A 57671-nucleotide genomic window follows, 5' to 3' on the forward strand; every position below is an offset into this window, starting at 1 on the left:
GGGAGCAGGAAACCGGACATTTCTAATGAGCCAGAACCGGACATTACTAAAAAGCCCTGACACCAGTCCCGTTGATAATTTATCTTATGTCAAATTACACGGAGCTTTTGTGTGGATATAACTCAAGCGTCGTCGGTTTGCATAAATCTGTTCCCGTTTTTTCAGAAAGTTGTTTCCCGACGCGCCGGTGGCGAAGGCGTCCGCTGACGCCTTCGCGGTTCGCCGCAGGAACGGTCGGCGCGCGACGCGACCTTCAGAACCCTGCGGCCAGCCCATCGCGACGGCTGTCGCTTGCAGCGACATAGCCGCGCTCAGGCTCGTTGCGATCGAGCTTCCAGATGAACTGGCCCGAACCGAAATCCATATACGGATCATCGATCGACTTGATCGTGTGGCCCAGGCCTTCGAGCGCGCGTGAGGTCTGCGGATCGAGCGTCGATTCGATATCTATGGAGAAATCGCGGTTGACCTTCCAGCGCGGCGCATCGCATGCCGCCTGCGGCTGCTGGCTGTAATCGAGCATACGCACCACGGTTTGCAGGTGCCCTTGCGGCTGCATGTCGCCGCCCATCACGCCGAAGCTCATGACCGCTTCCTGCTTGCCGTCCACCTGCTGCGTGAGGAACGCCGGGATGATCGTGTGGAACGGCCGCTTGCCGCCCTCGACCACATTCGGCGACTTCGGGTCCATCGAGAAACCGCAGCCACGGTTTTGCAGCGAAATGCCCATCTCAGGCACGACGCAGCCCGAGCCGAAGCCCATATAGTTCGACTGGATGAAGCTGACCATCATGCCGCGCTCGTCGGCCGCCGACAGGTAAATCGTACCGCCCGCCTTCGGCATGCCGAAGCCGAAGTGCGTCGCGCGCTTCGGATCGATCAGCTTCGCACGCGATTTCAGATAGGCGTCGTCGAGCATTTGCGCAGGCGTCACTTCCATCGAGCGCGGATCGGCGACGTAGCGGTACACATCCGCGAACGCGAGCTTCATCGCTTCGATCTGCAGATGCTGCGATTCGATGCCGTCGAGCTTCAGCGCGGCCACGTCGAACTGTTCGAGAATGCCGAGCGCGATCAGCGCGGCGATGCCCTGCCCGTTCGGCGGAATCTCGTGCACCGTGTAGCCGCGATAGTTCTTGCCGATCGGCTCGACCCAATCGGGCTGATAGTTGCGCAGATCGTCGAGCGTCATTGCCGCGCCGCAATCGCGGGAAAACGCCGCGATGCGTTCGGCAATTTCGCCTTCGTAGAAGGCGCGCGGACCGTGTTCGGCCAGCATGCGCAAGGTCTTGGCGTGGCCCGGCATCTTCACCAGTTCGCTGACTTCGGGCGCGCGGCCGCGCGGCATGAACGTATCTGCGTAGCCCGGCTGGTTCTTCAGTTCGGGCACGGCGGCCGCCCACTTGCGCGCGACGACGTTTGCCACGGCATGGCCGCGCTCGGCGATCTCGATGGCGGGCTCCATCAGATCGGCGAACGGCAGCGAGCCAAACTTCCGATGCAGCACTTCCCAGCCCGCGATCGCCCCCGGCACCGTCACCGTGTCCCAGCCCCGCACGGGCTGCACGGCGACGCCGTTGTTTTCGCCGTATTTGCGCCTGAAATAATCGACGTTCCACGCAGCGGGCGCGACGCCCGACGCGTTCAACCCGTGCAGCTTGCTGCCGTCCCACACGAGCGCGAACGCGTCGCTGCCGAGTCCATTCGACACCGGCTCGACGACGGTGATCGCCGCCGCTGCCGCGATGGCCGCATCGACGGCATTGCCGCCTTTCCACAGCATGCGCAACCCGGCCTGGGCGGCGAGAGGCTGCGACGTCGACACTATGTTGCGCGCGAACACTGGCATGCGCAGTGTCGGATAAGGGTTCTGCCAGTTGAAGCTTGTCATGTTGTCACTCTGGTGGTTTTGCTGGTTCGACCGCGCGCCATCGAAAGCCGTAGCGCGCGAAAAACATCACGATTCGCGCGGATCGAGCGCGTCGCGCAGGCCGTCGCCGAGCAGGTTGAAGCCGAGCACGGCCAGGAAAATCGCGACGCCGGGAAAGATCGACATCCACGGCGCCTGGCTCACGAAGTCTTTTGCCGTGTTAAGCATCGAGCCCCACGACGGCGCGGGAGGCAATTGTCCGAGCCCGAGAAACGACAGGCTCGCTTCGGCGATGATCGCGCTCGCCACCGTCAGGCTCGCCTGCACGATGATGGGCGGCAGCACGTTCGGCAGAATGTAGCGCAGCATGATCCGCGCGTGATCGAGGCCGATCGCGCGCGCGCCTTCCACATATTCTTCGGCCTTCACGCTGATGGCCTGGCCGCGCGTGAGGCGAATGAAGCGCGGCATCGCAGAAATGCCGATCGCGGCCATCGCGTTCGTCAGGCTCGGGCCGAGAAACGCGCTCAACGCGATCGCGAGAATCAGGAACGGGATCGACAGCAGCGCATCGGCGATGCGTGAGATCACGCCGTCGACGAACCTGCCGAAGTAACCGGCGATCAACCCCAGCGGCACGCCGAGCACGACGGCAATGCCGACCGACACGACGCCCGCCAGCAACGACGCACGCGCGCCGTACAGCAGGCGGCTCAGCACGTCGCGGCCGAGTTCGTCGGTGCCGAACCAGTGCGCTGCCGACGGCGCCTGGCGCACGGTCATGAAGCTCGCCTGCACGGGGTCGTAGTGCGTGAGCCACGGCGCGAACAACGCCATGATCACGATGAGCGCCACCAGAAACGCACCGAACACGGCCGCGCGATTGCGCATGAAGCGCGTGAGCCCCCGGCGTTTGCGACGCGGCAACGCGGCGGCCGCCGACGCGGATCGGGCATCGATTGAAGTAGCCATCAACTGCGCCTCAGTCGGGGATTGAGCAGGATATAGAGCACATCCGCGCACAGGTTCACGACGATGAACGCGACCGCCGTGACGAGCACGACGCCTTGCACGACGGGGTAATCGCGATTGAACACCGCATCGACGACGAGCTTGCCGAAGCCGGGAATCGTGAACACCTGCTCCGTCAGCACGGCGCCCGCGAGCAGTTCGCCGAACAGCAGCGCGAGCACGGTGACGATGGGAATCAGCGCATTGCGGAACGCGTGCTTGACGACCACGGCGCCGCGCAGCAACCCCTTCGCGCGCGCCGTGCGGATGTAGTCGGTGCGCAAGACGCCGAGCATTGCGCTGCGCGTATGGCGCATCAGTTGCGCGCCTAGCGCGGCGCCCAGCACGAACGCGGGCATCAGCATCGTCTTGATGCTGAGCCAGAAGTCCTCGCCCGGTGACACATAACCCGACGACGGCAAAAGATGCCAGCGCACCGACACGATGAAAATCAGCATGATGCCGAGCCAGAAATTCGGTATCGACATGCCCGACAGCGCGAAGATGTTTGCCGCGTAGTCGAGCGGCCCTCCCCTGCTCGCCGCCGAAATCACGCCCGCCGGAATGCCGATGCCAATGGCGAGAATCATCGCCATCACCGCGAGCTGGATCGTGACGGGCAGCTTTTGCGCGATCAACGCGCGCACGGGCACGTCAGTGCGCAAAGACGAACCGAGATCGCCGTGCGCGACATCGCGCATCCATAGCGCGTACTGCGTCGGCACGGACTGATCGAGGTGATACTTGACCCGCAGCGTCGCGATCAGCTGCGGGTCCTGATCCTCGCCCGCCATCGCGCGGACCGGGTCACCCGGCAGCAGCTTCTGCAAGCCGAAAATCAGCATCGACACCAGGATCAGGGTCGGCACGGCCACGAGCAGGCGATTCGCGATGATTGGCAGCATGACGCTCAGCCCTTGATCGACACGCCGCGCAGGCGCACCAGACCGTCGGCGTAAGGCGTGAAGCCCTGCACTTTCTTCGACAGCACGAACGGCCAGGGCTGCGCGTAGATGTAGACGATGGGATCGTCGTCGGCGAGGATCTTACCCGCGGCGTCGTAGTCGGACTTGCGCTCGGCCTGGGTCTGCCTGGTGCGCGCCGAGTCGAGCAGCGAATCGACCTGCTGGTTGCAGTAGTGCGCGTAGTTCAGGTTGCCCGCGCAGGTGTTGAACTGATGCAGGTTGCCGTCGGGATCGAGGCGCCCCGACCAGCCCGTGTACATCGCTTCGAAGTCGCCGGTGTGGCCTGCGTTCAGTTCTGTCGCGTAGTCGCTCGGACGCAGCTTCAGCGTGATGCCCGTTTCGCTGAGCATGGCCTGCAGCATCTGCGTGATCTGGCTCGCGACCGTGTTGTTCGGATACGCGAATTCAATGGTCGGATGCTCCTGGCCCGCCGCCTTCAGCAGCGCCTTCGCCTTCGCGACGTCGCGCTTTGAGGTCGGCAGCGACGCGTTGTAGTACGGGCTCGATTTCGGAATGCCCTGGTTCGCGGGCGTGAAGATGCCCGCACCGATCACCTGGTCGATCGCATCGCGGTCGATCGACAGCTCGAACGCCTGCCGCACGCGCTTGTCCTTCAGCGGACCGTTGCCGCGTGGGCCGTTGTTGATGTTGAACGTGACGTAGTAAAAGCCGAGACCCGTCACCGGCTTGAACTGCAGGTTCGCATCGCTCTTGACGGCGGCGACGTCGGACGGCGCGAGACGCTCCAGCATATCCAGCGAGCCCGAGCGCAGATTCGCGAGACGCACGGTGCTGTCGGGAATCGGCTGGAACACCACGCGCTGGACGGGATACTTGTCCGCGTCCCAGTAACCGGCGAACTTCTCGAGCACCACGCGATCGTTCTGCACGCGCTGCACGAACTTGTACGGCCCCGAGCACACGGGATGCGACGCGACGCCTGCCGCGTCGCTCAGCGTTTTCGGCGCGAGCATCATGCCCGCGCGGTCCGACAGCGTGGCGAGCAGCGCGGCGTCCGGCTGCTTCAGCACGATTTTCACGGTGCTGTCGTCGATCACATCCACATGATCGACCGACGACAATTCGCTCTTGCGGTTGCTGGTCGGCAGCGTGCGGTAGCGGTCGAGGTTCGCCTTCACGGCGGCGGCGTTGAACGGCTCGTCGTCCTGGAACTTGACGCCCTGGCGCAGCTTGAACGTCAGCGATTTGCCGTCGTCGCCCGTGGTCCACGACGTGGCGAGCATCGGCACGATTTTCAGATCGGGCGCGACATCGACGAGCGAATTGCACAGCGAAGCGAACACGATCCGGTCGACAAATTGCACGCTGCGGGCCGGGTCGAGCGAGCCGATATCGTCCTGCAGGCCGATGCGGATGGTGGTCTGCGCCATCGCGGCGGAAGCGCTCAATGCGAGCGCGGCGGCAATCAACATTCTTCGCATGCGTCGTGTCCTTGTTGCGGTTCGGGTTGCCATAGGTGATCGTTAGCGGTTCGCTTCGGCGCTCGGTGCGGCCTGCGTCTGATTCTGCTTCTCGCGATAGATCGCCAGGCGCTCGTTGAGCTTCGCGCTGACGCTCGCGACGAGCGGCGTGCCGCCGCCCGCGTTCTGCACGTCGCGCCAGAAATGACACGCGACCTGCCGTCCGCCCGGCAGCGTTTCGGACAGCGGGCGCTCCTGCACGCAGCGCGGTTTCGCGTGCGGGCAACGCGTATGAAAGCGGCAGCCGGGCGGCGGCGCCGTCGGGCTGGGCAGATCGCCTTGCAGCGCGGGCTTCGTGCGGCGCTCGTGCGGACTGCTGGCGGGAATCGCGCGCAGCAGCGCCTGCGTGTACGGATGCAGCGGCGCGTCGAACAGTTCGTCGACCTGCGCCAGTTCGACGATTTCACCCAGATACATCACCGCGACGCGGTCGCTCATGTGACGGATCACGGCGAGATCGTGCGCGACCATGATCAGCGTGAGCCCGAGTTCGGCCTTCAGCGATTCGAGAAGGTTGATCACCTGCGCCTGCACGGAGACATCGAGCGCCGACACGGGCTCGTCGCCGACGATCAATTTCGGCTCGCCCGCCAGCGCCCGCGCGATACCGATGCGCTGCCGCTGGCCGCCGGAGAACTCATGCGGATAGCGCTGCGCATACGCCGGCTGCAGGCCGACTTTGGTCAGCAGTTGCGCGACGCGTTCGCGGCGCTCGCTGCCGCTGCTCGCGAGACCATGAAACGCAACCGGCTCGCCGATGATCTGCCCGACCGTCATGCCCGGGTTCAGCGACGCGAACGGGTCCTGAAAGATGATCTGCATGTCGCGGCGCAAGCGGCGCAGCTTCGCGCCCTGCCAATGCGTGATGTCCTCGCCCTGATACAGCACGCGCCCTTGCGTCGCGTCGATCAAACGCAGCAGCATGCGCCCAAGGGTCGACTTGCCGCAGCCCGATTCGCCGACGATCGCGAACGTCTCGCCCGTGTGCACGGCGAACGAGACTTCGTTGACGGCATGAACCGTGGGCGTGCGCGTGAACATCTGCCGCTCGCCGCCGAAGCGTTTGGTGAGCGCGCTGGCTTCGATGATGGGCGTCGCGATGGGCGTCGCGATGTGTGACGCGGGGTGCGACGCGGGGTGTGACGCATTCGCGGGCCTCATGTTAGCTCCGTTTGCTGCGCGGGCTTCACGAGCTGCTCGACAGGCGCGAGCCAGCAGGCGACGCGATGCTCGCCTTCGAGCGTTCGCTCGGGCGGCGCGGCGTCGATGCAACGCTGTTCGGCAAACGGACAGCGCGGCGCAAAGCGGCAGCCGCGCGGCATCTGCTCGGGCGTCGGCACGGAGCCGCGTATCGTGGCGAGCGACCCTTCTCGCTTGCCGACGGACGGAATCGCGCCCATCAGCCCGATCGTGTACGGATGCTGCGGATCGTCGAACAGATCGGACACCGTGCCGTACTCGACGATCTTGCCCGCATACATCACCGCCACGTGATCCGCCACTTCGGCGACCACGCCTAGATCGTGCGTAATCAGCAGCATCGCCGTGCCCGTCTCTTTCTGCAGATTGCGCACGAGCGCCAGAACCTGCGCCTGAATGGTCACGTCGAGCGCGGTAGTGGGTTCGTCGGCGATCAACAGGCGCGGGCTGTTCGCGAGCGCCATCGCAATCATCACGCGCTGGCGCATGCCGCCCGACAGCTGATGCGCAAACGCATCGAGCCGCGTTTCGGGCGCGGGAATATGAACGAGCCGCAGCATCTTGAGCGCCTCTTCGCGCGCCGCTGCGCGGCTGACGCCGCGATGCCGCCGGATGCTCTCGCCGATCTGCTCGCCGACCGTGTAGGCGGGATTCAGTGAGGTCATGGGCTCCTGGAAGATCATCGACATGCGGTTGCCGCGAATGTCGGCGAGTTCGCGCTCGGACAGCCCGAACAGATCCACGCCCTCGAAATGCGCCGTGCCCGCGACGCGACGTGCGGGCGGGCTGGCGAGCAGCCCCATCAGCGCGAGCGACGTCACGCTCTTGCCGCAGCCGGACTCGCCGACCACGCACAGCGTCTCGCCCGCGTGGACGAGAAAGGACACCCGGTCGACGACGTTCGGCGCGTCGGGCAAATTCGAAAAATTCAGCGAGAAGCCTTGTACATCGAGAACCGGCCGGCGTTCTGCTGCGGTCATGCCTGTTTACTCCGCATTGCGTGGCTCGTCCTTCCAGATCGTTGTGAAATCGATTATCTGGCTGCCAACGTACAAAAAATATTAAACTTTCTTTTCCACACTTAAGTTTTTCTCATGGATCGAACGAATGCCGACGCTACGCATGCTGAAGACTTTCAGGGCCGTTGCCCGCACCGGCTCGTTCTCGACGGCTGCCGAAAAGGTCGCGCTGACGCAGGCGGCCGTTAGCCTGCAGATGCGCGGGCTGGAGGAAGCGCTGGGCCGCCAGTTGTTCGACCGCCGCGGGCGACAGATCACGCTGACACAGCACGGGATGACTATCTGGCCGAAGGTCGAGCAGATCCTCGACCTGCTCGCCGACCTCGAAGCGAAGCCCACCGACGCGATGGAAGGCCCCGTCACGATCGGCGCGGTGGTGTCGGTGATCGGCGCGCTGTCGCTCGCCGTCGCGCGGCTGAAGGCGACGCACCCGCGGCTCGACGTGCGGTTACTGTCGGCGCGCTCGGACGAACTGGCGGGCATGGTCGAAGCGGGCGACGTGGACGTCGCGGCGGTGGTCGCGCGCGCGGACGAGACGCTGCCCGACACGCTCAAATGGACCACGCTCTACACCGAACCGATGGTGCTGGTAGTGAACCGCGACATCGCCGATAACGACCCGCAGCGCATCTTGCGCGCGCACGGCTTTCTGCGCTTCGACCGGCGCGTGCGCACGGGGCAGGTGGTCGAGCAGGCGCTGGAGAAAGCGGGCTTGATGGTCAACGAGTATCTCGAACTGAATTCGATCGAGACGATTGCCGCGCTGGTGCGCGAGAAAGTAGGCGTCGCGGTGCTACCGCTGCTGATACGCGGCAACTGGCTGAACGACCCGCTGCTGCGCGTGATTCCGATTTCGAGCCCGCCCGCGCTGCGCACGGTCGGCATGGTGCAGCGAGCTTCGGATGACAGAAAAGCGCTGATGCGCGAAATCGTCGATACGTTGCAGGCGATGCCGCGCGATCGTTCGTGATGCGGTTGTTGCCGGCCGTTGTTTCGATGCCATCAGCTGACGCGGGGGCGTTGTTACGTTCGCGGGCTGGTCAGATCCCGTAGGCTGAGCTTGTAGCGCAGGCACCAGCGAACAGCTCGAGACTCTTCAGCCTGGTCATCGCGGGTCATCAGTCCGTTTTGCTCAACAACTTTAACCGATTCGCCGACCCAATCTGCACCGGAGCCTCGCTCAGCTGGGTCTGTCACCCTTGATCGCGTCCCCTCTGCCGGCTCAATAACCGCGGGTACGATCGACGATATTCGCGAGCGGTTCCCCGCGCACGAATCGCGCGAAATTGCCAAACCAGAGTTCGAGCACCCGCAGGTTGTAATCGGGCGCGTCGCACGAAATGTGCGGCGTGACGACGAGTCCCGGCACGTCCCACGCCACATGGTCAGCCGGTAACGGTTCGGGATTAAATACGTCGAGCAGCGCGCCGCCGCACTCTCCGGAACGCAATCGCTCGAACAACGCCGCATGGTCGATCAGCGCCGCGCGCGAAAGGTTGACGACGCCCGCACCGGGCCGCATGCGCGCGAGACGCGCGGCGGAAAGCAACTCGCGTGTCTCCGGCGTGAGCGGCGCCGTCATAACGACGAAGTCGGCCTGAGGCAGCCAGTCGTCGAGTGCGGAGATCGTTGCGAGTACATCGACTGCTTCCTCCGCCTGCGCCGGTGCCGCGCCACTCCGGTTCAGTGCAATGACTCGCAAACCGAGCGCGCGCGCCGCGCGGCTCGCTGCCATGCCCAGATCGCCGAAGCCGATTATCAGCGCCGTCTTGCCTCGAATGGATGTGGTCAGCCGGGCGTCCCAGCGATGCTCCCGCTGCGCCTGCAACACGGCCGGCATTTGCGCATTCAGCATCAGCAACGCCATTTGCGTGTATTCGGCCGCCTTGTCGCTATGAATGCCGCTACTGTTCGTCAGGACCAGGTCGCGGCGCAGACGATCGAGCGGCATCAACTGATCGACGCCGGCACCTGTCGTGTGAATCCAGCGCAGACGTGGCGCGTCGTTCACCACCTCATGCGGGAATCTCGACGCCAGCAGGAAGTCGACTCCGTCGAGCGGACGCGCGAACCGCTCGCCGTCCCAGCCGAACGTCACGTCGATTTGCTGTGCGAGATCGGGATGCCGCGCGCAGGCGACCTGCCACACGGCTTCGTGAAGATGAAAGGCTGACGACTGACGCCGCTGGCTTTCGAGGTGCAGCCGGTAACGGCGGGCAGGTTCGGTCATCCGGGCAGCATCCTTACAGAGGGAGCGCAACGAGCGTGTCGTAGCGGCACGAATCCGTGACGACCGTGCGCTCACGCAGCAACGCGCGGCCGCCCTCGACAACGATCTGATCGATATAACGTCCGACGCTGAACACAACCATGCCGCCTTCATAGCCGGTTCGCACGACCATGTAGCTGGTTTCGCAACCGATCAGCCCGTCTTCGACGCTGACGACTTCGGTCGGTCCAAGTACATGACGGTAGACATGTGGCTCGAACACATTAACCGACTGGATCGAACTGACGCGATCCAGCAGCATGCCGCGCGTGTTGCAGAACCAGATGCCGAAATCGCGGCCCGCTTCGAAATCGGTGCGCGTGAGAATGCGGTAAGTACAATCTTCGGTGAAGAACTCCGGCCAGCGGTCGAGATCGCCATTGTCGATCGAACTGCAATAGTGGGCCATCAGGCGCGCGATACTCGCGCCCGTCTGGGTGCCGACCTCCAGGTCAGGGTAGCGCGTCGTGCTAGACATCCATCAGTTCTCTATAGAATTTCCAGAAACCGCGTACCGAGGTTTCGGTCGCCCGGGTCGCCATCGGGCCTGTGCCCTTGCCGCCCATCTCGATCACGGCAGCGTCGTCAAGATCGCCGCGAATACCCTTTTCGACGAACGCGCCAATCGTGCCGTCTTCCATCGACACAAAACCCGCGGGCCCGACGAGATTGCTCTGCTTGCGCCGGATGAGCGTCTGCTCCGGCGTGTCTTCCTCGAAGCCGAGCACGGTCCAGATCAGTTCGCATCGATCGACGCCGAGCGGCACCACCTGCCGCACGCCGATGGAATTCATGATCTGATGCAGCACGAAGCCCGGAAAAATGCTCTGGATCGCATTGGTAATCTGATCGGGATACTCCATCCACTGATCGATCAACGAAGGATCCTTCAGACCGAAATCGTCGCGCATTGCACGAATCACGCCGGAGTCGTATGCCTGATCGCCAATGTCGGTATAGCGCTTCGTAAAGGTGATGTGATGCCGGCTATCTTCATCCTGCAACGTACCGCCTTCCGCGGACAGCCGGTTGATCTTGAAGGTCGAGAAAAACGCATGCAGCAGGCTCGGGTGATAGTTGTCGCGGCTATTCTCGACGTAGAGCTTCCAGTTGTTGTGCATCACCTGACTATAGCGGCCAAGTATCTTTACCCGCCCATATAGCGTGCGCTCCATGTGCCGCACCATTGTCGGTCCGAGATAGTCCTTCAATGCAGGGGCTTCTTCGGAAAACGAACCGAACACGAGACCGCGGATGGTCTCCACGCGCAGCTTCTTCAGACGGAACTTCGATTTGTCGAAATCCTCGGGCATACCGCCTTTGCCTTGCACGCCCTTCTCGAATGCGACGCTCGTCAGTTCGCCGTCGAAGTTGTAAACCCAGTTGTGATAAGGGCAAACGAAGTTCGGACGCTTGCGGTGCCCTTGCGCTTCGTAGCAAAGCACCGAGCCCTTGTGCACGCACTTGTTCACAAGCGCACCAATGATGCCGTCCTGCTGGCGCACGACAATTACCGACGTATGGCCGACCTTGGTCGTGATGTAATCACCCGCGTTCGGAATCTCGATGTCGAGGCAGAGGAAACTCCATGTGGGCCCGCGAAACACGGCCTCCTGTTCGCGCTCGTAGGTTGCCGCGTCGGAGAACACACGTAGCGGCACACGTGTAACGCCCTCTTCCGGCCAGCGGATCCGGCTAGTGGGAAATTCAATGGTCGCGACCGCACCGTCGCACTTTTCCGTCATATTGCTGCTCCGTTGATGAAGGCCCGTACACCATGGCGGCGGCTGTGGCCACTGGCCGACTCCCGATATCCGCTCATTTGACTGCTTCCGAGTCGAGATAGGGCTTCTGATAGAAGAGATCCGCGGGAAGCTCGCCTTTCAGCGTGCCGGCGGCCCTGAAAACTTCGAATGTGCGTTTCAGTGTGTCGATGTCGCCCGATTTGAACGAGACCGTATTCATCGTCGTCCAGTGGTCGCCGTAAAAACGCGCGCCCTCGTCGCTCATGTTGCCGGCCTTCTTGAGTATCGCCACGACAGCGTCGGGATTGGTCGCGCCGAAGGCCAGCGCCTGGCGCATCGCCGCGAGCACCTTCGCAGCATCAGCCGGGTTGTCCTTGAGCCACTCGCTGCGCATCACGGCGACACCGATATAGGGCGGTGTGCTCGCTTTCGTCATCTGTTTCCATTGATCGGACAAAGTCGTGATGACGCGGACTTTCTGCGCACTGTCCGGCACCTGCGCCACCGTGGTGGGACGCATGACGGCGGCGTCGACGTTCTTCTGAACGAGGAATTGCGCAAGACGCGGCTCGTCGCCCGCAACCAGGCGATAGTCGGCAAGCTTGAGCCCGTAATTGCCGTCGAGCACGGCGGTGCCGACGCCAGTCGTCGCACTGCCGATGGGCGACATGCCGACTTTCTTGCCGCGCAGTTCACCCGCGGAGTGGATCGGCGAATCCGCGAGCACGACGATTTCCGCATCGACAATCTGCGTAGCGGCCACCATCCTGACCGGCACACCCTGCTGGCTCAAGCTGAATGCTCCCGCGAGGCTGGTGCCGAACGCCAGGTCTATCGCGTTCGAAGCCAGCGCGGTAGTCGGTCCGTTCACGTCCGGAAAATGGAGGAACTGCACCTGCAGTCCCTGTTTCTCGAAGAACTTCTGCGCTTCGAGCACGGCACCGAAACCAAGACTGGTGCCGCTGGTCCAGTAGCCCACGCGCAACGGCGCCGCATACGCACTGGTAAGGCACGCGCCGGCTATTACGAGTGCGCATGCTGCCTTTAGAACGGAACGAAATGATTTCATGGTGCTTTGCCTGAAGTAGCAACGCAGCCGGTATCCCCAGCGTCGTCTTTGAAGGATTACTAAATGTCCTTGTCAAAACATAAAGCACGGTGCAACCATTCATCGAGAGATTCCGCCTGAAGCAAAGGCGGAATCCTCGGTATTACTTGCCGATCGCTACCAGCGGCGCATGCTCGAAGTCCTGCTTCATGCTGCGTAGCACACGCTCCATCGTCATGTCGCGAAACTTTTCGATGTGCCGGCGCGTAATGCGCGCGCCCGACTTGCCGTCGCCTGCCGACAGCACCTCGACCAGTTGGCGGTGATCGTCGGCGATTTCCGGGCTGTCGTCTTCGTCGCTGAAACCGAGCGCCACCAGCCGCGCCATTTCGTCGAACAGCACCGAGATGCTGCGCACCAGACGGTCGTTGCCCGATGCCATTGCGATCACCAGATGGAACTCCCGGTTCGCATCGAGGAAAAACCCGATCCGATTACCGTGATTCTTCGACGCCGTATTGCCGCGCGCGGCGCGATCGATCCGCATCAACGCCTTTGCGTCCACCTTGCCGGCCGCGAGCCGCGCCGCCTCGGGTTCGAGAATGAGCCGCAGCGCGAACACCTCCTCGACATCCTTCAGCGTGACCGGCACGACGACGTAGCCGTGTCGCGGCACCGAACGCACCAGCCCTTCGTGCGTGAGACGCGCAAGCGCCAGCCGGCACGTCGACTTGCCGACGCCATATTGCTCCATCAGCGCAGCCTCGGTCAGCATGCTGCCAGGTTTCAGCGAGCAGGACAGTATCGCCTGCCGCATGGCCAGATAAGTCGACTCTCCCAGCAACTTGCCCTCGGCCGCGGCGTTGCCCCCAGAAACTAATTTCCCTACCATGTTGCCCCCGTGCGCTCTATCCAGGAATGGCTGCGTATTATGCTTACGTCATTCTGTAGGCACCTCACCAACCTCAAATCATTCTAGGAGATGCATATAGGGAAGTAAACTGGACACAAAAAAGCACACCCTGTCGCACCATCTATCAGCCAGCAGTGCCGCTCCACCGGCGTACGGTTCGTGATTCGATATCGAACAGGTCAAGCACGCGCCCGAGCGTATGATCGACCATCTGCTCGAGCGTTTCCGGCCGCGCGTAGAACGCCGGCACTGGCGGATAGACAATCGCGCCGGCATCCGTGACGGCAGCGAGACTCCGGATATGACCCGCATGCAACGGCGTTTCTCGCACCATCAGCACAAGACGGCGACGTTCCTTGAGCATCACGTCCGCCGCTCGCGAAAGCAGCGAACCGGTGCATCCAGTGGCAACTTCCGAGAGCGTCTTGATCGAACAGGGCGCGACGATCATGCCGTCGACGCGAAACGAGCCGCTCGAAATCGCCGCACCGATGTCAGTGTTCGGGTAGTTGACGTCCGCGAGCGCCTGAAGATCGGCAAGCCGCATCTGCGTCTCCTGCGCCAGCGTCACCTGCGCCGAACGGCTGACCACCAGGTGCGACTCCACCTCCAGGTCGCGTAACAGGCGAAGCAACCGCACACCGTAAATGACGCCCGACGCGCCGCTGATACCGACCACGAGGCGTCGCCGCGCTGCGGATGTGGATTTCATGCGATCCCTCCTTTATCGGGCGCAAACGAGCATGGCCGGCGTGCATGCGTCATCATGGCTTCTGACCCGCGATGATCTTCTTTGCCGCCTCGAACGGTCCGGTAACGAATACGTCGCTGGGAAGCGTTCCTTTAATCGCACCGCTCGCCGCGAAAATCTGCTGCTCGCGCTTGAGCGTGTCGATATCAATCGGTTCGAAGGAAATGCTATTCAGTTCGGCCCAATGCGCCGCATAAATTCGCGCATCGTCTGCGGGCAGATTCGCGACTTTCTGCAGGGTCGCCGCGACCTGGTCCGGATGCGCGTTGCCCCAGGCGATTGCATTGTGAATCGCCACAATCAGCTTCGCGACGGATTGCGGGTCGCGCTGGATCAACTCCGTGCGTGCCGCGGCCACGCCCAGATACGGCATCGCATTGGATTTCGTCAGTTTGTGCCATTCGTCCACCAGCGTGCCGAGACGCCGGGTCTTCACTTCCGTCAACTGCGCGACCGTAACAGAGCGCAGCGCTGCGGCGTCGACCTGGTGCTGCATGAGAAACTGCGCAAGGCGTGCCTCGTTGCCGGGCACCAGCGAATATTCGCTGGCATTGAAGCCATAATTTGCTTTCAACACCGCGGCCGTCATCAATGCAACCGAACTACCCGACGGCGACATGCCGATTTTCTTCCCACGCAATTGCGCGATCGACTCGATCCGCGAGTCGGCGGGCGTGACGAATGTGACATCGGCCGGCGCTGTCGCACCGAAAATCCTGATCGGCACGCCGCTCGCCGCGATGCTGAACGCGCTAGCGCCGGGCACGCTGAAGCTTATGTCGATCACATTGGCGGCGAGCCCGCTCGCAGGTGCGTTGACCTCGGCGAAGTGCACGAAATGCGCGTCGTCGATACCGGCCTTCTTCAGGAAATCGCCCGTTTCCAGTACGGCGCCGAGGCCGAGGCTCACGCCGCTCGTCCAGTAACCGATGCGCAGCGGCGCGGCCTGCGCAGAAAGTGCGAGCAGGAACATCACGGCGGCAAACAGCACACGCTTTGCAAGCAGGTAGGGTTGCATCAGATCAGCTCATTAATGGAGTGAAGGGAACGCTTGCGGCCCGTGCAGCGCACCGAACGACATCGCGGCAATCAGCGCCGCGTCGGCGGCACGGCGTCGAAGCGCGAACCGCGCACGCACAGCTTGCCTTCCGCCGTTTTCCACAGCTGCTTGCGTTCATGCAGTTCGCCAAGCGCGCGGGCCAGCGTGCGGAAGTCGTATTTCGACAGCCGTTCGGCAAGCTCGGTGTAGTAAAGCGGCGCGGCGCCGAGGAGTGCTAGCGCTTCGGTTGCGGCGTCTTCCAGTTGTTCCGGCTCCGACACATGCACGGAGTCGGCCTTCCCGTCCACGTAGTCCGCGATCTTCGCCGTATCCGCATAGGCATATGAAATACGTTCGTAGCGTTCGTGCGGAATGCCTTCCGAGATCGTTGCGTCCACGCCGACCTTGGCACCTGTCGGCACCATGCCCGGCGGCATGACCGGCAAGCTCGGGTCCAGCGGCTTCGCGCGCGCGCCAGGGATGACGATCAGATCGCGGTCGCCCTGCACGCGCGTCGCGATGGCCCATTCGACCTCCTCGCCGTTGAACACGTCGATGTCGTCGTCAACGACCACCACGTGCTTCAAATCCATCACCGAAAGCGCCGCCAGCAGCGCGTTCTTGCCCTCACCCGCCTGCTTTCGAATCGAAATGACCGCGTGCCAGAACGCGCGGCCGCCCAACGTCACGTTGATGTCCTTTACCTGCACGCCGGCCGTGCGCAGCGCGCTACGAATGGCCTGATAGCGCGTCGGCGCCGCGAGCCACGTGTTCTCCCAAGGCATATGCAACGAGTAATACATTGCATCGCGCCGATGCATGATCGCCTTGATGCGTACGTCCGGGTTCCAGTGCAGGCCGCCCATCAATGCGGTGAATTCGCCGAAGCGGCCTTCCGGCTGGGTCCATCCTGTCGGCAGAATTTCCGCTTCGATGACGATCTCCGAATCGGCGATGTACGGCAAGTCGACCGTTTCACACGGGGCCAATTCGACCGCTGCGCCGCGGATGCCGCCGGCGATCGCCATTTCGTCGACGCCGATCGGTGCGCGATAGCCGGCGCCCATGATTTCCATCGGGTGGTTGCCGATCGAAATGGAGATCGGGCACGGACGTCCCTGTTCGTAGGCACGCTGCGCGAACATGCGCATATTGTTCGGCGTCACGATGTCGATACCGCTCAGCGCCTTTTCCTTGACCATGAAGCGGTAAATGCCGCTGTTCAGGCCGTACTCCGGATCGCGCGAGATCACGATACCCGCGGTAATCATCGGCCCGCCGTCGAAGATCGACGACATGGGCACAGGCAGGCGGAACAGATCGACATCGTCGCCCTTGTAGATCACTTCTTTCGTGGCCGAGGTGGCGACATATTTGGGCGCAATCGGGTTCTGGATGCCATGCGCCAGCATCTTCTCGATGTCGGAGTAGTTGTCGCAACCCATCGCCATCATCGCGCGTTCCTGCGTGCGGATAATGCCCGACAGCAGCGGCATATCGTAGCCGATCACGTTATGAAACAGCAGCGCCTTGTCGCTCTGGTCTACCAGCGTTCCGACGTGGCGGATATCAACAGGCTGCCGGATATCTACCAGTTGCTGTGCCGCGCGCAGCCGTTCCAGGAACTCGCGAAAATTCTCGTTCATACTGAACTCCATGATGTTGAATGTCGTGTCGCTTTCACTTACGCGGTTTCGCTATCCTGTAGCGACGCAAGCGCTGTGGCTTTCAATACTGCGCGATCGATCTTGTTCGTGGACGCAAGCGGCAACGTGTCCACGAACCACACACGCCGAGGGTGCTGATAAGCGGGGGCGTGCGTCAACGCGAACTGTTTGGCTTCCTCTTCGGTAAGCGACGCGCCTGCGCGCCGCACCACGAATGCCACCGGCTTGGTTCCCTTGATGTCGTCGGCGACCGGCACCACGCATGCCTGGACGATATCCGGGTGCGTCTCGAGCATCTGCTCGACTTCACCGGGAAAAATGTTCTCGCCGCCGGACACGAACATGTCGTCCGCACGGCCGACGAACGCATAAAAGCCTTGGTCGTCGCGGTGAAATACGTCGCCCGTTATATAAAAGCCATCTGCTGTCACCGGTAGCGGCAGGTCCGGCCGGTTGTGGTAACCGAGCATGACGGCAGGACTTTTTACGGCCAGCACGCCGGTTGCCACACCTGTCGGCGGTGCGTCGAGCAACTTGACGCTGACTTCCGAATGCGGATATCCGACCGACAGCAACGGCGGTTCGATCCCTTGCGGATGTGGTCCGAACACGATCGGCCCGCCCTCGGTCGTGCCGTAGACATTAGTGAGCTTCGCGTTCGGCAATACCTCGCCGATCTGCGCAAGCAGACTCTCGCTGACGGGCGCCGAGCCCATCCGGATGAAGCGCACCGATGAGAGATCCGTGCGCGCGAGCAACTCCTTTTCGCGCAGCATCATCGCGATCATTGGCGGCACTGAGGTGAGCCACGTGACCCGATAGCGCTCGATCGCCGTGATGTACATGCGCGCGGTGAATTGCGGAAGCAGTATGACCGTACCGTGCCCGTACAACGACATCAGCACGAGCGTCAGCGCGTTCATGTGATACATCGGCGCCGCCACCAGAAAGCGATGCGCCGCCGGCGGCTGCGCACGCGCTCGCGTACGCGCCACCCACAGATGGCTGCCGTGCGACAGCATCACGCCCTTCGGCTTGCCGGTCGAGCCGGACGTATAGAGAAACATCGCCGGCATGTCGGGCGTGGGCACGAAAGTCTCGAACGGGCCAGGTTCGACGAACGAAGCGAAACTTTCCTCGCCCGTCGATTCGAATACGACTGTTGGCAGATCGTCCGGGCAGTCGGCAAGTCGCGCGGCGTCGCAAAACACCAGACGTGCACCGCTATCGCGAATCACAAAAGTGGAGAGCGCGGGTGGAAACCTGAAGTTGACGGGCACAGCGACCATTCCCGCGCGCATGATGCCGAGCAGCGCCGCGACATATTCGGCGCGATTTGCCGCAAGAATGGCAACGCGCTCGCCGACTTTCAGACCGCGCCGTACCAGTGCATGCGCGACACCGTCAGCAAGCGCGTCCAGTTCCCCGTAGGTCATGCGCGTGTCGTGCCACGCGCAACCTGTTTCGTCGGGTTCCCCAAGCGCGATCACTGCAAGCTTGCACGGATCGCCGTCGGCGTCGATCAGATCGCCGAGATTCTCAGGCGTGGGCATGTTCAACTGCTCCGATAAATTCAATGACAGTATTGAGCTCGCCTAACAGCACCACAACGGACGACGCGCCGCTCTGCGCATGGACTGGCGCCATCAGCCGCAGGACGCTCTCGTCGACGTGGGACGTGAGCGCGTCCAGACGTGCGCGCATCGCCGCAAGGTCGCTTACCTCGACGACAATGGCGCCAAAATAGCTGTCGCGCCCTGCTGCGTGACATACGAGGTCGCCATAGCGCGCGCGATATGCCGCGCCATCGATAAAGTCCAGATCGAAATCACGCAACGCAATGCGCGACTGGTGGAAGGACGGCGATGTGAGAACCGACTCGCCGGCAATCAGCGCATAGCGGCGCGCTTCGAGTTGCGGGTCGTCACTCACGATCACACATTCCTTCAGGCGTTGCGCGCCGTTCGGATGCTTCGTCCATTCGGCACGGAAGACCCATTCCGGCGTGAGGTGCTCGCAGAAATAGACGCGCCCGGCGGACAGTTCTTCAGCTGCGAGCCGGGTTGTCCGGAAACGGGCGATCTGCTCGACGCCTTCTATGTCCACGGGCCGCGTGAACGACTGCGGTTCACTGGCACGCACTCCGGCGTCGATCAATCGCGCATAGGTTTCCTGCGCGTCGTCCGTCTTGAATACGAGACCGTCTATACCCAGACGGCTTTCGAGAATCTCGCGCCGCAACGTGGTGGCGCCGGGCGGCAGGCCGACCAGTTCGAGATAATGTCCATCGAACATCATCAGGTGATTGACCGAGCCAAGCGAGTGATAGCCGCGCGGGGTCAACGCGAAGCCGAGCAATTCGAAACACGACGCCGCGGCGTCGGTTTCGAACATCGCGTTTACGACGACATGGTCGAGCGTCGATGTCGCCGTGTTCATCATGCCTTCGGCGCGGGTGCGGGCGCGGTCGAATAGACGCCCCGGCCGCTTGCGAGCAGCGCGCCGGACTGGTCGTAAATGTGCGCCTCCGCAACCGAGATCGCGCTACCGAACTTCACCACCTTACCGCGCGCGATGAGATCACCGGGCATCGCCGCGCGGTGATAGTCGACACGCAGATCGATCGTCGGTACGCCGCGGCCCGTTTTCGACACCAGCGCCCAGTCGGCCGTGAGGTCGACCAGCGCGGCAAGAATGCCGCCGTGCGTGTACCGGCGTTCGGGGTTCACGACCCACTCTTCGCGCCACGTCGCGGCGATTTCGATCGAGCCGTCGCCGACTTCGAGCGCACGCAGACCGAGCCACTGGTGGTAAGGACCACGCGTAAGCATTGTCTGAACCTGCTCCGCGGTAAGTTGCTGGTTATCAGCCATTCGAGTCTCCGTGCTTTATGGGGTAACGACGATCTTGCCGAGCACTTCCCGATCGCGAATCATGCGCAGGCCTTCGGCTGCCTGTTCGAGCGGCAACACCTTGTCGATCTGCACGGCAATCTTCTTCGTACGGATCAATTCCATCAGCGCCGCGAGGTTGTCGTCATAAAAACTGTTCGAACCGATCACGCGAATCTCGAAGCTCCAGATGTAGCGAAGGTCTTCCTTGGGATCGTGACCCGCAGTCGCACCGCAGACGAGCAGGCTGCCGCCGCGTTTGATGCATTTGAGCGACGGCACCCACGTATCGCCGCCGGTGAAATTGATCACGACGTCCGCACCGCCTTCATAGCTGCGGCGTTGCGGCTTGCCGTACTTCTCGATGACCCACTTCGAGAAATCGGTGTCGCGATAGTTGATGACGTGATCGGCGCCCATCGCCTTGAGCCGTTCAGCCTTGTCCGCACTGCCGGCGGCCGCAATCACTTCGGCGCCGAGCATTTTGGCAAGCGTCACGCAGCCGGTTCCGACGCCGCCGCTCGCCCCCAGAATGACTACACGATCACCCGGCTTGATGGTGTTGTGCGTAACGAGCATCCGGTGCGCCGTACCATAGGCGACCGGCAGCGACGCCGCTTCTTCGAACGTCACGCCTTCGGGCATTGCAATCAGCTGGTCAGCGCTGACGAGGCAGTATTGCGCCATGCCGCCGTCGAGCATTTCGCCCATCAGGCCTTTCTTCTTGTTGAGCGGATTGACGAGCACGCGAGCGCCGACTGACCAGTTTTCGACGTTGTCACCGACCTCCGTGATCTCCCCCGCCATATCCAGACCGATGACCACGGGCAGCGGCACCTTGATGCCCGGCATGCCCTTCACCGTGAAGACATCGTGATAGTTGAAAGACGACGCGCGCACGCGGATGACCACGTGACCCGGCACCGCCTTCGGTATCGGCATCTCGCCGACATGGAGTTTGTCGACGTCACCATGTTCAGAGAGAATCAAAGCCTTCATCGTACTGCTCATATGTACTCCTATTTATAGAATGCAAACGCGCTGCTTCTTCGTAAATGTTCGACTATTTCAGCCACTTCGGCTCGCGGCGCGGCAGCAGTGCACCGCGAGCCCGTTCCCTATGCCCGTTTCTTCCAGCGGAACAGGTGGTTTTCAAGCGGCTTGAGAACGCCGTACTCGAGCACCACCATCAGCACGACCATAGTGAGTGTCCATGCGAACACCTGATCGGTCTGAACAAGATCCGCCGCCTGACGCAGCCGGTAGCCGACGCCGTTCGAAGAACCGATCGTCTCCGCCACCAGCGACACCCGCCAGCCGAAACCGAACGCGAGGCGCGCACCGGAGAAGAAATACGGCAGCACGGTGGGCAGATAGATCTTGGTCATCACCTTGCTGCGCGACATCTGAAAGCTGCGGGCAAGCTCGACATATTCGGCGTTGACGCTTTGCGCGCCCTGCCACACGTTCGTGAGAATCAGCGGCATCGCTTCCATGAACACGACGAAGATGGTCGTACCATTCGAGATGCCGAACCAGATCAACGCGAAGATGGCCCAGATCGCGGCGGATACCGTGTTGACGACCGACAGCACCGGCTCGCAGAAACTGCCGAGGCGCCGGTTCGCGCCGAGCAGGATGCCGAGCGGCGTGCCGACCAGCGCGGCCAGCAGGAAACCTGCGACGACGCGGTACAGCGTAATGCCAAGATCTTCGGCAAAGGTACCGGTGGCGATCAGGTCAAGCAGCGCATTCCACGTTTTCCCCGGACCGGGCAGAATGAAGGCTGGCACGCGTTGCGCCGCCACCCACCACAGGATCAGGAAAATGGCGAGCAGCGAAAGACGCTGACCGGCGACTCTTGCGAAACGCGTCAGTCGGCCGAACCGTGCGGGAAAAACAGAACTGGCGGTCGAAACAGAAGACATCGCAACGTCCTTAAATGAGGGCGCGCACGCGGCGCACCGTTTCCGCGACTTCGGCGGCGAGCGGGTCACGCGGTCGCGGCAGGTCGATCATCAGCGCATCGCGCACGCGTCCCGGCCGTGGACGCAGGACAACCACCTTATCCGCGAGCACGATGGCTTCTTCCACGTCGTGTGTGACGAATACGACGGTCATCTTCAGCTGCTCGCGGATTCGCAGCAGTTCCGCGTGCATCTGCGAGCGCATCTGCGGGTCGAGCTTGGAAAACGGTTCGTCCATCAACAGGATGTACGGCTTCACGACCAGGCTGCGCGCAAGCGCCACCCGGCTGCGCATGCCGCCCGAGAGTTCGTGCGGGTAGGCGTGCTCGAATCCTTCAAGGCCGGTCATCTTCAGTGCGGCCAGCGCGCGTTCGCGCCGCCGTTCCGCGTTGAGCGAACCCGCTTCGAGACCGAATTCCGTGTTCGCCACGATCGTGCGCCAGGGCAGCAGGCGGTCCTCCTGGAACATGTAGCTGACCACGCGGGTATCGTGAGTCGGCTCGCCGGCCACTCCGTCGATCCGCACGTCGCCCTGATCCGCCTGTGCCAATCCTGCGATGATGTTGAGCAACGTGCTCTTGCCGCATCCGGACGCGCCGACGATCGCCAGCACCGAACCCGAAGGCGCGGTCAGACTGATGTCTTCGAGCACCGCCAGCTTGCCGTAGTGCTTCGAAACGTGCTCCACTTCCACCGCGTTGCGTACCGTGGTTGCCTTCTCGAACATGGCTTGAGTAGTCACAGCGTTCATCGTGCGCCTCGCAGTGGGACGATCGGTGCGCCCGCATGCGTGTCGCGCAGGCTCGCCATTACCTTTTCCATCGTCATGTCGCGGAACGTCGCCACATGCCGGTGCGCGATCTGCTCGGCGCGCTTGCAGTCGCCGCTCGCGAGGGCGCTGATCATCGCGGTGTGGTCATGGCGGATCTCCGGCTTGGTGTTCTGCACGCCGAAGCCGAGCGACACGAGCCGCGCCATATCGTTGAGCAGGCCGCCCAGCATGCGAACCAGCCGGCTGTTGCCCGAACATTCGGCGATCGCCATGTGGAAAGCGGCGTTCGCGTCCATGAAGATGCCAATCCGGCTGCCGATGCCAAGCGACGTATCGTCGTTGCGGCACGCGCGCTCCAGCCGGTTCAACAGGTCGATATCCGCCTTGCCCGCAGCGAGGCGCGCCGATAGCGGCTCAAGGTCAAGGCGAAGCGCAAACACTTCTTCCACATCCTTCAACGTAATCGGCGTTACCACGTAGCCCTGACGCGGCACGATGCGCACAAAGCCTTCCTGCGCGAGACGCTGCAGCGCCACCCTGCAGGTTGCCTTGCCGATGCCGTAGCGTGCGGTAAGTGCGCTTTCCGTCAGCGTGGCGGCCGGTTCGATTACGCAGGACAGAATGTCCTGACGGATCGCCGAACACGCCCGCTCACTGAGCAGTTTTGCTTCGTTCGAACAGTCGATCAATTCCACCGTCGGAGCTGCAGGATCTTCCACGACACCTCTCCTTCGTCTCGTAGGCTGCTCACAAGGACCCGCGTGGGCAGGTGATGAGTTAACTTAGAACAGCCATTAAAAAAATGCACGTAAAAAAAACGTCACTTCTGAGCTGTTCAGCGATATGTCACGGCGCTCTCGGTCCTCTCCCGCACGACATATCTGCATGGCGTTCACTGCGCCTTCGTGCCGTCAGAACGAATGCAGTATGCCGAGCTGCGCGCCAGTCACGCCTTCTCCTCGCGTCGGCGTATTCGGCGTGATGGGCCCGTTGGCGATCAGCGCATAGGTCGCGCCGTGGCGGTTCACGAGCCGTTCAAACGTTCCATAGACCAGTGTCCGCTTGCTGAAACTGTAGAACGCGCCAACGCTCACTTCTCCCGCGTTGTTATCCTGGCCTGAACTATCCTTCGCGTAGCCGACGCCGGCCGCGAGCCGTAGCGCCGGTGTGACGCTGTAGGTCGCCGATAGCGAATAGACGCTGTGATATTTGCCTTGGACATTGGTTGAAATGTTCGAGCCGAGGTTGTTGCCGCGGTAATAGCCGAAGTAGCCCGTCACACTGCCGAACTGATAACTGCCGCCCGCGAACGTCGTCTTCGTATTGACTGTTCCGTTCGCGCCATTCTGTTCCGCGTGGCTGACGCCGAGATAAAGCGGGCCACGCTGATAATCGATCGATCCCACGTAGGCATTCAACGCGTCATGCGGCGACGTCTGACCACCCAGGCTCGCACCCGCGGAGAACGTGAATCCCGCGATGTTCGGCGACCAGTACGTGATCATGTTGTCGTAGCGAAACACGAACGTCGACGCGTTGTGAAGAAACGAGCCATAGGTGCCGCCGGAGAATGCGTCGAACTTGCTGTGCATCAGCAGCAGCACCGAGTTCTGACGGCCGAAACGGAATTCACCATACGGCGTGCCGAGACCCACCCACGCACTGCGGCTGAAAGCGAGCGTGGAATCCGTCGCCGCGCCGGAGTTCGTGAGGATGCCGTTCTCGAGATCGAAGGTTGCACGCAGGCCGCCGCCGAGATCTTCGCTTCCTCTGATCCCTACGCGGCTTGCCGACAGACCGCCGCTCTGCATCGCGGTCTGCGCGCCCTTGCCGCCTGCGTTCGTATAACCCAGGTACGTATCGAGAATGCCGTACAGCGTGACCTCGGCCCGGGCCGGCGTCACTGTCACGATGCCGAGTGCAACGAGTGCTGCAGAACAAGCCAAAGCCATCTTGCGCATTTCAGATTCCCGTTTCGGTGAATGGTTTATGTCGGATTACTAAGAATGTCGGTGTGAACCGCTTTGTCGATTTATTTCCTCGATGAGGTGTGCAACAAATATTTCTGTGAGGTGCTCACGAACAATCAGTAAGCGTTCGACGGTTGACTTTAGATCGACAAAAAAGAAAAGCACAACAAATACTTCTGGGCATCTCAAGCGTGAGTTGCTTACGCGCGGGTCTCACATTTGCCTTCGAGAGTCCGCTTTTTTTGCCCGTGTCGGGAGCCCAGGGTGCTGCTGGAATTTGAGCGACATGAGACGAGCGCCTCGTGGAATTGGTACCGGGCGATCTCTGGTTGTGTCGCAGTAAGAGATGGACGCTAGAATTCCGCCGATACGGGTCACCGATGAAAGAATCGAAAAGACGCGGAACCGCGCGCTGGCCAAGGCAGAGAACGTCTCGCAGTACCCGCTGATGGAAACTGCGTGCTGCACTGGAAGTTGTGTTGCGATAAGGTCCGGCGAGTCGACAAAAATCGCGGGCGGGAAGGAATCCTTATGCCACTAACGAATTGAACTCGCGACAAAAAGTTCGTCGAAGCCTCAGGCGTTCTGGTCTATTTGACAACGTGCAGAACGCAGAAGAAGCGGGACTGGCATGGTCGCGCGCCTGGATTGACAGCAATGGATAGTGGCGCGCGGGTGAAGCCGGTTCAGCCGACGAGCCGACGATAAGCGCTGAGATGCCGGACGAGGCCTTGCTTGTCGCCACGAATCTCACTCAACCTTGCGAGGTTGAAATGAGCATCGGCATGCGTCGGGTCGAGTTCTATGCATCGCTGATAGGCCGCTTCGGCCGCATCGTAGCGTTGAAGCTCTTCGAGGACGACCGCCCGATTGAAGTGCAGTAAGGCGTCCTCGGGAAAGTGCTCAAGCGCATCTTCAAAAATGGACAATGCTTCATCGCAGCGCGTCTCTGCCTCGCATAGCAAAACGCCCAGGTTGGTGTATGCGTCGTAGTGCGGTGATGGCGAGAGCTCGAGCACTTTCCGGTAGGCCTGCTCTGCACCGACAGCGTCGGTTTCGGTCAACTGTTCGGCCAGTGCGAACCATTCTTCCGCCTGTTCTTCACGGCTCTCCTGGTTTCGTGGCACCGAGTCGAGAAATGCTACGTCCCCCCGGATAGGCGCGACCTCGAAGTCGAGCAGATGCTGGCCCGAATCAGCGTCCCACTGCGCCTGTCCCGACCTCACGGCCACGGTCTCACCCACAGACGTGATTCGAATCCCTGACAGTGGAAGCTCGTCAGGGAGTTCGGCTTTCAGTTTGGCAAGCGCCCTCAGAATTTTTCGTGCGGAGACTTTGGCAGATTGCAGCTGGAACGCAGTGCGCAGCAGCACGACGTCCTGGAAGGAGAATCGAAGTTCGTTGCGTCGGCCACGCGACGGGTGGACAAATCCGGCGTCAATCAGCCCGGAAAGGACCCGACGCGACACGCCAAGCAGCGACTGCAGGCTGCGCAACGAGTAATCGTTAGACTGGCTCCGTCTTGTCACTTGCGTGCCCGGACCTTTGCTGGTGGCGCCTCTTTGACGTCCGGTTTCGGTGTCGCGCGCTTGACAGGCCGGCGCGGTTTGGCGGCGAGTACCTCGACCTCAGCGGGTGAAGTCTTTTTCGTGGCCGGCGTCTTCGCCGCCGCCGTCCTCACCGGCGCCTCACGTTTCTCCTTATTGGCGCTGAGACTGGCGCGAAGTGCTTCCATCAGGTCAATCACCTGACCGCCTGACTCTTCGGCCGGTGCCTCAGGCGAAACAATCTGTTTGCCTGCTATCTTCCGGTCAATGGCTTCGAGTATCCGCTTCTTCTCTTCGTCCTCGTAAGCCGTCGGGTCATAGGCGTCTTCCGACACTTGGTCGATGATTTGCAGCGCAAGTTTGAGCTCGGTATCGCTGACAGTCACCTGTTCGATGTGCAAATCGCTCAGCGCGCGCACCTCATCGGCGAACAGCAGTTGCTGGAATACCATGCCGTCTTCGGCAGGCCGTATCTGAACGATTCGGGTCTTGCCCTTGTACGACCATTTTGCCAGCGCGCAGCGTCCGCTTTCTCGCATCGCAAGCTGAAGCAGGCTGTACGGTTTGCCACCGCGTTTGTCAGGCGCGATGAAGTACGCCTTGTCGTAGTACAAGGGGTCCACTGACTTCTCAGGAACGAACGACACAATCTCCACGACGTGACTCGCGCCTTCTTCCAGCGCTTTCAGTTCTTCCGGAGCGAAGACGACGAACTGCCCTTTCTCGAACTCGTATCCCTTCTTCATGTCCGCTCGCGCCACCACCGCGCCCGTGGCCTCAGAGATGTACTGCTGCTTTACGCGGCCTCCCTCCGGCGTCAGAAGATTGAAGCCCACACCCGCGGCGCTATCCGTCGCCGAATACAGTTTCACCGGAATGGACACAAGACCGAAGGACAGTGTCAGCGATGCGATGGAACGAGCCGCCATGTGAGCCTCCTGTGAGCGGACGCGGTAATTTATCGGCGCTGCAATGATTCAAAGTCCGCAGCCCGATTGCACGCGACAGAGCACGTCTTGTGCCGGTGAGTGTCAGGTCCGCATTGGGAGACTGACTCACGGGCACGTCAGCGCCCTGCCGCGCTTGAACGAATCTCTCGCCTGTAGCCCCTATTCCTGCCAGCGCCAGCCGTTTGCATCCCAGGCAATTCATCGCAGGCGCTTTATCGCCGACGCCAGCGACTGTCTCGCCGACCAGTAAGCTTCCCAAGGGTCTCGCGTCTGAAAGCTAAGATACTCCCTCGCCGTTTGCACCGTCCACTGTGCACCGCTTTTAAGGTCGGACAGTTGTTCCCATGACACGGGCATCGAGACGCCCATTCCTGGCCGCGCCCGCGCGGAGAAGGCGGCGGCAGTGGTTTGCGCCTTGCCATTGCGCAGGTAATCGACATAGATTTTGCCGATTCGGTTGGCTGCTCCTGATGTTGCGGAGAAGCGGTCGGGAATCGTTTTTGCCAGATGTCTGACGAACGCCTGCGAGAACGACTTGACGGATTTGTAGTCGAGTCTGGGCGCAAGCGGAACGACGACGTGCAGCCCTTTACCGCCGCTCGTCTTCAACCACGCCTGCAGGTCAAGCTCCTCAAGCAACGCCCGCGTAAGAAGCGCGGCCTCCTGAACCTGCTTCCACTTCACTCCCTCGCCAGGGTCGAGGTCGAAGATGACCCTATCCGGTGTATCAACGTGCTGGGTCGTTGAATTCCACGTGTGGAACTCAACGACATTCATCTGCGCTGCCGACAGGAGCGCGTCTGCAGTGTCGACCGTGAGCACGGGCGGTTGATTCATCCACAGATTGCGGTCGTGCGTCTTTAGTCCGGGCATAGCGGTCTTTTCCGCGTGCTTCTGGAAAAACGTCTGACCGGCTATACCCGCCGGCGCGCGAACCATTGCAATTGGCCGGTCTACAAGGTGCGGCAGCATCCACTCGGCGACGCTTTCGTAGTACCGGACGAGTTCGAGTTTGCTGACGCCGCTCGCAGGGTCAACGACCCGCTCCGGATGCGTGACCTTTACCTGCGAGACAGGAGCTGGCTTCAGCGGTTCGCCGGTTTCACGGACTACGCGGTGCGCGGGCTTATCAACACGCAAGCCCTTGAAGGAAGCCTGCCGGACAACGCCTTCGCCTGTCCACTCCGCAAACTCGACTTCGGCAACCAATTCTGGATGTACCCAACGTTCAGCGCCGGCGGCACGCCTGGACCAGCGGCCTGGCTTTGATACGGCGACGTCGAACGGGCTCGTCTCCCGTTCCAGAGGAAGCAGTCGGTGCCAGAGGTCCCGGCCTGTTCGAGCGTTCCAGCCAGTGCCCACGCTACCCGCGTCGTGAAGCTTTTTGCCTGCGTAGTAGCCAAGCAGCAAACTGCCGACTTCGCCTTCCTTACCGCCCCTGGCGGTGAAGCCACACACAACGAACTCCTGCCTCAACCGGCATTTCGCTTTCAGCCAGGCTTCGGTCCGTCCGGACTCATATCGGGCGTCGCGACGCTTCAGCATCAAGCCCTCGAGTCCGAGTCCCGCTGCGGCTTCAAACATCTGCACGATTGGTGCGTCAAAATCCTGGCTGAAGCGGATACGGTCGCTATCCTTCTCAAGAAGCTGTGCCAGTCGCGCGCGCCTCGCCCAAAGTGGGACGCCCGTCAGGTCATTCCCGTCACAGTACGGCAGGTCGAACAGGAAATAGACGATTTCGTCATTCGCTGCGCCATCTATCGCAGTCTGTAAAGCGCCGAAATCCGGCAGCCCGTCCCTGAGCACGACTATCTCCCCGTCCAGCCATCCACTGGAGAGGGGGAGCTTCGCGACTTCAGTCGCCAGCGTCGCGAGTTTCTCCGTCCAGTCGTGGCCGCCGCTTGTGAATAACCGTACCCGCCCCTTGTCGACCCGGGCGAGCATCCGGTAACCATCCAGCTTGGATTCGATTATCCAGTCGCCGGTTGCAGGTAGCGACGAGGCCAGGGTCGCGCGCTGCGGTTCGAGTTTTGCGGGTAGCGGCGCGCGGACTGCGGCCGACAGGTCTATCGCCGGCGGAGTGACCGGCGCGGGCCGGGATACTTTTGGCTCACGCTCTTCGATGAGGCCTAGCGGTTTTGTCGTGACGCTGTCGGGCAGCGCCTTAATGACGTCATACTCGGCTAACGGTTGAGCCCACTCGTCGCGCTTCTTGAACAGCATCCACTGGTCCTGGCTGCCGGCCAGCTTTTCGCCATGGAGGCGGAAGACCAGCTTGCCGGCCTTCATTGCCTTTCGAGGGTCCCCGACAGGCTCCCACGTCCCGCGGTCCCACACAATCACCGTACCGGCTCCATACTGCCTGGGCGGGATTTTCCCTTCGAATGTTGCATATTCGACCGGATGGTCCTCCACGTGGACGGCCATTCTCTTTTCTTTCGGGTCGTAGCAGGGCCCCTTGGGTACCGCCCAGGATAGCAGCACACCGTCAAGCTCGAGACGGAAGTCATAGTGAAGGCGGCTAGCCCAATGCTTCTGCACGACGAAGCTTAGACGCGCTGGCTGGCGCGTTGCCCGCTTCGCAGGCGCCGGTTCGGGCGTATGCCCGAAGTCTCGCATCTTCCTGTAACGGCTTAGGGCCGGAGATTGCGAACCGCGTGCTGTAGCCATTGAGCAGTGTAATCAGGAGCCGCGTTATGGACGATGCCCGACTACCCTGTCGGGCGCACACTGCATCTCGCGCGGGGATGTACCCGACGCGAAAGCCCGCGACTGACAGGAATTGTCGCCTGCCATCGTGAATGCTTGCGTGGTGGCAGAGACACTACGGACAGCAAACGACGTTCCGAGCTCCTTGCCACTGGATGTCGCAACGCATGGCAGACGTCATTGCGCGAAAACCTGTATGGATGTACAGTGTCGGGCGGGTATTTCGTGACGGCGAACCGTCAAGTTTTCCGGAGCAATGAAGCAGTCGTTGGGTGTGGACCAAGCGGCGAGCCTTTCCATGCTGGAAAATGCGACGTTTGAGGCGAAGGGTTAGTCGGCGCTGGGCGAGCTCGCGTCGTAGGGCCAGTGAGTCCGCTGCCTTCGAGTGCTTGGGGCGCGTTAGCGAAACCATTCTGGAGGCCACTAGGCAAGGGGGAAAGCGTGCGAAGACTTGGACTTGCGTTGTTGACGGCGGCGCTCGCGCCGACTGCTTTCGGAGCCGGCACATATTCGGAAGTCTGGAATCCGCCGGAGGCGCGCGGGACTGCGCCACATAGGGCGACTGCCCTGCACAAGCTCGCCGTGCGGCGGCACGTGGCTTTGCATGCGAAGAAGGTGTATTCGCGGCGCACATCGGCGCCTGCATCAAAGCTCGTCGCGAAACGGGGCAATGTGCAAAGGACTTTGCCTAAAGACGCACCGGACATGTCTGAAATTCCGCGGCAGGTCACACCGGAAGGCAACGTCCTTCGCGTGAGAGGCCATGCGCTATCCGCTCGCGTCGTCCGCTAATGCAATCGCAGAGCTACCACGGGTATCAAGTGTGGGGACACTCAATCGTCGAGCTCGAGGGTGAGCTTCAGCGAGAACCTTATGCGGCGAGCGGAACCATCACCCTTCGCGGCAAGCTTGTCCATGCTTCAGGTGTCCTTGGCCACTTTGAAAGTGAGGTGGACGCTGAGCTCGCAGGGTTGGATTGGGCTCGCGCATGGGTCGATGCTCATAGCTAGAGCCATCGACTGTGCAGCAAGACAGCCCGCAATACTGCCATCGCGGGGTTGCCGTTGAATATGTGAACCTCTGGTGGGACAACAACCTGAAGGTAACCTACCTCTTCCAGCACCACATACGACCGCAGCGAGAATCACCGTCTTCGTTGCCCCGCAAAGCCATCGCTCGTTCTTCTAACGTGCGCGAAGTCGACGGCGCGCCTCACGCCGACTTACCCTTCGACGTGCGCGCGCAGGATTGGACCAAGGTTGTCCTCTACCACCAGACTTCGCGCACTGCGCGGCGATCCTGGTGCTGTAACCATCGCTCCCGAACAGCAGCTCGCGACTCGTTAAGCACTCTCGTGTAACGGATGGTCACCTTCGACGCATTTTTCTGCAGACGCTACAGCTATCGCAGCCAATAGCGTTACGATTTTTTTGATCGGCGTGCCCGCCGGAAAGCAGGCCGCCACTCCGGAGCGTCGAAGGACCAGTTGACTCGCCTGGTCGATGATCCCGCCCACCACGATGGGTATCCGCAGACCGCGTACAGTCAGTTGATCACGCAAGGCGGTAATCAGATCTTTTTGTGCGCCCGCGAGCGAGGAGACGCCGATAACGTCAACCCGCTCGCCTTCAGCCAATTGGACGGTGTCGGAAGGTGATGCGAACATCGATCCCGTGGAAACCCCGAAGCCCGCATCGCTTAATGCCGCTGCGATAATGCGCGCGCCCCGGTCATGTCCGTCTTGTCCCAGCTTTGCAATCAACACACGTGGCGCACGGCCCAGGCGCTTCGTTGCGTCGGCCACCGCACGGCATGTGTCCTGCCAGTCCTTGTCGCTTTCGAGGTTTGCGCCGTAGTGGTCACGCAGTAGCGGCAAGCCGATTTGATATCTGGGCCATTCGGCTTCCAGTGCCTGCGTGCACTCGCCGACGGTGGCACGCGCTCGCATGCATGCCACCGTCAGTTCAAGAAGATTTCCGTCTCTGCTGCGGGCGGCCCGCGTCAGCGCATCCAGCGTGTCGCGTACTCTCGTTGGATCACGCCTCGCCTTGATGTGAGCAAGCCTTTGCGTTTGCAGCACGCGCACCCGCCGGCCATCGACAGTCTGTGGCTCTCCAAGGTCTTCATCGCATCCCGTCATGAAATCGTTGACGCCCACAACCGTGCGCCTTCCCGCCTCGATTTCCGCCTGTGTATTCAGAGCCGACCTGTGGATCTGTTCTCGAACCCACCCTGATTCGACGACATCAACCACGCCACCACGGCGTTCGATTTCTGCCATCACCGTTAGCGCCTTTTGACAGATCTCCGCCGTAAGGTTCTCCATCATGTACGAACCGGCCCACGGATCGACCACATCACATACGTCGGTTTCGTGCTGCAGCACCAGCTGTGTGTCGCGAGCGAGCCTCGACGCTTCTGCACAAGGAAGCGAAAGCGCTTCGTCGTAGCCGTTAGTGTGCAGCGATTGCGTTCCGCCGAACACGGCAGCCAACGCCTCGACCGTCGTGCGCACGACGTTGTTCATCGGTTTCTGCGCCGTTAGCGACCATCCCGATGTCTGACAGTGCATCCGCAGTGCACGCGCCCTATCCGACGTTGCGCCGCTTGCCGAGGCAATATCCGCCCACAGAATTCGTGCCGCTCTCAGCTTCGCGATTTCGACGTAGAAGTCCATACCGACGCCGAAGAAGAAGCTCATCCGCTGACAGACATCATCGGCCTGCATCCCGCGACCTGCGAGGGCCGTTATGTACTTGCGCGCATTCGCCATGGTCAGCGCAAGTTCGAGCACAGGGTCCGCACCCGCTTCCTGAAAGTGATATCCCGACACCGAGAGGGCATTGAACCGCGGCACGTTTTTGCCGAGGTACTCGACAACGTCGGCGGCGATGCGCAATGAAGGCTCAGGTGCGAAGATGCTCGTATTCCGCACCATAAACTCTTTCAGGATGTCGTTCTGAATCGTTCCCCTCAGTTGCGAGGCGCCAACGCCGCTTTCCTCTGCCGCGACGATGAAAGCAGCCAGCACAGGAAGGACCGCCCCGTTCATTGTCATCGATACAGACACGCGGTCGAGTGCAATGTCTTCGAAGAGGCGAGTCATGTCCTCCACTGTATCGATTGCGACACCCGTCATGCCGACGTCCGCGCTCACAGCCGGGTCGTCTGAATCGTAGCCGCGCTGGGTCGGCAGATCAAAGGCGACGGAGAGCCCCTGTGCGCCTTCCGCCAGCGCGGTGCGAAATGCGAGGTTCGTATCGGAGGCCTGCGCGTACCCCGCGTATTGGCGTATCGTCCAAGGTTTTTGCGTATACATCGACGCGAATGGACCGCGCACGAACGGCGCCTCGCCGGGCATGCTGTCGATATGCGCGATGCCTCCAATATCCGCGCGCGTATAGACGCGCTTGAGCTTCACGCGATCTGACCGACGCCGCCGTTGCGTATTCATCGATGCCTCCAGCGTTTTTCCGTCGTGACGTCGGCGATTTTCGCGCCGTCGCTGCTGCGCCGCACTTCCGTCCAGTGCCGGATGCCCTGCCCGTCTTCCGCCTGTCCGACCATATGCACGGTCAACGTATCGCCCACGTCGACGTTGCCGTAATAGAACAGCGAACGGCTCGAGACGACAGGCGGCTCGCCGAAGCGCCCCCACTGCCACTCGGCGCGATCGATAAAGGCCTGAAAGCTCGCGAAGTACAGGAAGTCAGCGCCGTTGAAATCGCTATTCGGGCACGGGAAGAACTCGATCGGCTCGCGCGTGGCAGGCCCGAGGCCGGGAACTGCGTCACGGTCGTCTGCTCGAAGTCGTTTGCCAATCTGCGTCATGTCCAATGCCTCTTCGGGCATCGGCACGATTTCACCCGCCAGTGAAGCAAGTGCCGCCCGCGCCGCCGAACGATTGCTGCGCGCCTCGCCTCGTGTAACGAACGCAGAGGACATCCCGATCTCCGCGACTGTCAGGTCGTCGCGAACGACATGGTGCGTACTGAAATGGCGCACAGGCCCTGTTCTGCAAAGCGTGCTGCGGATCTCGAACGTATCGTTTTCGGCGATCGAATCGAGACCGCAGGTCTGCAAGCGGATCGCCGTAAAGGCTGCATAAGAGCGGCCGCCGTTGTCGTCACGGAAGTCGGGCTGCGCGCGGCCCGCGTGAGCGGCGAGCGCTTCCCAATGTCGATGGCCGCACTCCTTGAGCAACCAGTTCTCCGACAGTCCCGTGTAACTCAGTTGCGGCATGCCCGCCCGATAAGGTTGGATCATGCTCACGCCGCGAGGCTCGTTGACGCCTGGTCGAGCGCCACCCGGATCGCGCCGACGACATGCCCGGCATCGCGTGCGATGCCGGAGAAGCGCCCCGATCCCCATGTATGCAGCCACGGCAGTCCGATGAAATACAAGCCCGCTTGCGGCGTGATGCCGCGATTGTGTGCAGGATATCCACGTCCATTGAACACGGGCGCATCGATCCAGCTGAAATCGGGCGTAAAGCCAATGCACCAGATGATCGACGTAATGCCGCTCTGCGCGAGATCCAGCGACGTGCGCTCGCCTTCCGGGCGCCATACCGGCTCATAGGGAGCGCCAGGTGGAGCGTCGATACCCTGCTTGTCGATGAACGCGTCGATGCTCGCGTTGATACGGTTGTATGTGTCGTCGGCGCTATCAAGATTGCCCCTCAGGTTCGGTGCGAAATGCAGGCAGCCGTCGCGGAGATCGTCGAGCCTGCCGTACAGTTCCATACCTTCAAGCGCGAAGCGTCGCAGATCGATGTCTCTCCCGCCATCGCGGCCCGTCACATAATGGTTCGTGTTGTCGCGCACGCCTTCACGCAGCGGATGCTGGTCGACGGGCATGTCGTAGTAGCGCATGTCCGCGAGCCAGTCCACCACGTCGCGGCCACGATAGAAACGCGCGCAACGCGGTGCTTCCCCAACGGCGAGAAACACCTTGCGGCCCGCCAGATGCAGGTCTTCGGCGATCTGCGCACCCGATTGCCCCGAACCCACCACGAGCACGGCACCTTCCGGCAACGCCTGCGGATTGCGGTAATGCGACGACTGCAGTTGCACGATGCCGGCGGGCAGGCGCTCCGCCATGCGCGGCACGATGGGGGTGTGATAGCCACCCGAGGCAACGACGACCTGATCGGCCGTGAAGTCGCCGTTCGACGTCGACACGAAGTAGCCGCCCGACGGCAGGCGCCGGACCTTGCGGACTTCCGTGTGTTCGAGCACGGGTGCATCGACCATCGCAATGAAACCGTCCAGATAAGCGATGATCTCGTCCTTCTTCATGAAGCCGTGCGGATCGTCGCCGCGATACGGATGGCCCGGCAGCGCGCATTGCCAGTTCGGCGTGACGAGGCAGAATGCATCCCAGCGCTGCGAGCGCCACGTATGCGTGACCGTATGCTTTTCGATCACAAGATGATCGATGCCCGCCTCTTTGAGGTAGTAGCTGATCGACAAACCAGCTTGCCCGCCGCCCACCACGATCACCGTGTGGTGCGGGACATCGGTCAGCGCATCGGATGCGACAGTGTTTGCGTTCGACATGATTCGTTCCTGCGTTCGGGATTCAAATTAGTTCGACGACCTTGACTTCCGCGTGCGGGTCGGTGGCAAAGCGCTGCGCAAGTTCTTCGATCTGCGCGAGCTGATCCATCGCCGCCGAGCATGCGAAGCCGTACTTCTCGCGAACGCGTTCGGAGCCGATATGCAACGCCTTGCGCGCCCGTTCGACAAAATCGCCCAGCGCATAGCGTTGACCGGCGACGAAGAACTCGCCGACCACCGTCGAAGGTGAATAACAGTTGGCCTCGCTGCCGTCCGGCCACTGGACCTTGAAGTGCATGACTGGCATCACATATCCTTTGAGTGAGAGATTCACGCACCGAGCGGCTGCATGATGCGCTGCACGTGATTCGCGTACAGCGCGATATGACGACGCGCGCTTTCGCGCCAGCTAAAGCGCGCGAGAAGTTCGGGCACCGCGCGTTCGAAGTCGACGCCGCCGCGTTCGTGCAACGCGCGGCGCAGCGCGTCGCCGATACTTGTCGCGTCATCGGGTTGCGCCCAGCAGCAGACGCGTTCGTCGAGATAGCCGGTGAACGGTTCGATCTGCGAGACGACGACGGGCGTGCCCGCTGCCAGCGCTTCGAGCACGACCAGCCCGAAACCTTCGCGTAAAGACATCATCGATACGACGTCCGCGCGTTGAAACAGCGCCGGAATCGCTGCGTCTTCGAGCGGGCCTGTGACTACGATTGGCTCATGTTTGCCGATACGAAGCCCTACCTGCGCCGCACGCGCGATAAAGCGCTGCGTGTAGGTATCGTGATCGAGCAGGCTCGCGCCGCCTGCGAGCACAAGCTGCGCTTCGGCATGCGTTTGCCGGAGCAACGCGAACGCTTCCAGCAGTTGCAATGTGTTCTTTCGTTCTTCGATGCCGCCTACCGCTAGCACCATCGGTTTGCCGCTCAGGCCGAACTCAGTGCAAACATCCGTGCTGCCGACGTCACGAAAGCGCGCTACGTCCACGCCGTTATTGACCGTTGATGCCGTCACGCCAAACTCGTCGCGCATCTTGCGCGTCCACGTGTCACTGACGCACAGGACCGTGTCGGCATCCGCATAGGCACGTTGTTGCCACGCACTCAGGCGCGGATTAGCGAATGCGTCGAGGTGATGAACCGTGCGCACGAAGCCGCGAATCGAGCCCGCTTCGCGCAAGTCCGCGAGCGCATTGCCGCCGATGCCGTCCTGTGCATGCAGTACGTCAAAGCCCGATGCGCCCTCTTCGAGCAACGCTGCTTTCAACGCGTCGATCCGCGTCTGTACCATCATCACCGTATCGTTGCCGTGCGCAGCGGCTGGCGCGAGTACCACGCGGCAAGGCGATGCGCGGAACATCGGCGCCCCGCCCACGGACGGCGCGAAGATCGTGACGTCCTGCCCGGCTTCATGCAGCGCCCGCCCTAGTTCGAGCGTATGTACCACGCCGCCGCGAGGATTCACGGAATGCGTGAACAGCGCAATGCGCATTGCCGTGCCGTTCATTTCGGCTCTCCCACCGGCGCGCCGATGAATGCGCTCTCCCTGAAGTTCCACAGCAACGCCGAATCACCTTGCTGCGTGAGCACCACTTCACGCGACGCATCCACGCTGCCGATCGTCGTGCATGCAAGGCCGCGTTGCGCGAAGCAAGCGTGCACCTCATCCACATGTTCCTCGTGCACAGAGAGAAGAAAGCCGTAGCTCGGAAATGCGCTCAGCCAGCGCTCGAAGTCCACGCCGTCTGGACGCGGGATCGCATCGAGATCGATACGCGCGCCAACACCCGAGCATTCCAGCAGCATCAGCGATGTGCCGAGCACGCCCGCCATGCTGATATCTTTCGCCGCCTCGCACAGGCCGCTTTCAGCAAGCTGCGGCAGCAGTTCGAGATCATCGCGCAGGCGCTCAGCTGGTGCGCCCACGGAAGCGTTCCAGAACGGATACGGATCTTCGAAACGGCCGCGCAGATCGACGGCCATCACGAGGCTGTCGCCCGGCCGAGCATTGAAGCTCGACAGCAATGCGCGCGCACGGCCGAGTATCGATACCGCCAGCTGCGGCTCCGCACTACGCGTATTGCTATGCCCGCCAACGACAGGCACACCATACGCGCTCGATGCCGCCGCCATGCCCGCCAGAATCTGTTCCGCCGATTCGAGCCCATCGCTCCACAATGCATCGACGACGGCAAGCGGACGGCCGCCCATCGCATACACGTCGCTGATATTGACCATCACGCTGCTGTAGCCCGCGAACCACGGCATCGTCTCGACGAAATCGCTGACAAGGCCTTCGATCGCGAACAGCAGATAGCCGTCGCCGTCGGCGATCGCCGCGCAATCGTCGCCGACTGCAACGGCTTGCGCGAGATCACGTGTGCCGTTCGGAAGACGCGACGCCAGCGACGCCACCACGCCTGCGATATCCGTCTTATGGCGAAAGCCACGGCTTTCACGCAGACGTTCAACGAGCCCGTGCAAACTCATGAGCGGCCTCGCGATGACGTGACGAAGCCACTTTCCGGCGAAAAACACGGCGGATAGTGCGTGAGGTCCGCTTGCATCAGATGATGCGACCGCCCAAACAACGTTTCTTCCGCAACCGTCTGCCAGTGCAACCGCCTGAACAACGGCACATTCTGGCTCTGCACGTGCGCGAGAAACGTATCGCATCCCAGTGCGTGGGCGCTGCTCACAGCGAGACGAATCAGCGTCGAGCCGAGCTTGCCATGCGAACGGAACGCCGCATGCACCGCGAGACGCGAACCAAGCCACGTGCGCGGCTGCGTTTCGTGAATCCGCACCGTGCCGACCACCTGTTCCGGCACGCCCGCAATGCAGCTCAGCGCAACCAGCAGCTTCGCATCACGGTCGATTTCGTCGCGATCGTCGCCGACGAAAATGCCTTGTTCGACGCAGAACACCGCGCGCCGCAACGCATACGCTTCCTTGCTCTCCCACGGCAGCGTCGCCCATTTCACGCGGTACTCGGCAGGCGTGAAGGCGAGCGGCAGTGCATCGAGTTCGTCGAATGTCTCGCAGAACATGATCAATCCTCGTACGATGCCAGCGACGAACACGCGCCGCATTTACCGCAACCGGCCTTGATATCGGCGGAACGCATCTGCGCGTCGCGCAGCATTGCGCCGAGCGGCACCAGGATCGACTTCATGAATTCAGGCGAAGGCGCGGGATGATCTTCGAGCGGCGTGCCGCTGATAGGCACGAACGGCACGACGAACGGATACACGCCAATATCGATCAGTTCGCGCGAGATCGACAGGATCGCTTCGGGTGTATCGCCGAGACCCGCGAGAATGTACGTGCTGACCTGCCCCGTGCCGAACACGGCAACGGCCGCCTTGAACGCTTCCAGATAGCGCGAGATCGGCACACTGGCTTTCCCCGGCATCACGCGCGCGCGCACTTCCGGCGTCACTACTTCGAGATGCATGCCGAGCGTGTCGATACCGCTCGCTTTCATACGCTCGAACCATGCGTCATCGTCAGGCGGTTCGCACTGCGCCTGGATCGGGAGATCGACGGCAGCCTTGATCGCGAATGCGCTTTCGCACAGGATCTGTGCGCCGCGGTCGGACGTGGGCGGCGTGCCGGTAGTGAGCACCATATGCTTGACGCCGTCGAGAAGCACCGCAGCGCGCGCTACTTCCGCAAGCTGCTCCGGCGTCTTGCGCGCAATCGTGCGGCCCGCTGCAAGCGACTGGCCGATCGCGCAGAACTTGCAGGTCTTCTTGCGGCTCTCGTAACGGATGCAGGTTTGCAGCACGGTGGTTGCGAGCACATCGGTGCCGTGCAGCGTCGCGATGTGCGAGTACGGCACACCGTCGAGCGTTTGCAACTGCGCAAAGCGCGGCGCTTTCGGAAAGCTAATGCTGGCGATCGGAATCGTACCGCGCATCAACGCACTCGCGCCCGCTTCATCCGGCGCGCCCGCGACGAACGGCGAATTCCACGCGGAACTGGTGTGCACGGGCACCATGATCGTCACACCATCCACGGTCACGGCCTTGTGGTCGGACGGACCCGCGCCACCACGACGGCTCGCCGCACCCGCATTCGGATCGACGAGGCGCAGCCCCGCCGATTGCAACTCCGTGCGCAGCTCCATCATCTGACGCTGCGTACGCGGCTCAGCCGGCGACAGGTTCATGCTGGCATTCATCCTGACCTCCACTCGTATTTTCAGGCGCGGCGTCCGCGCGTTCGAACGACGTCGCCATCGGCGCGACAGGCATCGCCGGGCGATCGTTGATGGCAAGACTCAGCAGTTCGGGCCGCGCATAATGGCCGACGGAATCCATCATGCGTTTGCGCTTCGTGATCAGCGACATGTCGAGATCCGCGACGACCATGCCCTCGCCTTCGCGCAGCGGCTCGGCAAGGTGCTGGCCTTCGGGCGACACGATGGCCGTCATGCAGCCGCCGCGCAGCGCCTTTTGAAGCTTTGGGTCCGTGGTGACGGATTCGATCTGCGCTTCGCTCAGCCAGCCCGTCGAATTGACGACGAAGCAGCCCGATTCGAGCGCGTGATGACGGATCGTGACCTCGATCTGCTCGGCGAAAATCGGACCGACCAGCGAGCCCGGGAACTGGCTGCAATGGATCTCTTCGTGCTGCGTCATCAGCGCATAGCGCGCGAGCGGGTTGTAGTGCTCCCAGCACGCAAGCGCGCCGACTCGCGCGATGCCCGTATGCGCGACTTTCAGCCCCGCTGCATCGCCTTGTCCCCAGATCATCCGTTCATGAAACGTCGGCGTGATCTTGCGGCGCTTCAGCACGAGCCTTCCGTCGACGTCGAACACGAGCTGCGTGTTGTACAGGCTGCCGTGATCGCGCTCGTTCACGCCGAGCACGACCACCATCGAATGACGGCGCGCGCGCTCGCTCACGGCTTTCGTGACGGGACCCGGCACGACCACGGCCTGCTCGTAGAGCCGCATATGCTCGGCGCCCGACGCGACAGGCGGACGCACGAACGAAAAGTACGGGTAGTACGGCACAAAAGTTTCGGGAAAGACGATCAGTTGCACGCCTTTCGCCGCGGCTTCGTCGATGGCGGTACAAACCCGTTCGAGCGTGCCGCCGGGACGCTCGAAGTCGGGCGCAATCTGCACCGCCGCTGCACGGATGATTCGCTGCTCGGACATGATCGGCACCCGGCTCGCTCAGACAGTCCACGTATGGATGATCAGCGCGTTCTCCTTGCGATGGAGAAGCTGCAGGTCCAGCACGTCGAGCGGGTTGATCGGGCGAATGCCTTCGATCAGCGAAGCCTCGCCGTGACCGTACAGCGCCTGCAACGCGAAGCGGCATGCGTACACCTTGCCGCCTTCTTCCATGAACTTGACGAGCTGCTTGTTGAAGTTCAGATGACCGGGGAACGCTTCGTCGCCGAGTGTCGGGAAGCCGCGTTGCAGACCGAGCGTGACGCCAGGACCGTACAGCAGCACGGACGTATCGAAGCCCTTACGCTGCAGACGCGTTGCCTGCAGCAGATTCACGAAGCCGATCGAGCCTTCGAATGCGACGGTATGAAAAGTGACGAGCGCTTTCTCGCCGGGTTCGGCCTTGACGTCAGGAAAGACTTTTTCTTCGTAGTCAACCAGGTAGTCGCCTTTCTGATGCAGAGGTTTGTTGACGGCAGGCATAGCGCTCTCCAATAAGTCGCGTAATTGATCGGATTGCTCAACCGGAAATATCCCGATTGGCGAATCACTTAACGCAACGGATATGCCAATTTCCGGCCCGGTTCATGCGATCAACTTCCAATCAATCAAACCGCGACTGTTCGAGCGATCCGAAAAAATCTTTGCGAGCCTTGTCCGGCACGGGGTTTTGGGTATCGGCGACAGATTCGCATGCATCGGTTTCGCACAACGACGCAGCGCCTTTTGCGTGCGGATGGTGCGCGATACCCCGCAAGCGTGCATTCATCCAATCAATGCGATCAAGTTTCTGATTGAATGAAAACCGATATTTTTTTGCGCGATTCGCGTGGTACTTTGAATAAGACCTTCACGCTCACGCATACGCTTTCGCACCGGGAATACAGCATGGACAGTCTCACGCATCATTGGCTCAAGCGGCTCACTGAAAGCCGCAAACCGGCATATCTCGTGATACCGGATCTGATCGAGGAAGATCTGGCGAGCGGCCGTTTGCGTCCTCGCGACCGTTTGCCTGGTCTACGTGATCTGGCAGGTGCATTGCAGTTGAATTACACGACCGTCGCGCGCGCCTATGCGGAAGCACGCAAGCGCGGCCTGCTCGATGCACGCGCGGGCAGCGGCACGTTCGTGCGCGGACGCACGCAGACTTTGCCGCTCGCGGGCGGCAGCAGCGTCGAGATGTCGATGAACATGCCGCCCGAGCCGCCCGAGCTTGCGGCACGGCTGCGTGAATCGTCCGCGCATCTGTTCGCCCACACCGATCCTTACCGGCTGCTGCGCTATCAGGATTTTGGCGGCACGCCCGACGATCGCGCGGCTGGACGTGCGTGGTTGAAAGAGCGTCTGCCCGAATGCGAAGACGATATGGTGCTGGTGTGCCCCGGCATCCATAGCGCACTCGTGGCGCTGGTATCGCAACTCGCGCGGCCCGGCGAAACGATATGTCTCGACACGCTTGCGTACCCTGGCATCAAGGCGATCGCATCGCAACTCGGCGTACGTTTGCAACCACTGCCGCGCGATGAAGAAGGACCGTTGCCGCATGCATTCGAAGCGCTGTGCAAGACCGGAAAGCCCGGTGCGTTCTACTGCAATCCCACCTTGCAGAATCCGAGCACGCTGACGCTTTCCACGCAGCGGCGTGAAGCGCTCGCCGATGTCGCGTTGCGCTACAGCGTTCCCATCATCGAAGACGACGCATACGGCTGGCTGCCGGCGAACAGGCCGGTTGCGCTGGCATCACTTGCGCCGGAACTGACGTGGTATGTGACGGGGTTTTCGAAGACCTTCGGCGCAGGGCTGCGCGTTGCGTATCTGCGCGCGCCGACAGCGAGGCAGACGCAGCGCGTCGCGGGCGCGTTGCGCGCGACGACCGTCATGCCGAGTCCTTTCACGGTGCTGCTGGCGACGCAATGGGTCAACGACGGCACCGCGCACGAGATGCTTGACGCGATCCGCAAGGAAGCGAACGTGCGTCAGACCATTGCCTCACAGGAACTGGCCGACTGGCATTACGAAGCGCAGTCGGATGGCTTTCATTTGTGGTTGCCGATTCCGCCGCAGTGTGACTGGAGTGCGTCGGAGCTTGCGCTGCAATTGCGCAATCAGGGCGTCGGGGCGGTGGCGGGGGCGGCTTTTTCGACGGACGGCAATCCGCCGAATACGATCCGCGTTTGTCTGGGTGGCCCGCAAGATCGCGAGGGTTGTCGACAGGCACTGCAGGTCACGGCAGAGATGCTACATCACCCGCATCGTCTACGCAGTCCTTTAATGTAAGCCGCTGCGCCGCTGCCTCAAGCTGGTTAACCCAGACAAAAGCCCGAAGCAGATAGCGGCCCTGCCCTTGCGTGCCGCGAACGGCCAGTACGCGTGCATAAGTCTGCCTCTCTCGACGGGCGAGCCGACAAAGAGACTGGTCGGCTTTCAAAAGGTCTCATTGCGGCGGCGCTCCCGGACCGGTCGAATACTTCGGGCGACGGACGACAAGGCGGACCACATGTGCGTCCGGTCAGTTATCACGCAGGGATTATCCGCTGCGCTTTCAGCCGGTCAAACAGATCGAAGAACGCCTCATCGGTCGCCTGAAAGTCCAGAAAACCGGCCTTGCGGCTCTTCGACATATCGGTAAGCACTTCCATCGGACGTCCGAGGTCGGCGTCCGAATGCCACCACGATGCAAGCCTGTCGATGTCGGGCTCCACGAGATCGAAGCGCGCGGCAATCTGTCTCCATTGTGTGCCCGCGTCGCGCATGCGGCTTTCTAGAGGGCGCACTTCTCCGTCAAACGCGACCGCCTCGACGCCAAAATAGTCTGCGATACGGGACCACATCCATTTCCAGCGAAAAACATCGCCGTTGACGATATTGAAATCCTGATTGCGACCCGCTTCCGACGTCGAGGCCCATTCGAGATGCCGGGCGAGAAGGCGCGCATCGGTCATGTCGGTCAGGCTGTTCCATTGCGTCGCCGAGCCAGGGAAAACAAAAGGCAGTCCCGCTTGCTTGCAAAGCGTCGCATAGACTGCGAGCGTCGTGCCCATGTTCATCGCGTTGCCAACCGCGAATCCGATGATCGTGTGCGGCCGATGAACGCTCCATGTGAAACCCTGACGCTGTGCCGCGGCGAATACGCGGTCTTCCTGCTCGTAGTAGAAGTTGTCGACGTTCTGACGGCCTTGCTCTTCGCGAAACGGTGTCTGCGGAACGGCGCCTGTCGCATAAGCCTCGAAGGGGCCGAGATAGTGCTTGAGTCCGGTCACCAAGGCAACATGCTCGAGTTTCGACGGCCCGGCTTCGAGCGCATCGAGTACGTTGCTGACCATGGCGCCGTTCACACGGATGTTCTCGAGCTCGGTCGCCTGCCTCGCCCAGGCGGTGAAGAACACGTGAGTTACGTCGAGCGAGTGAAGCGCGGCCCGCACCGACTCCGCCGATGCCAGGTCGGCAATGATCGGCTGAACCGCTGGCGACATTTGTGTGCGGCCGCGTGAAAGCCCGTAGACTCCCCAGCCGGCCTCGATCAGCCGATCGGCCAGATTGCTGCCTGCGATGCCGCTGGCCCCGATGATAAGAGCGCGATTTTTCATGAAATGAACGTTACTCGTTGAGATATTCTGGAAACGACTGCCTGCTTCGTGCTTTTGCAGCCGCGTGCGTTAAACGGTGTATCCGTCGGCTATTCAAGCCGGACTTTACGGAGGACCAAACGACGCCATGGTCGGGCGGACGCCTTCGAACGCCATCTGCAATACCTGCCTGATGCCACTTTGGGAAAGTGCGCGGGGATTGAAATACGGCGAGCGCATGGCGATTTCCGCGGCGCGGTCGAGATCGCGCTCCTGAATGCCGAGCTCGGCAAGCGAACGGGGCGTTCCCAAGGCCCGGCCGAGATCAAAGAGCGCAGCCACTGGATCGCTCATATCGAGTGCCCGGCGCAGGCGCTGAGCGGCATCGGGCGCCGACGGCAGGTTGAACGCCATGGCGTAGGGCAGGACCACGGCATGCGTCTGCGCGTGCGGCAAATTGAAGGTGCCGCCAAGCGTATGGCACAGCTTGTGATGCAAGGCCATGCCCACATTGCCCAGCACAGTGCCGCAAAGCCATGCACCGTATTGCGTGATTTCTCGAGCAGCCAGATCGTCGGGACGTTCGCATACCGATACCAGGCCTCGCGCAAGACTGCGCACGCCCTCTTCCGCGAACATCGACATGACCGGATTGATGTCCTGCGCGTACAAGCCCTCAGCCGCATGGGCGATGGCGTTCAGTCCGCTGGTGGCGGTCAGCCCCACCGGCAAGCTCAGCGTGAGCGTGGCGTCATAGATCACCGTGCGCGGCAAAACGCGATGACTCTTGCCGGTCTTCTTCTCGCTGCTGGCGGTCAGCCCGTAGATGGGAGTGACCTCGGAGCCCGCGTAAGTCGTGGGGATCGCGACGATCGGCAAGCTCGTCTCCAGCGCGATTGCCTTCGCCAAGCCCAGTGTGGAGCCGCCTCCTGCCGCGACCAGTCCATCGGCTCCGGCATCGCGAGCCGCCTCGACACCGGCTTCGGCGGTTTCGACCGGCACGTGCATGACTGCCCGATCGAATATCGCATGGCAGCGTCCTCCGCCCAGCTCGCGCACGCGCTCGGCCAGCGCGCATTGCTCCGGCGTCGAAAGCACGAGCGCGCGCCGGATGCCGAGTTCGTCGAGTTCGTCACTGAGCCGCGCGAGCGAGCCCGCGCCGAAAACAATGCGGGTCGCGCGGGTGGAATAGATGAATGGCGTCGCGATGCTCGGTGTCATGATGAACGGTTCAGGACAAAGTCAAAAGCGAGCGTGCTGAACGGCGACTGCATGCGCGTGCCGTCGGGCGCCACGCCCTCTTCATGGTGAATCCAGTCTGCAATTAGCGACGAGCGCACGCCGAACACGGCGTCGGAATCGAGGTAGCGGTCACCGTCGCGAAACACATGGGTCACGAGCCGCTCATAGCCGGGCGCGGTGATCATGAAGTGCAGATGAGCGGGCCGCCACGGGTGGCGCCCAAGCGCGGCCAGGAGCTTGCCTACGGGCCCGTCGTGCGGAATCGGATAAGGCTCTGCCACGATCGAGCGAAAGTGATAGGAACCATCGGGCAAGCTGTGCAGCACTGCCCGCGCCCGGTGCGTATCGCCTTCGTACTGAACATCGTAGAAGCCAGCCGAATCTGCCTGCCAGACCTCGATCCGCGCATTCGGCACAGCTTCGCCCTCGAGCCCCATGATGCGGCCTGAGACGAAGCATGGCTCGCCGCCGGCACCGTTGGCAATGTCGTCGCCATTGCGATGCACTGGCGCTCCGCCGACGAAAAACGGCCCAAAGACCGTGGCCTCGGTGCATCCGACGGGCTTCCTGTTCGCCATTGCGGTGACGAGCATCGAGAGTCCGAGTGTGTCGGAGAGCAGAATGAGCTCCTGACGATTGCCGTCCGTGATATGACCGACCTCCGTCAGGAAGCGGATACCCGCTTCCCACTCCTCTTCGGTCAGCTGCACCTCGCGCGCGAAATCATGAAGATGCCGGACGAGACTCGTCATAACCGCCCTCAGACGGACATTGGACGCCCCCTCGTGGCGCTTGAGTACCGCATCAGTGATGGTGTTTTCGTCGAGATTACGCATGGCGTTTTATCGGTCGTGAAGCATGGATCAGCGGTTGTCGACGCGCTTGAGAAACGGGCGGATGTCGACGCTCTTCCAGATGCCGGCCTCATTGAACGGATCGTTCGTATTAAAGCGGACAACCTGTCCGATGTCGTCGGCTTCATAGAGGAAGAAGCTGCCGATCATCGTCTTCTCGTCCGCCGCAAGCAGCGGGCCGGACATCACCATTTTGACCGGCGCCGTCGCGAGATAGGCTTTGTGGGCGTCGTAGTGGGACAGGCGGCGTTCCACCATGCCGTCATGGTCAAGGCAATAAACGGTGTAATGCATATGCGACTCCTGATAGTTGTGATGCGAGCGGCGCTCAATTGTGCAAGCCGGAGCTCAATTCAACCGCGCGCACGATCGAGAAGAAATCGAGTTCCGCGCCGTCCGCGTCCACATACTCGGCGAACTGCTTGCGCACCAGGGCGGCGGCCGCCATTGGCACACCTGCGGCTTCGCCGGCATCCACCACCAGCGACATGTCCTTGAGCATCTGCCGCGCTGAAAACGCAGGCTTGAAATCGCGCTGCTTGAGCGGATCGAGCTTGTACTTGATGAGCGGCGAAGCCGCGACGCTATCGCCGATCACGGTCAGCATCTCGGTCCAGTCGAGGCCGCCCTTCTTGCCGAGCGTGAGTGCTTCCGCAAGCAGCACCGCGGTCGACCCCACCAGATGATTGATGGCAAGCTTCAGGTAGCGCGCCTGCTGGTCTTCACCAACGTAATACTGGCGTGCCGAGATCGCTTCGAATACACCGCGCGCAGCGTCGAACGCATCCTTGGGGCCCGACGCGAACACGGTGAGCTGGGCCTTCTCCGCGAGGACGGTGCTGCCCGAGACCGGCGCCGCGATATAGCCGATGCCCCGCTCTCTCGCAGCGTCGCGAACGGCTGCGGACGCTGCCGGCGACACTGTGCTCATGTCGACATACACGGCGCCCGCCGGCAGGTTCGCGAACACACCTTGCGACCCGAGCGCGACCTTCAACAGAACCGCGTCATCGGGGATGATGGAAAAGACGAGTTGCGCCGATGCCGCGAGCGCCGCGATATCGGGCGCCGGCCTCACGCCGTGCGTAGCGAGTTCGCCGAGGCGTCCCGGATCCACGTCGTACACGACCACGTCGTAACCCGCCTTGAGCAGGTTGAGGACAATGGGTGTGCCCATCTTGCCGAGGCCAATCCAGCCTATCGAAGGCTTTTTCACCTTGTTTTGATCAGTCATTCGTGCGTGCTCGCTTGTCAGGTCGTCTGCGGGTTGATCAGGATCTTCATCTTGTCGCCACCTTTGTCGCTCAGGGCGTCGAAGCCCTTGGCCACGACGTCGTCCGCGTCGATCAGGTCGTGAATGAGTTTCTCCACCGGGAATTTTCCGTTCGCGATCATGCCGATGATGCGCGGCCAGATGGTGACCGGATAGCACCAGGTGCCCTCAATGTGAATGTCCTTGAGCGACCACTTCATCGGATCGACGGTGGCGGTCCCCACGTGCAAGCCGGCCTGAACGACCGCGCCGGCCGACCGCACGGCGTCGACGCATGCGTTCAGTGCATGCTGGTTGCCCGAACATTCGATCGCCACGTCTACCCCCACGCCTTCGGTCAGATCGCGAATCCTCTCCGGCAACTCGCCCTCCGTGGGATCGAAGATCTGCGTGGTCACGCCGAACTCCGACATCTTTGCGGCACGGGCGGGGTTCGGTTCGCTCACGAAGATCTGGCTGGCGCCGGCCGCATGGCACGCGAGCGCCGCCAGCACGCCGATCGGCCCCGCGCCCGTGATCAGCACAGACGAGCCGACCGTCACGCCGCCGCGATCCACCGCATAGAGGGCGACCGCCGCGGGCTCGATCAGGGCGCCCTGCTTGTCGCTGACGTTATCCGGCAGCCTGTTCGCGTGATAGTCATTGAGAACGGTATATTCCGCCATGCCCCCACCGTCCCAGCTCAAGCCGACGCACCCCATCTTCGTGCAAAGGTGACGCATGCCCCGCACGCAGTAATAGCACTGCCCGCAAGATGCCAGCGGCATGACCGATATGCGGTCGCCCGGCCGCACGTTCTTCACGTCCCGCCCCACTTCGAGCACTTCGGCGCTGAACTCATGGCCGAGCACTTGCGGCGCCTTGGCCCCCGTCAGCGGATGCGGCTCCGTCGGGACGACGATCGGACCCGCCTGGTATTCATGCAGGTCGGTACCGCAGATGCCGCACCACATCGGTTTGACGATCATCTGATCTGCGCCGATGCCGCTCGGGTCCGGCACGTTCTCCACGCGAATGTCGTGTGCACAATGAAACCTGACTGCTCTCATGCCTGCTCCTCCTCTGCTGGACGCTCGCCCGCGCTAGCGTCGTTCCTGAAATCCGGTCTGCTAGCGGCGCCGCCGGGTCACATAGCAGGCCGATGCGCCGATGATGATCACGCCCTTGACGATGGTCTGCGCCTGAACCGGCATGCCGATCAGCAACACGATGTTGAATACGATGATGAGAATCGCGGCGCCCATCAGTCCGCCCGGCAAGGTACCGCGCCCGCCTGACAGCGCGACGCCGCCCATGACCGCCGCAACGATCGAATCGAGTTCAAAGCCTTTGCCGACCCAGTTGTCGACGATGCCGACAAAGCCCGACAGGATGAGCCCCGCCAGTCCCGCCAACAGCGAACTGAGTACATAGCAGACGATGCGCACGAGATCCGGTCGTACGCCCACCAGACGCGCCGATTCCGAATTGCCGCCCACCATGAAGACGCGCCGCCCGAACGTGGACCGATGCAGCAACACGCCGAACACCGTGGCGCACGCGGCCAGGATCAGTATGTTGACCGGCAAGCCCGCGGCAAAGCCGGTACCCATCTCGTGAAAAACGGGCGGAACGTTGCCCGAGGGCGCGCCTTGTGTGTATGCGAAGCGAAGACCTTCGAGTACGACGGCCGTAGCGAACGTCGCGAGAAACGGCGAGACCTGCCGTTTCGTGACAAGCAGTCCATTCAACAGGCCGGAGCACATGCACATGGCGACGGTCGCGCCGAAGATCGCGGGTGCCGATGCGTTCGTGCCGTCGAAGCCCGTAGCTATGACTGCGGCCGTCGCCATCACGGAAGCGACGGAGAGATCGAGCCCGCCTACGAGGATCACGAACACCTGCCCAATGACGACGATGCCAAGCGGCGCGAACTGCATCAGCATGTTCACGACATTGTCGCGCCGCAGGAAGGTAGGCGAAAACACACCGGAGGCGATGACCAGGACCGCGAAGAAGACATAGATGCCGTAGCGGCGCGCTGTATCTATCGAGAGATAGCGTGCAAGCGACGGACGTTTGGAGAGAACCGAACTCATGCTGTCACCCGTTTGCGCTGCGCATTGACCGACACCGCGATGATGACGGCTAACCCCTGGACAATCAGTTGGTACTGCGACGCGATCCCGGCGAAGTTGATCAGGTTGTTGAGAAGGCTCAGCAGGTACACGGCGATCAGCGTGCCGATCACGCCACCCCGGCCGCCGGTCAGCACGGTGCCGCCCACCACCACGGGCGTGATCGACGCCAGCGTGTAGTTCACGCCGAGATAGGGCTGTCCGGAACCGAATTGCGCAGCCAGATAGATACCGGTCACGCCCGCGCAGATTGCGGAGAAGACGTAGACGAACAGGATCGCGCGCGCCTTGGGAACGCCTGTGAGGCTGGCCGCATGTTCGTCGTCGCCGACCATGTAGATGTAGTGTCCGAGGCGGGTGTGGCGCATGAAAAACGACAGCGCAAAGTAAAGCAGTACTACGATCGTCGCCGTCACCGGTATGTTCAGGAAGCGGCCGTAGGCAATCGAATCGAAGCCGTCCGGAACATTGCCTGCCGGCCCGAGCGAGTAGTACAGAATCGCGCCCTGCAAAACGGCGCCCATGCCGAGCGTCACGATCAGCGGATGGACCTTGAGCCGCAGCACGAGGCCGCCATTAATCAGGCCGACTACTGCTGAAAGCAGCAGCACGACAACGATGGCGCTCGTCCATCCGCCATGAGGGTTGTCCGCGAGGCCGGACGTGAGAGTCGCGCTCGCGCTGATGAGCGAACCCACCGAGAGGTCGATGCCGCCGGTCAGGATGGCCAGCGTCTGCCCGAGTGCCACAAGGGCGAGTCCCGTGGCTTGCTGATGAACATTCAGCAGGTTGCCGACGGTCGCGAAGCGGTCGCTGGCATAGGCGCCTGCGATCAGGAGCAAAACCAGCAGACAGAACCCTGCCAACGGAGCGGCGTTATGCGCCACGTGGCGCCGCATGCCGGTTGCCCTGCCGCCGGTTCGATCAATAAGCGTGCTCATGCGCGTCTCCTGTGGTTTGTGACGTTTCGGTCGTGGCAAGGCGCATGATGTCGTGCTCGGTCATCTGTTGGCCGCTCACTTCGCCGTTGATACGGCCTTCCCGCATGACCAGCACGCGATCCGACATGCCGATCACCTCCTGCAACTCCGAACTGATCATCAGGATTCCAAGACCTCTCGAGGTCAATTCGCGCATGACGCGGTAGATCTCGGCTTTCGCACCGACATCGACGCCACGGGTCGGCTCGTCGAGAATGAGCACGCGCTTGCACACGCGCACCCAGCGGCTTATCAGCACCTTCTGCTGGTTCCCTCCGGAGAGCGTGGCGACGCCGCCGGCGGGATGGGCGCCTGCAATCCTGTATTCGTTGATCGCTGCCTGTGCCGCTGCGCGCTCTAGCGCCGGGCGCATCAGGCCAAAGCGCGACACCTGCGCAAGCGTGGTGGCCGTGACGTTCTGCGCGACATCGAGCAGCATGAGCAGCCCCTGGGACTTGCGATCCTCGGTGACAAAACCCAGCCCGAGCCGGATGGCGGTTCGCGGCGTCATGCGGGTGCGCCGGGTACCGCCTATGTCGACGGTGCCGCGATGCGCTCTCAGCGCACCGAAGATTCCTGCGGCGAGCTCCGTGCGGCCCGATCCCACCATGCCCGCGATGCCCACGATCTCGCCGGCACGCACGGTAAGCGACGCGTCGACTACGCGATTGCCCACGCACAGACCGTTCACCTCCAGCACGTTCGGAACGCCGGGCGCGAGGATCGGCTTGTCCGGATAGATGTCCTTCATCTCGCGGCCCACCATCAGACGTACCAGTTGATCGCGTGTGGTGTTCGCGACACTTTGCGTCGCGACCTTGCGGCCGTCCTTCATCACGGTCACCCGATCGCACAGCTCGAATATCTCGTCGAGCCGATGCGAGATATAGACGATCGCGACGCCCTTTTCCCGCAGCGCCCGCACGCGCGCAAATAGCAATTGCACTTCCTTGCCCGCGATGACCGCAGTGGGCTCGTCGAGGATCAACACGCGCGTCTCGCCGGCCATGGCCTTGGCGATCTCGACCATCTGCTGATCGGCGACGGAGAGGTTGCCGACGTGCTCGCGGGAATCGAGCCGCACGCCCAGTTCGCCCAGCAACGCCTGTGCATCCCGATTCATCCGGCCATGATCGAGTAGCCCGATCCGCGTGCGCGGCTCGGCGCCCGCGAAAATGTTCTCAGCGACAGTAGATTGCGGAAACAGCACCAGCTCCTGGTGGATCACATGGATGCCATGGCGTTTCGCGTCTGCGGCCGATTTCCATTGCAACGGCCGGCCGGCGAAACGTATCTCGCCCGAATCCGGCGCATAGACGCCGGCCATGATCTTGGTGAGCGTCGATTTACCCGCGCCGTTCTCGCCCACCAGCGCATGAATCTCACCGGCGCGCACACCGAGCGACACCTGATCGAGGCTTTTCACGCCGGGGAATTCCTTCGTGATCCGAATCACCTCTAGCAGATCCCCGGCGCTGATGTCAGCGTGCCCGTTCATTTCTCACCCGGTAGCTTGACCTTGAAGGTCGCCGGGTTGTAACCCGGGCCCATTCCGCCGTCGATGATTACATCGGGCGGCCCCTTGCTGTCGACGATCTGATCGATGTACTGGTCCGGATGCGGCACCGACGCCGTCTCGTCCCCGCGCGTCAGCGCGATCTGCGGACTGATCTCGTAGATCTTAGGCACGGTCTGACCGCCGAGGACCTTGAGCGCAACCTCGATGGAAGTGCGGCCCATGGTCGGCGGATAGCCGATCTCCAGCATTGGAATCTTGTACTTCAACGCAAGCTGGAGCGGGCCGTTGAGGTCCGCCGTGGTATGAGGCGGGATTTCGCCGGCCTTGAAGCCCGCGGCAATGAACGCGTCGATGGACCCGGCGACGGGCAAGCCATGAGCGCACCAGACCGCGTTGATGGTGTGCCCGTACTTGGCGATCATCGCCTGCATCTGCTGCTTGGCCTTGACAGGGCTCCAGTCCGAGTAGACCGTATCGAGCACCTTGATGTCGGGATACTGCGAGAACACCTGCCTGGCCGCGGCCTCGCGGTCGGCACTGACGCTCGAACCCGCCTGTCCTGCAAGCATGACGACGTTGCCCTTGCCGTGCAGCTTCTCGACGATCCATTGCGCCCACACGCGCCCCATCATGGCATCCGAGCCCGTCACGAAGGAGACGAAGTTATCCGAAGAGATCCGGCGGTCGACCATCACGACGGGAATGCCCTGCTTCATCGCGCGCGAGACGACAGGATCGAGCGCCCTCTGGGTGTTCGCGCTGACGATCAGCAAGTCGACGCCGCGCGATATCAGGTCCTGGATGTCGGCGGCCTGCTTCGCGTCGTCCATGTTGCCGTTAGTGACGATGAGCTGCTTGATGACATCGGTGTGCTCCGCCGCCGCCTTCATCAGCGAGTGCTGCATGACTACGCGCCAACTGTCGCCAAGCCCCGCGTTGGCGAAGCCGATCACGTAGGGCGGCTTCTTTTTGAATTTAGCGGTATCGGAGAAAGGGATCTGAACGGCGGGGTTGAAAAGGAAGGTTCGCGCGGCTCCTGCGTAGTCGGCGCGCGCGCTCATGGACGGAATCATCAACGCGGCAGCGAGAGCAAGCCCGGTTGCGCGGATCAGGCGAAACGAAAGATGCATTTATGTCTCCGTGAATGTTTTTGTCGTCCTGCCGGTCGTTCATGCACGGGCCTTTCATCTTCATTCGGATCACGACATATAATCGTTTCACCGAACACCGGATGGTGAACGCCAGCGACGGGCTCAGAGTGACACGGTTCGTTTCGCTAAACTAGCAACTGCTATTACTAGTAATGGCAGTAACAGGAATAGGAAAACTCAAGGAGACGAATCGGTGGAAAAGCAGCAGCGGTTAAACGAACTGGCCGATTTCTTGCGCACTCGCCGAGCTCGTCTGCGTCCGGAAGACATCGATTTCCCATCCGGACCGCGACGGAAAACCCCTGGGCTTCGTCGTGAAGAGGTTGCGGAGAAGGCGGGCATCAGCGTCACGTGGTACGCGTGGCTCGAACAGGGCCGCGAAGTCAACGTGTCGTTTCGAACCGTGGAGAGCATAGCTAATGCATTGAAACTCTCTCCGCGCGAACGGACACACCTCTTTGAACTTGCGAACCATTACACGCCGCCCGGGCCTTATCCGATCGCACAAAACGTGACTGACACCGTGCGCCGGATGCTGAAGCAATTAGGCAACATGCCGGCTTATGTGGTCGACGGCAACTGGAACTATGTCACGTGGAACGAGGCTGCGACTAAAGTGTTCACTGACTTCAGAAACCTGCCGGCCGGCCGTTGCAATCTCCTGTGGTTTACGTTTCATGCGGAAGGTGCCCGAAAGCTGTTCCGAGAGTGGGACGCCTATGCGAAATGCGTTCTCGCACAGTTCCGCGGAGACTACATTCTCCGTCCCTCCGGCGAAGTATTCCTTCGAGACCTCGTCGAAGAACTGAATGACACCGACTCGGAGTTCTGCAAATGGTGGGCGGAGCACGACGTGCTCAAGCGCAGCGACTGGCGAAAGGTGATCGAGCATCCCGTTGCGGGCGTACTCGAGCTGGATGCACTGTCGCTCGAGGTGCCCGATGCTCCGGGTACTCGCATCATGGTGTACACCCCCGCGCCCTCCACGGATACCGCGGAACGCATCGAAGCGCTGATGAAGAGCACACGCTCAGCTACGAAATCCTTCGAGGCGGCAACGGTCCTGGAAACCTTCCGCAAACCGGTCGCGCCGCCGCCGAAAAAAACGTCCTATTGAACGATTGGACGCGGCCAGACATCTCGAAGCCCGTCCTGCACTCATCCAAGGCATGGCTCGAATACCGCACCCTCAGCCTTAGAAGTTGTGCTTTTGCGCGAATATACGTTCGGCGTGGTTGCGGTTTCCACGATAAGCGCCGACAGGCTGTCATGCCAAGGACGGACCCGAAACTCTTCGCTCGAGTTGGCACTACCCTTCAAATCTCCACCTGCGCTCCCAGTTCGATGACCCGATTGGGCGGAATCTTGAAGTAATCAGCCGCGTCGCGAGCGTTGCGAGACATCGCGGAATACAAGGCCTCCCGCCATAGCGCCATGCCGGCTTTCGGCGTGGCGAGGACTGTCTGGCGGGCGATAAAGAAGGAGGTTTGCATCGGGTCAATCGAGAGCCCAGCATGCCGACCTTCTTGCAAAGCGCGCGGTATGTCGCGCTCATCCGAGAACCCATAGTAGACGTTCACTTGATAGCAGTTGTGTCCATGCGGGACCACCTTGATGCGTTCCCTATCCGGAACTCTGGGGATGTCGGTGGCGTACACAGTCAAAAATATCGTTCGTTCATGCAGCACCTGGTTATGCAGTAGGTTGTGCAACAGCGCATGGGGTACGCCGTCACCTTCTGCACGGAAGAATACGGCCGTACCAGGCACGCGCAGTGGTGGATTGATGAAGAGCGACTGGAGGAAGTCGTCGAGAGGGATGAGTTGGCGTTGGAGGCTTTGGAATACCAGTTCGCGCCCCCTTCGCCACGTCAGCATGAGCATGACCATTAGCGCACTGATTGTTAGCGTAAACCAGCCGCCGCTAATGATTTTCAAACTCGTGGAAGAGAACAAAGCGACGTCAATCGTCAAGAAGAATCCGGTTGCTGCGACCGACAGCAACAGCGGAAACTTCCAGCCGAAACGAACAACGAAGAATGTCAGCAGCGTCGTCGTCAACATCGTGGCGGTCGCAGCAATGCCATAGGCCGAAGCCAGATTGGAAGACGAGCCGAATCCCACAACGGCCAATATGACAGCCGTGAGCTGAAGCCAATTGACGAGTGGGATGTAGATTTGCCCCTTGTGACTTTCAGAGGTCTGGCGGATGCGCATCCGGGGCAGGAAGCCCAGTGCAATAGCTTGCTGGGTCACTGAAAATGCACCAGAGATTGTCGCCTGCGATGCGATAACGGTCGCCATCGTCGAGAGCACTACGAGCGGATAGACGCTCCAGGGGCCAAGCTGCAGAAAGAAAGGATTCGAAACCGCTGCCGGATTCGATAACAACAAGGCGCCTTGCCCGAGGTAATTGAGTGCCAGCGCGGGAGCGACGATAGAGAACCAGGCCAGGCGAACTGTCTTCTTGCCAAAGTGGCCCATATCGGCATACAGCGCTTCCGCACCAGTGAGCGCCAGGACAACCGCACCGAGGGCGACGAAGGCCAACCACCCGTTGTGGATGAGAAAGCCGAGGGCGTGGAGCGGATTAAAGGCAATCAGAATGAACGGGTTCTTAGCGATATTAGCAACGCCCATCGCAGCAAGCGTAATGAACCAGACCAGCACAATCGGGCCGAACCATTTCCCGATACCGGCTGTGCCCCTGCGCTGCAACAAGTACAGTGCAACCAGAACGGCCAATGTCACAGGGATAACATACGGCTTAAGAGCAGGTGCGGCCACTTCCAACCCTTCAATGGCCGACAGGACTGAAATGGCTGGCGTAATTACACCGTCACCGAAAAACAGCCCTGCGCCGACCATGCCAAGCAGCATCACCGGGTAGTACCAACGGGATTTCTGAGTGACCGACGATAGCGCTAACGCGGTCATCGCCATAATGCCGCCTTCCCCTCGGTTGTCCGCCCGCAAAACAAGAGTTACGTACTTGAGCGAAATTACGATTATTAGGCCCCACAAAATCAGCGAGACCACCCCCAGCACATTGACGGGGACCGGCGAAAGACCGTGATGTTTCGCGAATACCTCCTTCATTGTGTAGAGCGGACTGGTTCCAATGTCGCCGTACACAATTCCGATGGCAGCCAGCGTCAGCGCAGCCATGCTATTTTTATTGGAGTCTGTAGTCACGACGCCGCCTCATTGTTGAGCCTCAAAGCATGTAACTGCGGAGCGAACTGCTGCTCCAGCCCACTACAACTTCTGCAACCGTCGCATCGCATCCGCCCTCCGCTTACGTTCCAGCAGTTTCCCGCTACGGCGCTTCCCACCTTTTGATAGTGATTATAGGCGGGTGCCATTCTTGCCCGCACCGAATCCGTAGCCGCGAAGTTCGCGCAAGTCCAGACTGATGGTGGGCATGGCGAAGCGTGCCGGGCTTCCTTGGGACGCCATTCTCGGCGCCGAAGTCGTCAGAGCGTACAAACCATCGCCGCAAGTCTATGCTGACACACCGAAATCCTTGGACTTAGCCCAGCGAAGGTTTGCATGGTCGCGGCGCATAACGGCGATTTGGCGGCAGCGCGTTTTTCCAGCACACGCTGTCCGTTGGAGATGCATGCACATCGCGCAACCGTTTTGCGTCGCAATGACAAGTGGCGACGGGCGACACTTCTATCACTGCGGAGCAGTCCCGACCCGCTCAACCGAAGTCGCTCGGGCAGAGACGAATTTCGCCCGGACCGAATCTCCGATTTTCAGACCGTCAATAGAACAGTCTGGGGCAACGTCGAATTCCTCAGTTAGGGTCGGGCCGCGCAGTGTGACCAACCGTTTCTTCCGGTCGATTTTCAGCACTGTCGCCAGCAACTCCACGCTCTGGGTTGAACTGGCTTCGCCATCCTGTGTTGGCTGCACAACCTCGGTTTCGATTCGCTCGCGGATGCCACTGGATGCGGACTTGGTGAGGTGCGTCAGAATTGCGTTTCTATATGCGATTTTCACCGTGTCCCCCGGGTGAAATTCTTTTAATTCCGTGACGTCCGGGCTGACTTCTATCACGGCCATTTCGCCGCGCGTGTCGCGCAAGGTCACACTGTTGTGTGACAGGTCTACACCCGTGATGCGTGCCTGAATATGTCGTAGCGCTCCCGCACCGGCCAGTTGGCCTGACTTCTGGAAGCTTGCGTCCTGAGAAAAGGCCGGCTGGAATAGCATCGGGCCGGCCAGGATAACCGCAGCGACCACGCCGAGGCGGGGAACCCGCGTGCTGTATTGCCTCATGTCTGCCTCCTTCCCGGGTCTTCCATGCCGGAGCTTGCAATGCGTGGCTGAGTCGGTTCGCCCCTCTCGGCGCGTGGCATTCGCGAGGCCAGCCCCGAAAGGCTCGGAATCGAGCCAGCAGTGTTCGTCACGCGGCCATGCGATGCTCGT

Annotated in this window: 52 protein-coding genes and 2 pseudogenes (1 of these 54 running past the window's edge); 6 read left to right on the forward strand and 48 right to left on the reverse strand. The window is 61.6% G+C overall.

Annotation, left to right across the window (positions count from 1 at the left end):
* Positions 1-253: 253 nt before the first annotated feature.
* The 6 genes from J2W46_RS30920 to J2W46_RS30945 form a co-directional block, all read right to left on the reverse strand.
* Entirely contained in the window at positions 254-1891 is a 1638-nt protein-coding gene (locus J2W46_RS30920; protein WP_088174464.1) for a gamma-glutamyltransferase family protein, read from the reverse strand.
* Between the two features lie 66 nt (positions 1892-1957).
* Positions 1958-2842 (reverse strand): ABC transporter permease, encoded by an 885-nt coding sequence (locus J2W46_RS30925; RefSeq protein WP_204520828.1) that lies wholly within the window; start codon positions 2840-2842, stop codon positions 1958-1960.
* The gene (locus J2W46_RS30930; protein ID WP_027780164.1) at positions 2842-3786 is read right to left on the reverse strand and encodes an ABC transporter permease; all 945 of its coding nucleotides are present in this window, start codon (positions 3784-3786) and stop codon (positions 2842-2844) included. Before J2W46_RS30930 ends, J2W46_RS30925 begins: the two co-directional genes overlap by 1 nt.
* A gap of 5 nt (positions 3787-3791) precedes the next feature.
* The gene (locus J2W46_RS30935; RefSeq protein WP_310359173.1) at positions 3792-5288 is read right to left on the reverse strand and encodes an ABC transporter substrate-binding protein; all 1497 of its coding nucleotides are present in this window, start codon (positions 5286-5288) and stop codon (positions 3792-3794) included.
* A 42-nt stretch (positions 5289-5330) separates the two neighbouring features.
* Positions 5331-6488, reverse strand: coding sequence for an ABC transporter ATP-binding protein (locus tag J2W46_RS30940; RefSeq protein ID WP_310359175.1), 1158 nt, complete (start codon positions 6486-6488; stop codon positions 5331-5333).
* Positions 6485-7507, reverse strand: a complete 1023-nt coding sequence (locus tag J2W46_RS30945; protein WP_088174461.1) for an ABC transporter ATP-binding protein — start codon at positions 7505-7507, stop codon at positions 6485-6487. Before J2W46_RS30945 ends, J2W46_RS30940 begins: the two co-directional genes overlap by 4 nt.
* Before the next feature lie 127 nt (positions 7508-7634).
* On the opposite strand from J2W46_RS30945, the gene J2W46_RS30950 reads away from it, so the two are divergent.
* Entirely contained in the window at positions 7635-8516 is an 882-nt protein-coding gene (locus tag J2W46_RS30950) for a LysR family transcriptional regulator (protein WP_310359180.1), read from the forward strand.
* A 252-nt stretch (positions 8517-8768) separates the two neighbouring features.
* On the opposite strand, the gene J2W46_RS30955 is transcribed toward J2W46_RS30950, so the two are convergent.
* From J2W46_RS30955 to ligD, 19 genes are all read right to left on the reverse strand, one after another.
* Positions 8769-9776, reverse strand: a complete 1008-nt coding sequence (locus J2W46_RS30955; RefSeq protein ID WP_310359181.1) for a D-2-hydroxyacid dehydrogenase — start codon at positions 9774-9776, stop codon at positions 8769-8771.
* Between the two features lie 13 nt (positions 9777-9789).
* Positions 9790-10293 carry an aromatic-ring-hydroxylating dioxygenase subunit beta gene (locus J2W46_RS30960; protein ID WP_310359183.1) on the reverse strand — a complete coding sequence of 168 codons (504 nt, stop codon included), beginning with the start codon at positions 10291-10293 and terminating at the stop codon, positions 9790-9792.
* Positions 10286-11560 carry an aromatic ring-hydroxylating dioxygenase subunit alpha gene (locus J2W46_RS30965; protein WP_310359186.1) on the reverse strand — a complete coding sequence of 425 codons (1275 nt, stop codon included), beginning with the start codon at positions 11558-11560 and terminating at the stop codon, positions 10286-10288. Before J2W46_RS30965 ends, J2W46_RS30960 begins: the two co-directional genes overlap by 8 nt.
* Before the next feature lie 73 nt (positions 11561-11633).
* Positions 11634-12629, reverse strand: coding sequence for an ABC transporter substrate-binding protein (locus J2W46_RS30970; protein WP_088174457.1), 996 nt, complete (start codon positions 12627-12629; stop codon positions 11634-11636).
* Positions 12630-12771: 142 nt separating this feature from the next.
* Positions 12772-13500, reverse strand: a complete 729-nt coding sequence (locus tag J2W46_RS30975; RefSeq protein ID WP_310065190.1) for a GntR family transcriptional regulator — start codon at positions 13498-13500, stop codon at positions 12772-12774.
* Positions 13501-13645: 145 nt separating this feature from the next.
* A complete protein-coding gene (locus J2W46_RS30980; protein ID WP_310359192.1) occupies positions 13646-14233 on the reverse strand; it encodes a UbiX family flavin prenyltransferase in 588 nt (195 codons plus the stop codon).
* Positions 14234-14285: 52 nt separating this feature from the next.
* Positions 14286-15290 (reverse strand): ABC transporter substrate-binding protein, encoded by a 1005-nt coding sequence (locus J2W46_RS30985; protein ID WP_310359194.1) that lies wholly within the window; start codon positions 15288-15290, stop codon positions 14286-14288.
* Positions 15291-15361: 71 nt separating this feature from the next.
* A complete protein-coding gene (locus tag J2W46_RS30990; protein WP_310359197.1) occupies positions 15362-16957 on the reverse strand; it encodes a UbiD family decarboxylase in 1596 nt (531 codons plus the stop codon).
* A 38-nt stretch (positions 16958-16995) separates the two neighbouring features.
* Complete coding sequence (locus J2W46_RS30995) at positions 16996-18531, reverse strand: class I adenylate-forming enzyme family protein (protein WP_310359200.1); 1536 nt, start codon at positions 18529-18531, stop codon at positions 16996-16998.
* Positions 18518-19417: a VOC family protein gene (locus tag J2W46_RS31000; RefSeq protein ID WP_310359202.1), complete on the reverse strand. Its 900-nt coding sequence runs from the start codon at positions 19415-19417 to the stop codon at positions 18518-18520. Before J2W46_RS31000 ends, J2W46_RS30995 begins: the two co-directional genes overlap by 14 nt.
* Complete coding sequence (locus J2W46_RS31005) at positions 19417-19851, reverse strand: PaaI family thioesterase (protein ID WP_310359205.1); 435 nt, start codon at positions 19849-19851, stop codon at positions 19417-19419. The genes J2W46_RS31000 and J2W46_RS31005 overlap by 1 nt, the downstream gene beginning before the upstream one ends.
* A 15-nt stretch (positions 19852-19866) precedes the next feature.
* Entirely contained in the window at positions 19867-20880 is a 1014-nt protein-coding gene (locus tag J2W46_RS31010; RefSeq protein ID WP_088174450.1) for a zinc-binding dehydrogenase, read from the reverse strand.
* A gap of 107 nt (positions 20881-20987) precedes the next feature.
* Positions 20988-21797 (reverse strand): ABC transporter permease, encoded by an 810-nt coding sequence (locus J2W46_RS31015; RefSeq protein WP_087754641.1) that lies wholly within the window; start codon positions 21795-21797, stop codon positions 20988-20990.
* A 10-nt stretch (positions 21798-21807) separates the two neighbouring features.
* Positions 21808-22587 (reverse strand): ABC transporter ATP-binding protein, encoded by a 780-nt coding sequence (locus J2W46_RS31020; protein WP_007176422.1) that lies wholly within the window; start codon positions 22585-22587, stop codon positions 21808-21810.
* Positions 22584-23327, reverse strand: coding sequence for a GntR family transcriptional regulator (locus tag J2W46_RS31025; RefSeq protein WP_310359208.1), 744 nt, complete (start codon positions 23325-23327; stop codon positions 22584-22586). The genes J2W46_RS31020 and J2W46_RS31025 overlap by 4 nt, the downstream gene beginning before the upstream one ends.
* Before the next feature lie 192 nt (positions 23328-23519).
* Entirely contained in the window at positions 23520-24569 is a 1050-nt protein-coding gene (locus tag J2W46_RS31030; protein WP_310359212.1) for a porin, read from the reverse strand.
* A 695-nt stretch (positions 24570-25264) separates the two neighbouring features.
* The gene (locus tag J2W46_RS31035) at positions 25265-26074 is read right to left on the reverse strand and encodes a tetratricopeptide repeat protein (RefSeq protein ID WP_374726897.1); all 810 of its coding nucleotides are present in this window, start codon (positions 26072-26074) and stop codon (positions 25265-25267) included.
* A 29-nt stretch (positions 26075-26103) separates the two neighbouring features.
* Positions 26104-27054 (reverse strand): non-homologous end joining protein Ku, encoded by a 951-nt coding sequence (ku, locus tag J2W46_RS31040; RefSeq protein ID WP_310359217.1) that lies wholly within the window; start codon positions 27052-27054, stop codon positions 26104-26106.
* 219 nt (positions 27055-27273) lie between these two features.
* The gene (gene ligD, locus J2W46_RS31045) at positions 27274-29745 is read right to left on the reverse strand and encodes a DNA ligase D (RefSeq protein WP_310359220.1); all 2472 of its coding nucleotides are present in this window, start codon (positions 29743-29745) and stop codon (positions 27274-27276) included.
* An 830-nt stretch (positions 29746-30575) separates the two neighbouring features.
* Between ligD and J2W46_RS31050 the strand changes: the two genes are divergently transcribed.
* On the forward strand, positions 30576-30794 hold the full coding sequence (locus J2W46_RS31050) for a hypothetical protein (protein WP_020066055.1): 219 nt from the start codon (positions 30576-30578) through the stop codon (positions 30792-30794).
* 332 nt (positions 30795-31126) lie between these two features.
* Here J2W46_RS31050 and scpA read toward each other — a convergent pair whose 3' ends face one another.
* The 10 genes from scpA to J2W46_RS31100 are packed head-to-tail and all read right to left on the reverse strand — an operon-like array spanning position 31127 to position 41013.
* On the reverse strand, positions 31127-33238 hold the full coding sequence (gene scpA / locus J2W46_RS31055) for a methylmalonyl-CoA mutase (protein ID WP_310359224.1): 2112 nt from the start codon (positions 33236-33238) through the stop codon (positions 31127-31129).
* Positions 33235-34050: a Pnap_2097 family protein gene (locus tag J2W46_RS31060; protein ID WP_310359340.1), complete on the reverse strand. Its 816-nt coding sequence runs from the start codon at positions 34048-34050 to the stop codon at positions 33235-33237. The genes scpA and J2W46_RS31060 overlap by 4 nt, the downstream gene beginning before the upstream one ends.
* A gap of 2 nt (positions 34051-34052) precedes the next feature.
* Positions 34053-35345 carry an MSMEG_0569 family flavin-dependent oxidoreductase gene (locus J2W46_RS31065; protein ID WP_310359229.1) on the reverse strand — a complete coding sequence of 431 codons (1293 nt, stop codon included), beginning with the start codon at positions 35343-35345 and terminating at the stop codon, positions 34053-34055.
* Positions 35346-35367: 22 nt separating this feature from the next.
* Positions 35368-35652 carry an MSMEG_0570 family nitrogen starvation response protein gene (locus J2W46_RS31070; RefSeq protein WP_310359232.1) on the reverse strand — a complete coding sequence of 95 codons (285 nt, stop codon included), beginning with the start codon at positions 35650-35652 and terminating at the stop codon, positions 35368-35370.
* Positions 35653-35675: 23 nt separating this feature from the next.
* A complete protein-coding gene (locus J2W46_RS31075; protein ID WP_310359235.1) occupies positions 35676-36848 on the reverse strand; it encodes an MSMEG_0565 family glycosyltransferase in 1173 nt (390 codons plus the stop codon).
* Positions 36845-37831 (reverse strand): sll0787 family AIR synthase-like protein, encoded by a 987-nt coding sequence (locus J2W46_RS31080; protein ID WP_310359238.1) that lies wholly within the window; start codon positions 37829-37831, stop codon positions 36845-36847. Before J2W46_RS31080 ends, J2W46_RS31075 begins: the two co-directional genes overlap by 4 nt.
* Positions 37828-38391: an MSMEG_0567/Sll0786 family nitrogen starvation N-acetyltransferase gene (locus J2W46_RS31085; RefSeq protein ID WP_088174440.1), complete on the reverse strand. Its 564-nt coding sequence runs from the start codon at positions 38389-38391 to the stop codon at positions 37828-37830. The genes J2W46_RS31080 and J2W46_RS31085 overlap by 4 nt, the downstream gene beginning before the upstream one ends.
* A gap of 2 nt (positions 38392-38393) precedes the next feature.
* A complete protein-coding gene (locus tag J2W46_RS31090) occupies positions 38394-39527 on the reverse strand; it encodes an MSMEG_0568 family radical SAM protein (protein ID WP_310359241.1) in 1134 nt (377 codons plus the stop codon).
* Positions 39496-40512, reverse strand: coding sequence for a Nit6803 family nitrilase (locus J2W46_RS31095; protein WP_310359245.1), 1017 nt, complete (start codon positions 40510-40512; stop codon positions 39496-39498). The genes J2W46_RS31090 and J2W46_RS31095 overlap by 32 nt, the downstream gene beginning before the upstream one ends.
* A gap of 18 nt (positions 40513-40530) precedes the next feature.
* Positions 40531-41013, reverse strand: coding sequence for an MSMEG_0572/Sll0783 family nitrogen starvation response protein (locus tag J2W46_RS31100; protein ID WP_012403844.1), 483 nt, complete (start codon positions 41011-41013; stop codon positions 40531-40533).
* Between the two features lie 82 nt (positions 41014-41095).
* On the opposite strand from J2W46_RS31100, the gene J2W46_RS31105 reads away from it, so the two are divergent.
* Together J2W46_RS31105 and J2W46_RS31110 are read left to right on the forward strand one after the other, a co-directional pair.
* Positions 41096-41332: a hypothetical protein gene (locus tag J2W46_RS31105; RefSeq protein WP_310359248.1), complete on the forward strand. Its 237-nt coding sequence runs from the start codon at positions 41096-41098 to the stop codon at positions 41330-41332.
* Positions 41333-41418: 86 nt separating this feature from the next.
* Complete coding sequence (locus J2W46_RS31110; protein ID WP_131319527.1) at positions 41419-42810, forward strand: aminotransferase-like domain-containing protein; 1392 nt, start codon at positions 41419-41421, stop codon at positions 42808-42810.
* Between the two features lie 239 nt (positions 42811-43049).
* On the opposite strand, the gene J2W46_RS31115 is transcribed toward J2W46_RS31110, so the two are convergent.
* The 10 genes from J2W46_RS31115 to J2W46_RS31160 form a co-directional block, all read right to left on the reverse strand.
* Positions 43050-44120 carry an SDR family oxidoreductase gene (locus J2W46_RS31115; protein ID WP_310359251.1) on the reverse strand — a complete coding sequence of 357 codons (1071 nt, stop codon included), beginning with the start codon at positions 44118-44120 and terminating at the stop codon, positions 43050-43052.
* A 105-nt stretch (positions 44121-44225) separates the two neighbouring features.
* Positions 44226-45320 (reverse strand): maleylacetate reductase, encoded by a 1095-nt coding sequence (locus tag J2W46_RS31120; RefSeq protein ID WP_020066068.1) that lies wholly within the window; start codon positions 45318-45320, stop codon positions 44226-44228.
* Complete coding sequence (locus J2W46_RS31125; protein ID WP_310359256.1) at positions 45317-46177, reverse strand: intradiol ring-cleavage dioxygenase; 861 nt, start codon at positions 46175-46177, stop codon at positions 45317-45319. The genes J2W46_RS31120 and J2W46_RS31125 overlap by 4 nt, the downstream gene beginning before the upstream one ends.
* Before the next feature lie 27 nt (positions 46178-46204).
* Positions 46205-46489: a YciI family protein gene (locus tag J2W46_RS31130; protein ID WP_020066070.1), complete on the reverse strand. Its 285-nt coding sequence runs from the start codon at positions 46487-46489 to the stop codon at positions 46205-46207.
* A 34-nt stretch (positions 46490-46523) separates the two neighbouring features.
* Positions 46524-47429, reverse strand: coding sequence for an NAD(P)-dependent oxidoreductase (locus J2W46_RS31135; RefSeq protein ID WP_310359259.1), 906 nt, complete (start codon positions 47427-47429; stop codon positions 46524-46526).
* A 17-nt stretch (positions 47430-47446) separates the two neighbouring features.
* Positions 47447-48517, reverse strand: coding sequence for a 2,3-butanediol dehydrogenase (locus J2W46_RS31140; RefSeq protein ID WP_204520860.1), 1071 nt, complete (start codon positions 48515-48517; stop codon positions 47447-47449).
* 60 nt (positions 48518-48577) lie between these two features.
* Positions 48578-49546: an ABC transporter permease gene (locus tag J2W46_RS31145; RefSeq protein WP_088174434.1), complete on the reverse strand. Its 969-nt coding sequence runs from the start codon at positions 49544-49546 to the stop codon at positions 48578-48580.
* Positions 49543-50526 carry an ABC transporter permease gene (locus J2W46_RS31150; protein ID WP_310359262.1) on the reverse strand — a complete coding sequence of 328 codons (984 nt, stop codon included), beginning with the start codon at positions 50524-50526 and terminating at the stop codon, positions 49543-49545. The genes J2W46_RS31145 and J2W46_RS31150 overlap by 4 nt, the downstream gene beginning before the upstream one ends.
* Positions 50510-52063 (reverse strand): sugar ABC transporter ATP-binding protein, encoded by a 1554-nt coding sequence (locus tag J2W46_RS31155; RefSeq protein ID WP_310359264.1) that lies wholly within the window; start codon positions 52061-52063, stop codon positions 50510-50512. Before J2W46_RS31155 ends, J2W46_RS31150 begins: the two co-directional genes overlap by 17 nt.
* Positions 52060-53214, reverse strand: coding sequence for an ABC transporter substrate-binding protein (locus tag J2W46_RS31160; RefSeq protein ID WP_310359266.1), 1155 nt, complete (start codon positions 53212-53214; stop codon positions 52060-52062). The genes J2W46_RS31155 and J2W46_RS31160 overlap by 4 nt, the downstream gene beginning before the upstream one ends.
* A 214-nt stretch (positions 53215-53428) precedes the next feature.
* Here J2W46_RS31160 and J2W46_RS31165 point away from each other — a divergent pair, with 214 nt between their 5' ends.
* Positions 53429-54352 (forward strand): helix-turn-helix transcriptional regulator, encoded by a 924-nt coding sequence (locus J2W46_RS31165; protein WP_310359268.1) that lies wholly within the window; start codon positions 53429-53431, stop codon positions 54350-54352.
* 199 nt (positions 54353-54551) lie between these two features.
* Here J2W46_RS31165 and J2W46_RS31170 read toward each other — a convergent pair whose 3' ends face one another.
* Positions 54552-56429: a potassium transporter Kup gene (locus tag J2W46_RS31170; RefSeq protein ID WP_027804319.1), complete on the reverse strand. Its 1878-nt coding sequence runs from the start codon at positions 56427-56429 to the stop codon at positions 54552-54554.
* A 208-nt stretch (positions 56430-56637) separates the two neighbouring features.
* On the opposite strand from J2W46_RS31170, the pseudogene J2W46_RS31175 reads away from it, so the two are divergent.
* Positions 56638-56825 (forward strand): annotated as a pseudogene (locus tag J2W46_RS31175) (HAD-IA family hydrolase); the annotation flags it as partial.
* Positions 56826-56915: 90 nt separating this feature from the next.
* Here J2W46_RS31175 and J2W46_RS31180 read toward each other — a convergent pair.
* Both J2W46_RS31180 and J2W46_RS34575 read right to left on the reverse strand, forming a co-directional pair.
* Positions 56916-57521, reverse strand: coding sequence for a hypothetical protein (locus J2W46_RS31180; RefSeq protein ID WP_310359271.1), 606 nt, complete (start codon positions 57519-57521; stop codon positions 56916-56918).
* A gap of 127 nt (positions 57522-57648) precedes the next feature.
* Positions 57649-57671 (reverse strand): annotated as a pseudogene (locus tag J2W46_RS34575) (SOS response-associated peptidase family protein) (its annotated part continues 97 nt past the right edge of the window); the annotation flags it as partial.

The organism is Paraburkholderia strydomiana (genome assembly GCF_031456815.1).
In the GTDB taxonomy this organism is placed as follows: domain Bacteria; phylum Pseudomonadota; class Gammaproteobacteria; order Burkholderiales; family Burkholderiaceae; genus Paraburkholderia; species Paraburkholderia caledonica.

Excerpts from the sequence above, each read along its gene's own strand:
- ligD (WP_310359220.1), bottom strand. The coding sequence starts at position 29,745 with ATGGCTACAGCACGCGGTTCGCAATCTCCGGCCCTAAGCCGTTACAGG.
- J2W46_RS31095 (WP_310359245.1), bottom strand. The coding sequence starts at position 40,512 with ATGTCCGAGCAGCGAATCATCCGTGCAGCGGCGGTGCAGATTGCGCCC.
- J2W46_RS30950 (WP_310359180.1), top strand. The coding sequence starts at position 7,635 with ATGCCGACGCTACGCATGCTGAAGACTTTCAGGGCCGTTGCCCGCACC.
- J2W46_RS30930 (WP_027780164.1), bottom strand. The coding sequence starts at position 3,786 with ATGCTGCCAATCATCGCGAATCGCCTGCTCGTGGCCGTGCCGACCCTG.
- J2W46_RS31010 (WP_088174450.1), bottom strand. The coding sequence starts at position 20,880 with ATGAGCAGTACGATGAAGGCTTTGATTCTCTCTGAACATGGTGACGTC.
- J2W46_RS31070 (WP_310359232.1), bottom strand. The coding sequence starts at position 35,652 with ATGCCAGTCATGCACTTCAAGGTCCAGTGGCCGGACGGCAGCGAGGCC.
- J2W46_RS31130 (WP_020066070.1), bottom strand. The coding sequence starts at position 46,489 with ATGCATTACACCGTTTATTGCCTTGACCATGACGGCATGGTGGAACGC.
- J2W46_RS31160 (WP_310359266.1), bottom strand. The coding sequence starts at position 53,214 with ATGCATCTTTCGTTTCGCCTGATCCGCGCAACCGGGCTTGCTCTCGCT.
- J2W46_RS31105 (WP_310359248.1), top strand. The coding sequence starts at position 41,096 with ATGCCAATTTCCGGCCCGGTTCATGCGATCAACTTCCAATCAATCAAA.
- J2W46_RS31065 (WP_310359229.1), bottom strand. The coding sequence starts at position 35,345 with ATGTCGAACGCAAACACTGTCGCATCCGATGCGCTGACCGATGTCCCG.
- J2W46_RS30990 (WP_310359197.1), bottom strand. The coding sequence starts at position 16,957 with ATGAACGAGAATTTTCGCGAGTTCCTGGAACGGCTGCGCGCGGCACAG.
- ku (WP_310359217.1), bottom strand. The coding sequence starts at position 27,054 with ATGGCGGCTCGTTCCATCGCATCGCTGACACTGTCCTTCGGTCTTGTG.
- J2W46_RS30955 (WP_310359181.1), bottom strand. The coding sequence starts at position 9,776 with ATGACCGAACCTGCCCGCCGTTACCGGCTGCACCTCGAAAGCCAGCGG.
- scpA (WP_310359224.1), bottom strand. The coding sequence starts at position 33,238 with ATGAATACGCAACGGCGGCGTCGGTCAGATCGCGTGAAGCTCAAGCGC.
- J2W46_RS30975 (WP_310065190.1), bottom strand. The coding sequence starts at position 13,500 with ATGGTAGGGAAATTAGTTTCTGGGGGCAACGCCGCGGCCGAGGGCAAG.
- J2W46_RS30940 (WP_310359175.1), bottom strand. The coding sequence starts at position 6,488 with ATGAGGCCCGCGAATGCGTCACACCCCGCGTCGCACCCCGCGTCACAC.
- J2W46_RS31120 (WP_020066068.1), bottom strand. The coding sequence starts at position 45,320 with ATGACACCGAGCATCGCGACGCCATTCATCTATTCCACCCGCGCGACC.
- J2W46_RS31090 (WP_310359241.1), bottom strand. The coding sequence starts at position 39,527 with ATGAATGCCAGCATGAACCTGTCGCCGGCTGAGCCGCGTACGCAGCGT.
- J2W46_RS30920 (WP_088174464.1), bottom strand. The coding sequence starts at position 1,891 with ATGACAAGCTTCAACTGGCAGAACCCTTATCCGACACTGCGCATGCCA.
- J2W46_RS30980 (WP_310359192.1), bottom strand. The coding sequence starts at position 14,233 with ATGAAATCCACATCCGCAGCGCGGCGACGCCTCGTGGTCGGTATCAGC.
- J2W46_RS31110 (WP_131319527.1), top strand. The coding sequence starts at position 41,419 with ATGGACAGTCTCACGCATCATTGGCTCAAGCGGCTCACTGAAAGCCGC.
- J2W46_RS30925 (WP_204520828.1), bottom strand. The coding sequence starts at position 2,842 with ATGGCTACTTCAATCGATGCCCGATCCGCGTCGGCGGCCGCCGCGTTG.
- J2W46_RS30985 (WP_310359194.1), bottom strand. The coding sequence starts at position 15,290 with ATGCAACCCTACCTGCTTGCAAAGCGTGTGCTGTTTGCCGCCGTGATG.
- J2W46_RS31135 (WP_310359259.1), bottom strand. The coding sequence starts at position 47,429 with ATGACTGATCAAAACAAGGTGAAAAAGCCTTCGATAGGCTGGATTGGC.
- J2W46_RS31180 (WP_310359271.1), bottom strand. The coding sequence starts at position 57,521 with ATGAGGCAATACAGCACGCGGGTTCCCCGCCTCGGCGTGGTCGCTGCG.
- J2W46_RS31050 (WP_020066055.1), top strand. The coding sequence starts at position 30,576 with ATGCAATCGCAGAGCTACCACGGGTATCAAGTGTGGGGACACTCAATC.
- J2W46_RS31100 (WP_012403844.1), bottom strand. The coding sequence starts at position 41,013 with ATGCCTGCCGTCAACAAACCTCTGCATCAGAAAGGCGACTACCTGGTT.
- J2W46_RS30970 (WP_088174457.1), bottom strand. The coding sequence starts at position 12,629 with ATGAAATCATTTCGTTCCGTTCTAAAGGCAGCATGCGCACTCGTAATA.
- J2W46_RS31140 (WP_204520860.1), bottom strand. The coding sequence starts at position 48,517 with ATGAGAGCAGTCAGGTTTCATTGTGCACACGACATTCGCGTGGAGAAC.
- J2W46_RS31115 (WP_310359251.1), bottom strand. The coding sequence starts at position 44,120 with ATGAAAAATCGCGCTCTTATCATCGGGGCCAGCGGCATCGCAGGCAGC.
- J2W46_RS30960 (WP_310359183.1), bottom strand. The coding sequence starts at position 10,293 with ATGTCTAGCACGACGCGCTACCCTGACCTGGAGGTCGGCACCCAGACG.
- J2W46_RS31015 (WP_087754641.1), bottom strand. The coding sequence starts at position 21,797 with ATGTCTTCTGTTTCGACCGCCAGTTCTGTTTTTCCCGCACGGTTCGGC.
- J2W46_RS31085 (WP_088174440.1), bottom strand. The coding sequence starts at position 38,391 with ATGTTCTGCGAGACATTCGACGAACTCGATGCACTGCCGCTCGCCTTC.
- J2W46_RS31020 (WP_007176422.1), bottom strand. The coding sequence starts at position 22,587 with ATGAACGCTGTGACTACTCAAGCCATGTTCGAGAAGGCAACCACGGTA.
- J2W46_RS31150 (WP_310359262.1), bottom strand. The coding sequence starts at position 50,526 with ATGAGCACGCTTATTGATCGAACCGGCGGCAGGGCAACCGGCATGCGG.
- J2W46_RS30995 (WP_310359200.1), bottom strand. The coding sequence starts at position 18,531 with ATGCCCACGCCTGAGAATCTCGGCGATCTGATCGACGCCGACGGCGAT.
- J2W46_RS31005 (WP_310359205.1), bottom strand. The coding sequence starts at position 19,851 with ATGGCTGATAACCAGCAACTTACCGCGGAGCAGGTTCAGACAATGCTT.
- J2W46_RS31030 (WP_310359212.1), bottom strand. The coding sequence starts at position 24,569 with ATGCGCAAGATGGCTTTGGCTTGTTCTGCAGCACTCGTTGCACTCGGC.
- J2W46_RS31125 (WP_310359256.1), bottom strand. The coding sequence starts at position 46,177 with ATGCGTAATCTCGACGAAAACACCATCACTGATGCGGTACTCAAGCGC.
- J2W46_RS31000 (WP_310359202.1), bottom strand. The coding sequence starts at position 19,417 with ATGAACACGGCGACATCGACGCTCGACCATGTCGTCGTAAACGCGATG.
- J2W46_RS30945 (WP_088174461.1), bottom strand. The coding sequence starts at position 7,507 with ATGACCGCAGCAGAACGCCGGCCGGTTCTCGATGTACAAGGCTTCTCG.
- J2W46_RS31145 (WP_088174434.1), bottom strand. The coding sequence starts at position 49,546 with ATGAGTTCGGTTCTCTCCAAACGTCCGTCGCTTGCACGCTATCTCTCG.
- J2W46_RS30935 (WP_310359173.1), bottom strand. The coding sequence starts at position 5,288 with ATGCGAAGAATGTTGATTGCCGCCGCGCTCGCATTGAGCGCTTCCGCC.
- J2W46_RS30965 (WP_310359186.1), bottom strand. The coding sequence starts at position 11,560 with ATGACGGAAAAGTGCGACGGTGCGGTCGCGACCATTGAATTTCCCACT.
- J2W46_RS31155 (WP_310359264.1), bottom strand. The coding sequence starts at position 52,063 with ATGAACGGGCACGCTGACATCAGCGCCGGGGATCTGCTAGAGGTGATT.
- J2W46_RS31080 (WP_310359238.1), bottom strand. The coding sequence starts at position 37,831 with ATGAGTTTGCACGGGCTCGTTGAACGTCTGCGTGAAAGCCGTGGCTTT.
- J2W46_RS31075 (WP_310359235.1), bottom strand. The coding sequence starts at position 36,848 with ATGAACGGCACGGCAATGCGCATTGCGCTGTTCACGCATTCCGTGAAT.
- J2W46_RS31060 (WP_310359340.1), bottom strand. The coding sequence starts at position 34,050 with ATGATCCAACCTTATCGGGCGGGCATGCCGCAACTGAGTTACACGGGA.